This is a genomic window from candidate division KSB1 bacterium, assembly GCA_034521575.1.
Taxonomy (GTDB): Bacteria; Zhuqueibacterota; Zhuqueibacteria; order Residuimicrobiales; family Krinioviventaceae; genus JAXHMJ01.
The window spans coordinates 57,672-115,342 of the sequence record JAXHMJ010000004.1 but is presented as its reverse complement, the minus strand read 5'-3'; the positions used below and the strand labels follow the sequence as shown (position 1 = coordinate 115,342).

The 57,671-nt window shown below is 47.5% G+C and carries 50 protein-coding genes and 5 pseudogenes (1 of these 55 only partly in view); 36 read left to right on the top strand and 19 right to left on the bottom strand.

The window, feature by feature from the left end; translation table 11 throughout:
- From U5R06_12670 to U5R06_12615, 12 genes are all read left to right on the top strand, one after another.
- Positions 1 to 189, top strand: the 3' portion of a protein-coding gene (locus U5R06_12670; protein ID MDZ7723621.1) for an MFS transporter. 432 nt of this gene lie to the left of the window's left edge; 189 of the gene's 621 nt are visible here — the last part of the coding sequence; the start codon falls outside the window, past its left edge; it ends in the stop codon at positions 187 to 189.
- Positions 98 to 847 carry an MFS transporter gene (locus U5R06_12665; GenBank protein MDZ7723620.1) on the top strand — a complete coding sequence of 250 codons (750 nt, stop codon included), beginning with the start codon at positions 98 to 100 and terminating at the stop codon, positions 845 to 847. The genes U5R06_12670 and U5R06_12665 overlap by 92 nt, the downstream gene beginning before the upstream one ends.
- 11 nt (positions 848 to 858) lie before the next feature.
- Positions 859 to 1,881: a zinc-binding alcohol dehydrogenase gene (locus tag U5R06_12660; protein MDZ7723619.1), complete on the top strand. Its 1,023-nt coding sequence runs from the start codon at positions 859 to 861 to the stop codon at positions 1,879 to 1,881.
- A 52-nt stretch (positions 1,882 to 1,933) separates the two neighbouring features.
- Positions 1,934 to 2,869 carry a Gfo/Idh/MocA family oxidoreductase gene (locus U5R06_12655; GenBank protein ID MDZ7723618.1) on the top strand — a complete coding sequence of 312 codons (936 nt, stop codon included), beginning with the start codon at positions 1,934 to 1,936 and terminating at the stop codon, positions 2,867 to 2,869.
- A gap of 198 nt (positions 2,870 to 3,067) precedes the next feature.
- Positions 3,068 to 4,042, top strand: a complete 975-nt coding sequence (locus U5R06_12650; protein ID MDZ7723617.1) for a glycoside hydrolase family 5 protein — start codon at positions 3,068 to 3,070, stop codon at positions 4,040 to 4,042.
- Positions 4,043 to 4,555: an FISUMP domain-containing protein gene (locus tag U5R06_12645; GenBank protein MDZ7723616.1), complete on the top strand. Its 513-nt coding sequence runs from the start codon at positions 4,043 to 4,045 to the stop codon at positions 4,553 to 4,555.
- Entirely contained in the window at positions 4,512 to 4,760 is a 249-nt protein-coding gene (locus U5R06_12640) for a hypothetical protein (protein MDZ7723615.1), read from the top strand. The genes U5R06_12645 and U5R06_12640 overlap by 44 nt, the downstream gene beginning before the upstream one ends.
- Positions 4,761 to 4,818: 58 nt before the next feature.
- On the top strand, positions 4,819 to 6,438 hold the full coding sequence (locus U5R06_12635) for a sulfatase-like hydrolase/transferase (GenBank protein ID MDZ7723614.1): 1,620 nt from the start codon (positions 4,819 to 4,821) through the stop codon (positions 6,436 to 6,438).
- Positions 6,439 to 6,456: 18 nt separating this feature from the next.
- Complete coding sequence (locus U5R06_12630; protein ID MDZ7723613.1) at positions 6,457 to 6,648, top strand: hypothetical protein; 192 nt, start codon at positions 6,457 to 6,459, stop codon at positions 6,646 to 6,648.
- Between the two features lie 250 nt (positions 6,649 to 6,898).
- Entirely contained in the window at positions 6,899 to 8,371 is a 1,473-nt protein-coding gene (locus U5R06_12625; protein MDZ7723612.1) for a trehalase family glycosidase, read from the top strand.
- Positions 8,372 to 8,490: 119 nt separating this feature from the next.
- The gene (locus U5R06_12620) at positions 8,491 to 11,199 is read left to right on the top strand and encodes a LamG-like jellyroll fold domain-containing protein (GenBank protein ID MDZ7723611.1); all 2,709 of its coding nucleotides are present in this window, start codon (positions 8,491 to 8,493) and stop codon (positions 11,197 to 11,199) included.
- 9 nt (positions 11,200 to 11,208) lie between these two features.
- The gene (locus U5R06_12615; GenBank protein MDZ7723610.1) at positions 11,209 to 12,633 is read left to right on the top strand and encodes a sulfatase; all 1,425 of its coding nucleotides are present in this window, start codon (positions 11,209 to 11,211) and stop codon (positions 12,631 to 12,633) included.
- Between the two features lie 520 nt (positions 12,634 to 13,153).
- Here U5R06_12615 and U5R06_12610 read toward each other — a convergent pair.
- From U5R06_12610 to U5R06_12585, 6 genes are all read right to left on the bottom strand, one after another.
- Positions 13,154 to 13,786 (bottom strand): XdhC family protein, encoded by a 633-nt coding sequence (locus U5R06_12610; GenBank protein MDZ7723609.1) that lies wholly within the window; start codon positions 13,784 to 13,786, stop codon positions 13,154 to 13,156.
- Between the two features lie 96 nt (positions 13,787 to 13,882).
- Complete coding sequence (locus U5R06_12605; GenBank protein ID MDZ7723608.1) at positions 13,883 to 14,122, bottom strand: XdhC family protein; 240 nt, start codon at positions 14,120 to 14,122, stop codon at positions 13,883 to 13,885.
- Positions 14,115 to 16,901 carry a molybdopterin cofactor-binding domain-containing protein gene (locus U5R06_12600; protein MDZ7723607.1) on the bottom strand — a complete coding sequence of 929 codons (2,787 nt, stop codon included), beginning with the start codon at positions 16,899 to 16,901 and terminating at the stop codon, positions 14,115 to 14,117. Before U5R06_12600 ends, U5R06_12605 begins: the two co-directional genes overlap by 8 nt.
- Positions 16,898 to 18,292: an FAD binding domain-containing protein gene (locus U5R06_12595; GenBank protein MDZ7723606.1), complete on the bottom strand. Its 1,395-nt coding sequence runs from the start codon at positions 18,290 to 18,292 to the stop codon at positions 16,898 to 16,900. The genes U5R06_12600 and U5R06_12595 overlap by 4 nt, the downstream gene beginning before the upstream one ends.
- A 12-nt stretch (positions 18,293 to 18,304) precedes the next feature.
- Positions 18,305 to 18,949 (bottom strand): hypothetical protein, encoded by a 645-nt coding sequence (locus tag U5R06_12590; protein MDZ7723605.1) that lies wholly within the window; start codon positions 18,947 to 18,949, stop codon positions 18,305 to 18,307.
- Between the two features lie 62 nt (positions 18,950 to 19,011).
- Positions 19,012 to 19,359, bottom strand: coding sequence for a hypothetical protein (locus U5R06_12585; protein MDZ7723604.1), 348 nt, complete (start codon positions 19,357 to 19,359; stop codon positions 19,012 to 19,014).
- A gap of 247 nt (positions 19,360 to 19,606) precedes the next feature.
- Between U5R06_12585 and U5R06_12580 the strand changes: the two are divergent.
- The 9 genes and pseudogenes from U5R06_12580 to U5R06_12540 all read left to right on the top strand — a co-directional run bounded on the left by U5R06_12580 (position 19,607) and on the right by U5R06_12540 (position 26,982).
- Positions 19,607 to 20,314, top strand: a pseudogene (locus U5R06_12580) (tyrosine-type recombinase/integrase).
- 340 nt (positions 20,315 to 20,654) lie between these two features.
- Positions 20,655 to 20,972, top strand: coding sequence for a hypothetical protein (locus U5R06_12575; protein MDZ7723603.1), 318 nt, complete (start codon positions 20,655 to 20,657; stop codon positions 20,970 to 20,972).
- Between the two features lie 930 nt (positions 20,973 to 21,902).
- Positions 21,903 to 22,637 carry a DUF3667 domain-containing protein gene (locus U5R06_12570; protein ID MDZ7723602.1) on the top strand — a complete coding sequence of 245 codons (735 nt, stop codon included), beginning with the start codon at positions 21,903 to 21,905 and terminating at the stop codon, positions 22,635 to 22,637.
- 186 nt (positions 22,638 to 22,823) lie between these two features.
- Positions 22,824 to 22,988, top strand: a complete 165-nt coding sequence (locus tag U5R06_12565) for a hypothetical protein (GenBank protein ID MDZ7723601.1) — start codon at positions 22,824 to 22,826, stop codon at positions 22,986 to 22,988.
- Positions 22,989 to 23,370: 382 nt separating this feature from the next.
- The gene (locus U5R06_12560; protein MDZ7723600.1) at positions 23,371 to 23,622 is read left to right on the top strand and encodes a hypothetical protein; all 252 of its coding nucleotides are present in this window, start codon (positions 23,371 to 23,373) and stop codon (positions 23,620 to 23,622) included.
- Positions 23,623 to 23,750: 128 nt separating this feature from the next.
- Positions 23,751 to 24,134: a hypothetical protein gene (locus U5R06_12555; protein MDZ7723599.1), complete on the top strand. Its 384-nt coding sequence runs from the start codon at positions 23,751 to 23,753 to the stop codon at positions 24,132 to 24,134.
- Positions 24,135 to 24,232: 98 nt separating this feature from the next.
- On the top strand, positions 24,233 to 24,670 hold the full coding sequence (locus U5R06_12550; protein ID MDZ7723598.1) for an N-6 DNA methylase: 438 nt from the start codon (positions 24,233 to 24,235) through the stop codon (positions 24,668 to 24,670).
- On the top strand, positions 24,639 to 26,303 hold the full coding sequence (locus tag U5R06_12545) for an N-6 DNA methylase (GenBank protein MDZ7723597.1): 1,665 nt from the start codon (positions 24,639 to 24,641) through the stop codon (positions 26,301 to 26,303). The genes U5R06_12550 and U5R06_12545 overlap by 32 nt, the downstream gene beginning before the upstream one ends.
- Positions 26,266 to 26,982: a hypothetical protein gene (locus tag U5R06_12540; GenBank protein ID MDZ7723596.1), complete on the top strand. Its 717-nt coding sequence runs from the start codon at positions 26,266 to 26,268 to the stop codon at positions 26,980 to 26,982. The genes U5R06_12545 and U5R06_12540 overlap by 38 nt, the downstream gene beginning before the upstream one ends.
- A gap of 818 nt (positions 26,983 to 27,800) precedes the next feature.
- On the opposite strand, the pseudogene U5R06_12535 reads toward U5R06_12540, so the two are convergent.
- Positions 27,801 to 28,835 (bottom strand): annotated as a pseudogene (locus tag U5R06_12535) (IS110 family transposase).
- 246 nt (positions 28,836 to 29,081) lie between these two features.
- Here U5R06_12535 and U5R06_12530 point away from each other — a divergent pair.
- From U5R06_12530 to U5R06_12500, 7 genes are all read left to right on the top strand, one after another.
- Positions 29,082 to 29,459: a hypothetical protein gene (locus tag U5R06_12530; protein ID MDZ7723595.1), complete on the top strand. Its 378-nt coding sequence runs from the start codon at positions 29,082 to 29,084 to the stop codon at positions 29,457 to 29,459.
- A gap of 437 nt (positions 29,460 to 29,896) precedes the next feature.
- Positions 29,897 to 30,436, top strand: coding sequence for an N-acetyltransferase (locus U5R06_12525; protein ID MDZ7723594.1), 540 nt, complete (start codon positions 29,897 to 29,899; stop codon positions 30,434 to 30,436).
- 103 nt (positions 30,437 to 30,539) lie between these two features.
- The gene (locus U5R06_12520) at positions 30,540 to 30,848 is read left to right on the top strand and encodes a nucleotidyltransferase domain-containing protein (GenBank protein ID MDZ7723593.1); all 309 of its coding nucleotides are present in this window, start codon (positions 30,540 to 30,542) and stop codon (positions 30,846 to 30,848) included.
- On the top strand, positions 30,845 to 31,243 hold the full coding sequence (locus U5R06_12515; protein MDZ7723592.1) for a HEPN domain-containing protein: 399 nt from the start codon (positions 30,845 to 30,847) through the stop codon (positions 31,241 to 31,243). The genes U5R06_12520 and U5R06_12515 overlap by 4 nt, the downstream gene beginning before the upstream one ends.
- A 203-nt stretch (positions 31,244 to 31,446) precedes the next feature.
- Complete coding sequence (locus tag U5R06_12510) at positions 31,447 to 31,824, top strand: hypothetical protein (GenBank protein MDZ7723591.1); 378 nt, start codon at positions 31,447 to 31,449, stop codon at positions 31,822 to 31,824.
- Positions 31,825 to 31,851: 27 nt separating this feature from the next.
- Positions 31,852 to 32,070 carry a hypothetical protein gene (locus U5R06_12505; GenBank protein MDZ7723590.1) on the top strand — a complete coding sequence of 73 codons (219 nt, stop codon included), beginning with the start codon at positions 31,852 to 31,854 and terminating at the stop codon, positions 32,068 to 32,070.
- 206 nt (positions 32,071 to 32,276) lie between these two features.
- The gene (locus U5R06_12500) at positions 32,277 to 32,795 is read left to right on the top strand and encodes a class IV adenylate cyclase (GenBank protein ID MDZ7723589.1); all 519 of its coding nucleotides are present in this window, start codon (positions 32,277 to 32,279) and stop codon (positions 32,793 to 32,795) included.
- A 37-nt stretch (positions 32,796 to 32,832) separates the two neighbouring features.
- On the opposite strand, the pseudogene cimA reads toward U5R06_12500, so the two are convergent.
- The 6 genes and pseudogenes from cimA to ilvB all read right to left on the bottom strand — a co-directional run bounded on the left by cimA (position 32,833) and on the right by ilvB (position 40,347).
- Positions 32,833 to 34,415: pseudogene (gene cimA / locus U5R06_12495) on the bottom strand (citramalate synthase).
- Positions 34,416 to 34,436: 21 nt separating this feature from the next.
- The gene (leuB, locus tag U5R06_12490) at positions 34,437 to 35,504 is read right to left on the bottom strand and encodes a 3-isopropylmalate dehydrogenase (protein ID MDZ7723588.1); all 1,068 of its coding nucleotides are present in this window, start codon (positions 35,502 to 35,504) and stop codon (positions 34,437 to 34,439) included.
- A gap of 45 nt (positions 35,505 to 35,549) precedes the next feature.
- Positions 35,550 to 37,095, bottom strand: a pseudogene (locus tag U5R06_12485) (2-isopropylmalate synthase).
- 13 nt (positions 37,096 to 37,108) lie between these two features.
- On the bottom strand, positions 37,109 to 38,098 hold the full coding sequence (gene ilvC / locus U5R06_12480) for a ketol-acid reductoisomerase (protein MDZ7723587.1): 990 nt from the start codon (positions 38,096 to 38,098) through the stop codon (positions 37,109 to 37,111).
- Between the two features lie 35 nt (positions 38,099 to 38,133).
- Positions 38,134 to 38,622 carry an acetolactate synthase small subunit gene (gene ilvN / locus U5R06_12475; GenBank protein MDZ7723586.1) on the bottom strand — a complete coding sequence of 163 codons (489 nt, stop codon included), beginning with the start codon at positions 38,620 to 38,622 and terminating at the stop codon, positions 38,134 to 38,136.
- A pseudogene (gene ilvB, locus U5R06_12470) lies at positions 38,622 to 40,347 on the bottom strand (biosynthetic-type acetolactate synthase large subunit). Before ilvB ends, ilvN begins: the two are co-directional and overlap by 1 nt.
- A gap of 559 nt (positions 40,348 to 40,906) precedes the next feature.
- Here ilvB and U5R06_12465 point away from each other — a divergent pair.
- Positions 40,907 to 41,884, top strand: a complete 978-nt coding sequence (locus U5R06_12465) for an aldo/keto reductase (GenBank protein ID MDZ7723585.1) — start codon at positions 40,907 to 40,909, stop codon at positions 41,882 to 41,884.
- A 144-nt stretch (positions 41,885 to 42,028) separates the two neighbouring features.
- Positions 42,029 to 43,411 (top strand): hypothetical protein, encoded by a 1,383-nt coding sequence (locus tag U5R06_12460; GenBank protein MDZ7723584.1) that lies wholly within the window; start codon positions 42,029 to 42,031, stop codon positions 43,409 to 43,411.
- 166 nt (positions 43,412 to 43,577) lie between these two features.
- Here U5R06_12460 and U5R06_12455 read toward each other — a convergent pair whose 3' ends face one another.
- The 4 genes from U5R06_12455 to U5R06_12440 form a co-directional block, all read right to left on the bottom strand.
- Positions 43,578 to 44,600, bottom strand: a complete 1,023-nt coding sequence (locus U5R06_12455) for a DUF5916 domain-containing protein (protein MDZ7723583.1) — start codon at positions 44,598 to 44,600, stop codon at positions 43,578 to 43,580.
- Complete coding sequence (locus U5R06_12450; protein ID MDZ7723582.1) at positions 44,554 to 46,188, bottom strand: DUF5916 domain-containing protein; 1,635 nt, start codon at positions 46,186 to 46,188, stop codon at positions 44,554 to 44,556. Before U5R06_12450 ends, U5R06_12455 begins: the two co-directional genes overlap by 47 nt.
- Positions 46,189 to 46,444: 256 nt before the next feature.
- Positions 46,445 to 46,678, bottom strand: coding sequence for a hypothetical protein (locus U5R06_12445; GenBank protein MDZ7723581.1), 234 nt, complete (start codon positions 46,676 to 46,678; stop codon positions 46,445 to 46,447).
- 29 nt (positions 46,679 to 46,707) lie between these two features.
- Positions 46,708 to 47,319: a hypothetical protein gene (locus U5R06_12440; GenBank protein ID MDZ7723580.1), complete on the bottom strand. Its 612-nt coding sequence runs from the start codon at positions 47,317 to 47,319 to the stop codon at positions 46,708 to 46,710.
- 86 nt (positions 47,320 to 47,405) lie between these two features.
- Here U5R06_12440 and U5R06_12435 point away from each other — a divergent pair, with 86 nt between their 5' ends.
- The 4 genes from U5R06_12435 to U5R06_12420 all read left to right on the top strand — a co-directional run bounded on the left by U5R06_12435 (position 47,406) and on the right by U5R06_12420 (position 49,199).
- The gene (locus tag U5R06_12435) at positions 47,406 to 47,639 is read left to right on the top strand and encodes a hypothetical protein (protein ID MDZ7723579.1); all 234 of its coding nucleotides are present in this window, start codon (positions 47,406 to 47,408) and stop codon (positions 47,637 to 47,639) included.
- A 257-nt stretch (positions 47,640 to 47,896) separates the two neighbouring features.
- Positions 47,897 to 48,511: a transcriptional repressor LexA gene (lexA, locus tag U5R06_12430; protein ID MDZ7723578.1), complete on the top strand. Its 615-nt coding sequence runs from the start codon at positions 47,897 to 47,899 to the stop codon at positions 48,509 to 48,511.
- Between the two features lie 11 nt (positions 48,512 to 48,522).
- Positions 48,523 to 48,903, top strand: coding sequence for a hypothetical protein (locus U5R06_12425; protein MDZ7723577.1), 381 nt, complete (start codon positions 48,523 to 48,525; stop codon positions 48,901 to 48,903).
- 26 nt (positions 48,904 to 48,929) lie between these two features.
- Positions 48,930 to 49,199 (top strand): hypothetical protein, encoded by a 270-nt coding sequence (locus U5R06_12420; protein MDZ7723576.1) that lies wholly within the window; start codon positions 48,930 to 48,932, stop codon positions 49,197 to 49,199.
- Between the two features lie 85 nt (positions 49,200 to 49,284).
- Here U5R06_12420 and U5R06_12415 read toward each other — a convergent pair whose 3' ends face one another.
- Together U5R06_12415 and U5R06_12410 are read right to left on the bottom strand one after the other, a co-directional pair.
- On the bottom strand, positions 49,285 to 53,277 hold the full coding sequence (locus tag U5R06_12415; GenBank protein MDZ7723575.1) for an FG-GAP-like repeat-containing protein: 3,993 nt from the start codon (positions 53,275 to 53,277) through the stop codon (positions 49,285 to 49,287).
- Positions 53,274 to 55,478 (bottom strand): hypothetical protein, encoded by a 2,205-nt coding sequence (locus U5R06_12410; protein MDZ7723574.1) that lies wholly within the window; start codon positions 55,476 to 55,478, stop codon positions 53,274 to 53,276. The genes U5R06_12415 and U5R06_12410 overlap by 4 nt, the downstream gene beginning before the upstream one ends.
- A gap of 177 nt (positions 55,479 to 55,655) precedes the next feature.
- Here U5R06_12410 and U5R06_12405 point away from each other — a divergent pair, with 177 nt between their 5' ends.
- Both U5R06_12405 and U5R06_12400 read left to right on the top strand, forming a co-directional pair.
- Entirely contained in the window at positions 55,656 to 56,276 is a 621-nt protein-coding gene (locus U5R06_12405) for a hypothetical protein (GenBank protein ID MDZ7723573.1), read from the top strand.
- Positions 56,263 to 57,045 carry a nucleotidyl transferase AbiEii/AbiGii toxin family protein gene (locus U5R06_12400; protein ID MDZ7723572.1) on the top strand — a complete coding sequence of 261 codons (783 nt, stop codon included), beginning with the start codon at positions 56,263 to 56,265 and terminating at the stop codon, positions 57,043 to 57,045. Before U5R06_12405 ends, U5R06_12400 begins: the two co-directional genes overlap by 14 nt.
- Positions 57,046 to 57,671 lie beyond the last annotated feature (626 nt).

Sequence of the window (57,671 nt, the reverse complement as noted above, 5' to 3'; positions counted from 1 at the left end):
ATTCCGCTGGTGAAAAAATTCGGCGCCGGCAACAGTCAGCGTGGTTATATGATCACCATGGGCATTTTCGGCGCTATTTGTATCGCCTGTTTTATTATTGCGTTTTTGTCCGTGCGCGAGCGGGCTGCAGCCGGATCCGGCGAAAAAGAGCAAGCTCAAGGAAGACCTGAACGATCTGGTTCACAATAAACCCTGGATCATTCTGTTTTTGCTGTGTCTGGTCACGCTGATTTATGTGGCGATCCGAAGTTCCGTGATTATGTATTATTTCAAGTACTATGTGGGCAATACCGAAGCCGCTTCCGCGTTTATGGTCGTCGGCACCCTGTTTGTGCTGCTGGGGGTACTGCCGACCAAATGGCTGTCTGAAAAAATCGGCAAAAAAAAGCTTTATATCATCTGCATGGCCATAGTCACGCTGTCTTCTTCCGGATTTATTCTGGCCGGACCGGACAGTATTGTGCTGATTTATACACTGCAGATTATTTTTTCACTGGCCTCCGGCCCCACCATGCCGCTGCTCTGGTCCATGCTGGCGGATGTTGCTGATTATTCAGAATTTAAAAACGATCGGCGCGCTACCGGCCTGGTCTATTCCGCGTCTACATTCAGTCAAAAAGCCGGATTCTCTCTCGGCGGCGTAATTTCGATGGGAATCTTGTCCTTGTTCGGATATACTGCCGGTGTGGCCCAGACCGATCTGTCGCTGCTGGGTATCCGGTTGTCCCTGAGCGTGGTTCCGGCCGTGTTCGCTGTGGCGGCTATGGTGCTGTTGTTTTTTTACAAGCTGGATGATGCCACCGTGTTGGAAATAGAAGCTGAACTGGCAAAACGTAAAGCAAATTAAGAGGTGTGTTCATGCAATGCAGAACTGTCAAAGCAACTAAAATCAATACGGTCGAATTTGTCAAAGAGGCCTTTGAAGAATCAATACAGTCTCCCACTGAGGTGATTTTAAAAAACCGATTCTCACATATCAGCGCCGGAACCGAACTGGCCTGTTTGGCCGGTCTGGAAAGCTGGTTCGAGATTCCGGGCGTTCCCGGATACACCGCCATCGGCGAGATTATTGAAAAAGGCGAGGCCGTGGATCAATTCAATGTGGGTGATGGGGTCTATACCATGGGACCGCATCAGGAATATTACAAAATTGATATCACCGACCGCTGGCATGGTCTGTGTGTGCCGGTGCCGGATGGGCTGGATGAAGATGTGGCGGCATTTACGCATATGGCGGGAATTGCCATGACGTCACTGCGGGCTTCTTCCATTGAACTCGGGGATACGGTGTTGGTCACGGGACTGGGTGTGATCGGTAACCTGGCGGCGCAACTGGCGCAACTGCAAGGTGCGCGGGTGATCGCCGTTGATCTGGTGGATCACCGGCTGGATGTGGCAAAAGCTTGCGGTATCCAACAGGTCTACAATTCGAAAAAAGAAGACATTCCCGCACTGATCAACAAATTGACAGACGCCGCCGGTGTGAATGCATTTATTGACGCCACCGGTGTGTCTCCGGTCATTGAACAGTATGCCGGAACCGTGGCGTTCAACGGCGAACTGATTCTACTGGGCAGCCCCCGGCAACCTTATCAAACGGATTTGACCCAGGTGCTGCAGAAAGTACACCTGCTGCCTCATTCTTTAACTATGAAGGGTGCGCTGGAATTTACGTTCCCGACGCAAAACGATGAATTTGTCAAGCATTCCATTGAACGCAATTCGCGAATTATCATGGAGCTGATGCGCCGTGATGAATTAAAGATCAAACCCTTTTACACCCACAAGCTGCATCCGTCCGAGGCGCAAAACGCCTACGATGGACTGGCCAATGACAAAGACACGTACATGGGTGTGGTGTTTGACTGGTTGAATCTGTAAATCGGGAACCGGCTTTCTGAGCAGAGAGCCGAAATCAACACAAGGAGATGCTATGAGTGCAAAAAAAACAATCGGCATCATCGGTGCGGGTATGATCGGGGATGTACATATTGAAAATATCCGCCGGGACGGCCGGGCTGAGGTGACCTGGATCGCCACGCGTACGCGCGAAACCCTGGACAAGAAAAAAAAGAAATACGGCATTGAAAACGCCACGACTGATTATAAGGATATGCTGAACGATGATTCGCTGGATGCGGTGATTATCGCGTCACCGCCGTTTACCCATCGGGATATGGTTCGGGCTTGTCTGTCCGCCGGTAAACATTTGTTGCTGGAAAAACCCATCGCCGCCAATTGGCAGGATGTGCAGGCCATTATCCAGCAGGTTGTCGGACATCCCAAACAGTTGACGCTGGAATGTTCCTGCCGTCATGCGCGTCTGCAGCCGAAATTCAAATTTATCAAGGATATCATCGATTCGGGTGAGATCGGCGAGGTGTATCATATTCATCACAACGCATTATCACGCGGTACGTTTATTGAATACAATCCTGCCGGAAGCTGGGCGCTGCAGAAAGAAAAAGCCGGCGGCGGCGCCTTTATTGACTGGGGGGTGTACGATCTGTCCTTTCATCTGGGACTGTTGCATGACAAACCGCAGCTTGAGCAGGTTAAATCGTTCACCCGTAACGGTCTCAAGGTTTATCCTGATCCCAATACCCAGGCGGATATTGAAGAACACGGCGCTTCTTTCCTTGAATTTGACACTGGATTGACGTATTATTATGAACGCGGCAGCGGTGTGCACTTTGAAGTGCCGAATCAAACGCGTATTTACGGCACCCGGGGCGGACTGCAGTTCCGGATTTTGCGAGCTGGGATCCGCCGCAAGTGGAAATGTTTTATCTGGACAAAGATCAGAATGAAAAGCAGAAAACACTGGAGGTCGAGATCCCCGAGGAACATGACGACAATTTTGCCCTGACCCAGCATTTCCTCGACTGTCTGGTTGAGGGTGCGGAACCGCAAATGAGCGTGCAGCTGGCTGCCAAACATTTGGATATTTTATTTACAATCCTGAACCATTGAATTTAACCGGCCTCTGGTCTATGTCTGCCGCAAAGGAAGAGTCGTGAAAAATAACAGTCTGGTATTGACAATGATTGTGATGATGGTGACGGTGATGATCACAGCATGCAGTCAGGAACCCACTTTTGTGCGCGAGCACGGACAACTCGTGGTGGACGGGACGAAACTCACAGATGAAAACGGCGATACCCTGGTGCTGCGCGGCATGAGTTTCGGCTGGTCCAACTGGTGGCCGCAGTTCTGGAATGCGGATGTGGTCTCCAAGCTGGTCAATGACTGGAATTGTACGGTGATCCGCGCGGCCATGGGAGTGGAACATGAGGACGGCTATCTGGAACGGCCGCAGGTTTCCGATTCCCTGGTGCGCCAAGTGGTGGACGCCTGTCTCAAAGAGGGCGTATATGTGATTATCGACTGGCATGATCACAATGCGGTTGAACACGTGCAGGAAGCCAAAACGTTTTTCACGGATATGGCGGAGACCTATGGACAATATCCGAACATTATTTATGAAATCTATAATGAACCCGATAATGAATCCTGGGAAGCGGTCAAAGCCTATTCCGATACTCTGATCCGGACCATCCGGGACTATGACCCGTTGAATATTATTCTGGTGGGCAGTCCGCACTGGGATCAGGACGTGCATGTTGCGGCGGATGATCCGCTTACCGGTTATTCGAACATCATGTACACCCTGCATTTTTACGCGAAAACTCACAAACAATGGCTGTGTGACCGCGGTGATTACGCTTTGAAACAGGGCCTGCCGCTGTTTGTGTCCGAATACGGCGGTTCCGAAGCGTCCGGTGACGGCGGCCTGGATCTGGAATCCTGGCGATTGTGGGTGGACTGGATGGAAACCAATCAGATTAGCTGGGTGAAATGGTCAATTGCCGATAAACAGGAAACCTGTTCGGCGCTGCTGCCTGGAGCGAATGCCCGCGGCAACTGGACCGAGGCGGATCTGGATACGTCCGGACTCTTGGCCAAAAAATTGATTCGGAATCTGAATCGTGGTTCCAAACAGGATTGGCGGAACATTCTTAAAAAACCGGTGGACAAATAAATGAAAAGAATTGTATTGCTTGTACTCGTATTTCTGATCGCCGGCTGCGGTCGGCAACCCGATCCAACTTTCGATAACTCTGTGGTCATGCGTAAGGCTGAACCGCTGACTGATCCGCGTGACGGCCGAACGTATCAGACCGTACGCATTGGTACTCAGGTCTGGATGGCGGAAAATTTGAATTATGGTGTTGCGGTTGAGGACTGTGAACAATCGGATAACAGTATTGCGGAAAAGACATTTTATAACAATGATCCGGATGCAGAACAGGCTTACGGCGCGCTGTATACCTGGAACGAAGCCATGCAGTGGACGCAACAGCAGGGCGCGCAGGGGGTGTGCCCGCCGGGCTGGCATGTGCCCACACGTGAGGATTGGGCATATGCTGCGCAGCGTGCTCGGTGCCGATTCATCCGGACAAAAACTCAAAGCATCAAAAACCGATTCCATTTCCTGGGACGGAAACAATGTGACCGGATTCACAGCCATCTCGTCCGGGGTGGCCTATCGTGAATATTTCGGTCGCAAGGGACACTGGGCCGTATACTGGACGTCAACTCCAGCAGACAGCGGGTTCGCCTGGTTTGCGCAACTGGACGGGTACTGGTATCCACAGCCGCCCAAGTATATGAATCTGTTTTTGGGTGATTATTACATCAAGGAAAATGCATTTTGTATCCGCTGTCTCAAAGACAAACTGCAGCAAAAGAATGAATAACTGTCAGTTTGTGGACCGGATCGGATGATCAGCATTATTTTAACATAGAGGATCTGCGATGAATTCTGTTTCCAGACGTCAATTTATCAAACAAAGCGGCCTGGCTTTGACTGCCGCAGCTGTGCTCGGCTGCAGCAGCCGTCAGGCACAACCGGGGCAGCCGAATATTCTCTGTATCACCTGCGAAGATATCAGTCCCTATTTGCACTGTTACGGCGATGGTATCGCTCTGACCCCGCATCTGGATCAACTGGCGGCCGAGGGTGTCAAATTCAATAATGTATTTGGCAATGCCGGGGTGTGCGCGCCCTGCCGCGCGACCTTGATCACGGGATTGTATCACAACAGTTTCGGCGCCAATCATATGCGGGTGACCCAGCAGTATCAGGGACTGCCGAAATACGAAGCGGTGCCACCGCCGGAGGTCAAGTGTTATCCCGAATTTATGCGCGCTGCCGGTTATTTCTGCACCAATAATGTAAAAACGGATTATCAGTTTAAAGCGCCGGTTACAGCCTGGGATGAAAACAGCAACCGGGCACACTGGCGTCACGCGCCGCAGGGTAAGCCATTCTTTTCAATATTCAATTTAATGACCACGCATGAATCCCAGGTCTGGGACCGGGCCAATGACCCGGTGGTTATTCGAGCCGATCAGGTGGTTGTGCCGCCCTATTATCCCGCCACATATCATGTGCGCCGGGATATGGCGCGCGTGTACAGCAATATTCGGGTCATGGACCGGGAAGTGGGTGAGCTGATTAAGGAGGTCAAGGAAGCGGGATTGTGGGACAATACGATGGTCATTTTCTACTCGGACCACGGCGGTCCGCTGCCGCGCGGCAAACGCGAGATTTACGATTCGGGTCTCAAAGTACCCATGATCATCCGTTTTCCGGACAAACGCTACGCCGGGTCCGAGGTGGATGACATGATCAGTTTTGTTGATATTCCACCCACCATTTTATCGCTGACCGGTATCAAACCGCCGGATTATATGCACGGTCAGGCCTTTTGGGGTACATACAAAGCTGAACCGCGGCGGTATATTTACGCGGCGCGCGATCGCATGGATGAACAGGTTGATATGCGCCGGGCGGTGCGCGACCGGCGTTTTAAATACATCAAAAATTTTCATCCCGAAATTCCCTGCTATCTGGATATCTCGTTTCGAAAAAAATTGGCCGGCATGCGCGAACTGTTGCGGCTGCGTGATGCGGGTTCACTGAATGAAGAGCAGATGATCTGGTTCCGCAGGACCAAAGCGCCGGAAGAATTGTATGACATCCAGCAGGATCCGCACGAGCTGAACAATCTGGCGGATGATCCGGCCTATGCGGATGACCTCAGGCGTCTGCGACAGGAATGTAAAGACTGGATGCAGCGCATTGACGACAAGGGATTTATGACGGAAAAAGAGCTGGTCTATTCCATGTGGCCGGGCGGCGTGCAGCCGGAAACCCAAGCGCCTGTAATTACCGTTGCTGACGGTCAAGTGCGCATCACCTGCCCGACTCGAGGCGCCTCGATCGGCTACCAGATCAACGGCACAGGCTATACCAAGGAACACTGGTTTTTGTATACCGGTTCGTTTCGGATCAACCCGGGCGATACCATCCGCTGTGTGGCGCACCGTATCGGTTATCAACCCAGCCCGGTTATTGATAAAACGGTTTAACATTCAGGAGAAATAACTATGAAGAAAATGATAATGATCGCGGTTTTACCCTTGTTGATTATTACGTGTAAACCGGGTGATCACTCTTCTCAACTAAAAGCCCGTTTTGAACATCTGTCCGATTCTGTCACTGACGGCTGGAATACCTGGGACAACCGCAGTATTATGACACACATTCTGCTGCCCGAGGGTCTGGCCTGGGAGCAGTAGTCTGCATGACACCCTGACCGGGGACTCGCTTATTTATGCCTTTACCGGCAACGAGGTTCCGGGTTCGGAAGATGTACGCACCATCGCTCATACTCCGGATGGCTCGTACACCGATTTTACCCTGACCTGGAAATCATTTGGTCTGCGCATTCAAAGCGCGTCCACCGAGGCGGATGATATATTTTTTCTGATCACTCCGCGGGATGATTATACCAATCCCGGACAACTGCGTATCAAAGGAAAAGATAGGATGGTCGGCGAGGGAAGTCTTTCCGCCAAAGATAACACATTGCGGGCTGAATTGCCGGATACGTCACGGGTGCTGCGGCTGTTGAATCCGCAAGATGCAGTCACGCATGCCAATGCCGTGTATCAGCCGCTGAACGGCCCGATCGCCTGGAGTTCGAAGATTGATATTGATTTTGATGCTGTAGAAGCGATGATGCTGAAACAGGAACGTTTGTACAAAAATCAAAAAGCCGAATACGGCGACATGGCCGAGATCTGGGATGTGATCCAGAACGCCATGAACTGGCTGGTGGTGTATGATCCGGAAAAAGACCGGGCTGTCACCCCCGTGGCCCGACCCTGGGCTTACGGCTGGGGCGGCCGTGAACCGGGCGGATATATCTTGTTCTGCTGGGATAATTTTTTTGCATCCTATATGCATGCTATTGAAAGCAAAGAACTGGCTTATAACGAAGCCGTGCAGATGTGTCGGGAAATCAAAAAACTCGGATTTGTGCCCAACTTTGCCGCGCCGGGCGGATTGAAAAGCCGCGACCGCTCGCAGCCGCCGGTGGGGTCGCTGATGGTGATGGGTGTTTACAATCGCTACGGCGAGGACTGGTTTCTGGAAACGGTGTTTGATGATCTTTTGACCTGGAACCGCTGGTGGTCGGAGAACCGTGATCACGACGGTTATTTATGCTGGGGGTCGAATCCGTTTGATCCCGTGGCTGGAGACAAGCGGGAAGGTGTGCAAAATGAATTCAAAGCTGCGTCCAACGAGTCGGGGCTGGACAATACACCCATGTACGATGAGGTGCCCTTTGACACAACCGAACATCTGCTGGAAATGGCGGATGTCGGACTGATGGGTTTGTACATAGCTGACTGCAAGGTGCTGGCGCATATGGCGGATATCCTGGAGCGTCCGAAAGCAAAGCAGGAATTAACAGAGCGGGCCGGACGTTATGAAAATAAACTGAAAACCCTCTGGGATGATGAATTCGGCATGTTTCTCAACAAGCGCACGGATACCGGCGAGCTGAGTCGGAGGATTTCTCCGACGAATCTTTATCCACTCATCGCCGGCGCCGCGACCCGGGAACAGGCTGAGCGCATGGTTCAAGAACATTTCTACAATCCGGATGAGTTTTGGGGTGAGTGGATCCTGCCGTCCATTGCCCGCAATGACACCGGCTATACCGGCAGAGATTACTGGCGCGGCAGTATCTGGGCGCCGATGAACTTTCTGGTGTATCTCGGATTCCAGAACTATGACCTGCCGCAGGCGCGGGCCGATCTGGCGGAAAAATCCAAAGCCCTGCTGCTGAAACAATGGCGTGAGGAACGCAACGTGCGCGAAAACTATCACGCTGAAACCGGCGGTGATCCCGGTGCGCGCAGCAATCCCTTTTACCACTGGGGCGCGCTGCTGGGCATGATCAACTTGATTGAACACGGTCAGGTCGGGTCCCCTATGCAGGTTTTTGATTAGCGAATTGCAAAGTATGTTTTCTATTCATACGCTTTGTTAGGTGATATATCGTTTTCTATTTACTGCTTACTGCATTCTACTTACTGTTTACGACCTACTGTAACAAAAAGGGAGTAACCATGTACAAATTAATCGTTTATTTGTTGATCCTGCTCATCTCTTCTCTTACCGCTGCAGACCTGAACATCATTGATTTTGGAGCCAAATCCGGTCAATATACGGACAATACGCGTGCCGTACAGTCCGCTATTGACGTCTGTCATGAACAGGGCGGCGGAACGGTGATCTTTCCATCCGGCCTGTTCCGCACCGGTTCTATTGAGTTGAAAAGTCATGTCAGTGTTTTTTTGAGCAATGGAACGGTCTGGAAAGGCATTCCTGATCCTGATTTGTATCCGGAACTCGACCATGGCGCAATCACGCGGATGAGCCAGACTACGCAAAAGGCTATGATTTATTCAATCGATGCAGAACATATTCATATCCACGGAAACGGAATGATCTATCCAGGAGGCGATGACAATGTCTTCCAGGATCAAATTACTGACAGCAAAATGCGTCCTTACGGCTTGTTTTTTATACGCTGCAGGGATGTGAGTATATCCGGCATCCACATGCAGAATTCGGCGTTTTGGATGCAGCGTTATCTGGAATGTGACCGGGTGCGGTTATCCGGCTTGACGATATACAATCACAGTAATCTGAACAATGACGGCCTGGATATCGACGGTTGCCATGATGTGCGTATATCGGATTGCCACATTGATGCCAGTGACGATGCTCTGTGCCTGAAAGCCGAAGGCCACCGCGGTGTGCGCGATGTGGTGATCAGTAACTGTATTCTGAGTTCGCACGCCACAGCGTTCAAGCTCGGCACCGGTTCTGTGGGCGGATTCCAGCGCATTACTCTGGATAACTGCATTATCCGTCCCTCAAAAGCGGCCAAAATGCATCATGTTTTGGAGAGTTGGCGCGGTCTGGCCGGAATCGAATTGTTAAGTGTGGACGGCGGCGATTTGCAGGATGTGCATATCAGCAATGTGCTGATTGACAGTGTCGAAACGCCGATCCACATCAAGCTGGGCAACCGGCATGACCGAGTGCCCCTAAGCGCTCCGGCGCCGGACCCGGGTTTAATCTCTGATATTTCCCTGCAGCACATCCGCATTCGCGATGCAGGGCTTATCAGCAGCGCCATCACCGGCTATCCTGAGCATCCGGTTAGACGAATCCAGTTTCATGATATTACCATTCAATCCGAGGGTGGGGGAGCCGGGGATGATACGCTGCTAAACGTGCCCGAGGTTTCATCCAGCTATCCCATGAATCGCATATACGGTGTAAACCTCCCGGCGTTCGGCTTTTATTTTCGGCATGTAAAGGATATTCAATTTTCTGATATCCATTTCAGTCTCTTGTCCGATGATGAGCGGCCGGCTGTGGTTTTGGATGATGTGCATTCCGCTGATTTTACCGGCATCCACTCATCCCGACTGGATGCTCCGCCGGTGCTGCGTGTTCATAATTCTACTGATATCACTGTAAGCGCCGATTCGTTGTGGTCCTTGATGGATTTGATCCGGGTCAGCGGTGACAGATCGACGCAGTTTCGCTTTCCGGGACATGATTTTAATTTTGATGAGCTGTTGATACCGCCTGAGAACCTCAAGGCGGAACCGGTACCCGGCAATCCTCCGGGTATTCAGATCACCTGGACCCCTCCGGCTGTCCGGGACGCGGGATTGTTCCGTACCCTGATAAAACGCGACGGCGAACCGCTTGCCCATAGTCGGGATTCTTCCTGGTTCGATGCCTCGGCGGATCAGGCCAGACTCTACGTATACAGCATTGCCACGGTCGGTCCTGGCGGCGGGATTTCCAAAACCAGACAGGCACGGATCACCGGTCTCGGTGACACAACCCCGCCGGCTGTGCAGGATATTCGACTGGTGGACCCGCAGCACGTGATGCTCGAGTTTTCCGAGCCGGTCGATACGCTATCCTTTACCGATCAAGGTACAAGTATCCAGCCGGATATAGAAATTAAATCGATCCAATTTCAGGAAGGCGGTCGTACGGCATTGATCGGCATGGGGACGATTGAACCGCAAACTGATTATACTTTGCATGTCAACCGCCTGTCGGATCGTTCGCCGGACGGAAATACGGTTCAGGATTTAAAGCTGACATTCCGGGATCAGCCGGTCACCGGGTACTGGTCATTCGATACCATTCGTGATGGCGCCATTGTTTCTGAGAAATGTACATGCCGGGTTTACCATGCACGCCAGGTGCAGGGAATAAAACAATCCGCCTTGTATTTTAACGGTGAAAACGCCTATGTGGAATGTCCCTGCCCGGACACTTTTAATCTCAGCGGTGATATGGCCGTCTCCGTATGGGTCAAGTTGGAGGATCCCGATCTGTCGAGTTTTACCCGGGTGTTGAGCAAAAAGCCGAGATGGGATGACAGTACCGGATACGAACTGGAGATCAATCCGCATATTGACAAGATAAATTTCTGCGGCGGCAGCCGCAATGAGCGGGAACAGGGTGAAATTCGTTACAATCTGGATTCGAACTGGCATCATTTGCTGGCGGAAAAACGCGGCTCTGCGATTTCTTTTTATATTGATAATCAATGGTTTGCCACGGACAGTTTTGCTGTGGATGCGGCGCCCAATTCGGTTCCGCTGATTATCGGTTCGAATCCCTCACTGTATGCCTTTTTCAAGGGCGCCCTTGATGAACTGATCCTTTTCAATCGTGCCCTGTCCCCGGCAGAGCGCGACAAGCTGTATCAACGTGAATACTGGTTCAAACCATGAGGTGAATTAATGGATCGACGCATGTTCCTGAAATCTATCATGACTGCTGTGCCCGCCGTAGCTCTGCCGCTTCAAGCGACGCCGCGCAGGCCGAATATTATCATGATCCTGGTGGATGATCTGGGCTGGACGGATCTCGGCTGTTTCGGCAGTGATTTGTATAAAACCCCGAATATTGACCGCATGGCGCGCGACGGTGTGCGCTTTTCCGATGCGTATGCCGCATGCACGGTGTGTTCACCCACGCGCGCCTCATTGATGACCGGCAAGTATCCGGCGCGTCTGCATATCACCGACTGGATCGCCGGGCACTCTTTTCAGAATGCCAAACTGCTGCCGCCGGACTGGACCCTGCAGCTGCCGCTTGAGGAAACCACGATCGCCGAGGCGCTCAAAAATGAGGGATACAGCACCGTTCACATCGGTAAATGGCATCTGGGAAATGAACCGTACTATCCGGAGCATCAGGGCTTTGATATCAACAAGGGAGGATATCACAAGGGGCAGCCGCCGTCCTATTTTTCGCCGTATCAGCATAAAAACAGCCCGGAAACGCATATTCCATCCCTTGAGCCGGGTCCTGCAGGCGAATATTTAACCGACCGGGAGGCGGAAGAGGCTTGCGGGTTTATTGAAAAGCATCGGGATGAACCGTTTTATATTAATCTGGCGCATTATGCCGTGCACATCCCTCTGCAGGCCAAACCGGACAGGGTTGATGCGTATGAGAAAAAGATTGAAACGGGTATGAAACACCGCAATCCGGTTTATGCAGCCATGGTGGAAAGTGTGGATCAGAGTCTGGGACAGATCCGGGATAAACTGGATGAACTGGGACTGCTGGACAATACGGTTATTCTGTTCACCGGCGATAACGGCGGTCTGACCTATCGGCGCTGGCTGCACGGTTCTGTAACGGACAATTCGCCGTTGCGCGCCGGCAAGGGATCGGCTTACGAAGGCGGTGTGCGCGTGCCGACGTTTATCTGGCGGATGAATATGGCCGCTAAAGGCGCGGTCTGTCCGGAACCGGTGATTAGCCCCGATTTCTACCCCACCCTGTTGAGTCTGGCGCGCGGTCAGGAAAGCGTCCATTTACCGGAGGAGATTGATGGGACGAGTCTGGTGCCTCTGCTCCGGCGCCCTGATCAGCAGCTGGAACGTAAAGCTGTCTACTGGCACTATCCGCATTACCATCCCGGCGGCGCAACGCCGCACAGCGCCATCCGGGCGCGCGATTACAAACTGATCAAATTTTACGAGACCGGTCAAACAGAGCTCTATCACATTGCCGAGGATATCGGCGAAACCACGGACCTGTCCGGACAAATGCCGGAGAAAACGCGTGAACTGCATGCAATGCTGAACACCTGGCTCAAAACAGTGGACGCGCAGATGCCGCGTGTGAATCCGGCGTATCATACCAGCGGATAGCCGGGGTGAACACACGGATGCCCGGTTTAAGGCTGACGAAACCCCAATGCAGCGCTCCACGCCCGTTTCGGGAAGCGAACTGTCGATTCTTTGCAAAATTGCCGGTGAGGTCTGTTTTAATGGCTCAGGCTGGTTCAGTGATACAACATATTCACTGTTATCTTTTATCTGATGAGTGAATGAGGTTTGCAGCTGTGCGCTGACCAACTCTAGCCGTAATTCTGAATTTCGGTGAAAGATTGATCCCTTACCAGGGTTATGATTAACAGAAAATCCCGGATACATAACCTGTTTTTTCATGATATCCTCCCTGATGTAAAGTGAGCTGCCGAGAGCACAATCAGAAGGAAAAGTGCATTTCTATAACATCGGTTCAATCGGCGGGAGCATAGCTGACTCTTCTTCAGCGCAGCACAATCGGATGCAGGCGGCAGAGAAATGACTGTTAATCACAAAGGATAGAAAATTGTTTAAAAAAATCAGAATTAGGTTTTATTGATTGGCGATGTCTTTCAGATGTTCAATGATTGTTTCCGTAAAGCCTTCCATTGCGCACCGCAATAATTTCCGCGGCAATGCTGACCGCGATTTCCTCCGGAGTGTTGCTGCCGATATTCAATCCGATCGGCGCATGAACGTTATCAAGCGCGGATTGAGGGATGCCGTTTGAGCGCAAATGTTCGAAAATCGTCCTGATTTTGTGCGGACTGCCCATCATGCCCAGATAGCACATATCCAGATTGACGAGTTGACTCAATACGGTTTCGTCATATTGGTGGCCATAGGTCATGATGCAGACAAAACTGCGGCTGCCCTTTGGAATGTGCGGCCGGATATTGTCATAGTCAACCTTGTGACAGGCATATGCAAAACGGTTGCTTTGCATGGTTCTTAGGCGGGTGCGGTTGTCCAGCACAATCACGCGCATCCCCAGTCCTGCGAGCAGGGGAGACAGCGCCAGCGACACATGTCCGCCGCCGATCAGGGTGGCAATATCCGGGATGCCAATGGGTTCATCATAGCGCCATGTTTTTTCATCAAAAACTGCGGATTGGAGAGTGTTGTCGGCGTTTCGCACAGCCAGTCCGTCCGCCGTTACGCTCATAACAACCGGATGTTCATCGGCGCGTGCCAAGACTTGAAGGGTATCCATATCATTCGGCGTGAGTTTGATCAGGACAAAGGTCTGTGATCCGGAACAGTAGCATACCGGACTCTGTTTTGCTTTTAGAGTCCGTGCGCTGCAGCGTCACGAGTTGGGGCCGGATGCTTGGTTTAAAGATATCAAGTGACGCGCGGTCTCAGCGAGCCGAACCTCGGAGGCGCCGCCGCCCACGGTTCCGTGGTGCCGACCGTCGGCTGTGACCATCATGCGCGCGCCGGCACGGTTGGGCCCGTGTCCGGTGGACTGCACCATGATAATCAGACAGGCCGGTGTACCTTTTTTTAGAATGTCCGTCAATTGTGTCCAGAATTCAGTATCAAGCATGAAACCATACCCTCGAGAGTGCATAATATAAAGCCAGCAAGGCAGAAAATGTTGCGCTGCCGGTAAAGCGCCAGCGCAGCGGCAGCAGACCCTGTATGACCGCGTTACCGATGATGGCGATGGGAATGTTGACCAGCCAGGAGAGCAGGGCAGTACGGAAAATGCTCCATGACAATGCCGACCAGCCGCTGCTGAACAGGGTGATGAAGAACAAATGCCGGGCAATCCATAAGGGATTAAAATACAGCAGGGCCAGTGCGGTGCGCAGGGCGATTTTTCTGTATCCATGCGACAGCGCCGCCGTGCGCCGGTCGATCCAGCGAAACCAGGCCGGGATCTCGAGCGCGTAAACCGTAGCGCCCACAGCCATCATGCCGATGAGCCGCGTCCAGGCAAATTCATTCAGCATGAGCGAGGCTGCGGTATCCCCGGCCGCATAAATAAGCAGTCCGGACAGATGATCGCGCAGGTTTAACCGGATATGCATATCAGGCGCCAGACCGGTTTGCAGAATTTCGATCCCCTGCATTCTGGCAGGCTGATCCAGAATGCGTTCATGCGTCAGAGGGGCGCGTAAAATGTCATGCGGCAGGCGGCGCACATTGCGCATGGCGTCGCGGATGGCGAGCCAGGCGCCGATCCCGTACATGAACGGCGGTTCGCCGATGGCCTTGGTCTGCATAACCGCACCCGGATCGTCGCTGTTTTCCGGGAACACAACCTCCAGGTCCGGCGGGGCGAAATAGATATCAGGCACCTTGTAAGTGGACATGGAATCGGATAATAATTGTCCTTTTTCGTTATATACCAGTTCTTCCAGTGTCATCCAGCCGATGGCCTGTACGATCCCGCCTTCGGCCTGTCCGCGGTCCACCAGCAGATCCAGACTGCGTCCGGCATCGTGAATAACGCGCACGGATTCAATGGACGCCGTGCCGCGCAAGGCATCCAGCCGCGCTTCCACGACCGCGGTTCCTGAAACATGATAGGCGAACGGATGTCCTTTTTCGCTTTTTTTGTCGTAATAAATATCCGGGGTGGCATAGAATGCGTGCGCGGACAGATCGATTCTACGCCGATAGGCGCACTCGACCAGATCGCTCCATCCCAGATGCGTCTGTTCATGATTCATCCACACGGATTCGCGGTTCAGAGTAAGATGATCCGCATTACTGCGCAGCAATGAGGCGGCCAGTGTGATTAGCCTGTCCGACAGCATACGGCAGGCAGAGAGCGCTGCCGCGCCGTTCAGGTCCGTGGCTGTGCTGGCGGCGGTGGGGGACATGTTGGCCACCCGCGCCGTGCTGGTGCTTTCGATTCGGATCTTTGTCTCTGAAATGCCGAGGCTTCGTGCGACAATATGACGCAGTTTGGTGAGCACGCCCTGGCCCATTTCCACGGCGGCTGTACTGACGCTCACACTGCCGTCCTGGTAAATGTGCACCAGGGCTCCGGCCTGATTCAGCATGGTGTTGGTGAACGAGATGCCGAACGTCACCGGCATCAGCGCCAGACCGTATTTGATGTGGCGGGACGCATTGTTCTTTGTGTCGATCTCCCGGAGGCGGGCGTCCACATTGAACTGCGACAGCGCTTTGTTGTAGCTGCGCCGCACCGTATCGGTCTGCATACGCATCCCGTACGGCAGCTCGTCGTTTTTGCGCAAAAGATTCGTCTGCTGCAGAGTCCGGGGCGGCCAGTCTAATTGTTCCGCTGCAGCGGCAATGGCCGCTTCCATGACAAACATGGCCTGGGGCGCGCCGAATCCCCGAAACGCAGTGAACGGCGGCAGATGGGTGCGGCAGCAGAGTCCCGTTACCCGCACATTGGGGATGTAATAACTGCCGGTGGCGTGAAACAGGGTGCGTTCCATCACTGCGGTAGATAAATCTGCGGCCGCGCCGGAATTTTGATAATACGTCGCTTCAAAGGCGATGAAACATCCATCCGCGTCCAGACCCAGTTTGTAATCCGTAGAGTACGGATGCCGTTTGCCGGTCAGACGCATATCCTCCCCGCGGCGCAGCGTCAGCTTGACCGGTTTTTGCAGGTTTAGCGCCGCAAGCGCTGTCATCACCGCCCAGGGTGTGGCCTGATCCTCCTTGCCGCCGAATGCGCCGCCGAGGCGCTGCACTTCCACTTGAATGTCATGCATCTGCAGTCCGAGTACCTGCGCCGTGACCCGCTGTACCGCGGAAGGCGACTGGGTTCCGGCAAAGATGCGCAGGCGTCCCCGCGATTCCGGGATGCACAGAGAAGCCTGGGTTTCCAGATACAGATGCTCCTGTCCGCCCGATTCAACTTGGCCGGACACGCTGGCCGCGCAGCGGGCCCAGGCCGAGTCCACGTCACCGAGGGACAGAGTGCGCGCCGGTGCGATCAGATCGCCGCGCGCCGCCGATTGCCGCGGATCAAAGACCGCGGGCCGTTCTTTGATGTTGGTTTGGATCAATGCGGCTGCTTTGCGGGCAGTCATTGGGTCTTTCGCGACCACCAGCGCCAGCGGCTGGCCGATATAGTGCACGGTATCCGTAGCCAGCAGCGGTTCGTCCCTGATGATCGTGCCGATCTGGTTGTCACCGGGAATATCCGCGGCTGTGTAGACGGCGCTCACCCCGGGCACGGCCAGGGCAGGAGTACAATCCAGGTTCCGGATAATACCGTGTGCGCAGGGCGATGCATACACCGCGGCGTGCAGGGCGCCGGAGGGTTCCGGCAGATCATCGATAAACGGGGACTCGCCGCGCACATGCGCGCGGCTATCCGGTGAACCGTTCATAGCAGATCCTCCGTGTTCAGGTCCGGGAAACAAGTGATGAAATGTGCCCCGATCAGGCGTCCCAAAAGCCGTCGCTTATAGTCTGCGCTGCCGCGTACATCAGAGATCGGATCGATTTCATCCGCTGCACCTGCCAGTACGGCCTGCAGCGTGCCGCGTGATAGCGGCTGTCCTTTGAGTAGAGCGGAACTTTTTTTCAGAAACAGCGGCACCGGCGCCACACCGCCTGCCGAGAGTCGAGCCTGCGCGATGATGCCGTCATTGATCGTGATCAGCAAGGCGCTGTTGACACCGGCAATATCCAGATGCCGGCGGCGTGAGACTTTTTCGAAATTAAATCGGGATTCCGGGGCGGGAAGCGGCAGGCGAATGCAGGTGATGAGTTCGCCGGGCTTTAGGTCTATGGATTTGTAGGCTCTGAAAAACTGATTCAGCTTTAAGCTGCGGCTGCTGTTATCACCCTGGATCACCAACTCGGCATTCAGCGCCAGCAGCATAATCGACAAATCGCCAATGGGAGACGCATTAATTAGGTTGCCGGCAAGCGTGGCGCGGCCGCGGATCTGCGTGGAGGATATAAGGGTCAAGGCGTTCTGCCATCCTTCGATTCGGTTCAGAACTTTGCTGGTTTTCAGCGCCTCTGTTGTCACGGCGGCGCCGATTTCGATATGATCGTCCTGCAAGCGGATGCCCTGCAGATCGGGACGCCGGGTCAGGAATTCGAGATCTTTATCTGTTAACACATCCGGTTGTTGTACAAATAAATCCGTACCACCGGCCACCCGCACGGCACCGGGATTCACAGATGCCTGAGGATCAATGGCGTCCAGGCGTTTTTCGATGGTGAAAAAATAATCCGGGAGATATCCGGCCCGTACCAGCTGTTGGACGCGCTCGCCGCTGTCGGCATCGATGTATAGCTGCTCGGTCAGTTGTTTACAGACGCGTTGGAGGGATGTATAGCCGGTGCAGCGGCAGATATTGCCGGCCATGCAGGCGACCGCGTCTTTATAGGACAAATCTGGACTGTTGAGCAGAAAACCGGTGAGCGCGATCACAATGCCGGGCGTACAGAATCCGCACTGAGTGGCGCCCTGATCCACAATGGCTTGTTGAACAGGCGATAATTCGCTGGTGTTCAGTCCCTCGATCGTGACCACATGTCTGGCGTGCACATCCCCGACCGGCAGCAGACAGGACACCGCAGTCTTGTAGCGCACGCCGTCCCGTGTGCGTTCCCCCACCAGTACGGTACAGGCGCCGCAGTCGCCTTCGCGGCAGCCTTCTTTGACGCCTGTGAGTCCGAGATTGCGGCGCAACACATCCAGGAGCGCGGTGCCGGGCGGGATATCCGGTTCAACCAGAGTTTGATTGACGATGAATAAAGTCATATTTTTGTTCCCTTAACCGGCAACCCAAATCACCAGCGCGCAGCACAGCCAGCATCCGGCAGTCAGACCCCATATCGTCAGACGCTTCAGGTTGTTCCGCTGCTGTGCATTCAAGAGTGCGTGTCCCGCTGCATATCCCAACGGCGCGCTTACAGCGGACAGTACAGCCCAGGGCAGACTCTCGCGCATAAAGAACATGAACGGTGTCATCTGTGTCAGGTACGGACAGGGATCCATATGCAGCCCGGCGGCATAAAACAGGGTGCCGGATAAGAGGATGGCCGTCGCCGCGGTGAATCCGAGATAGGCAAATGAGGGATGTTTATGAGCTTGAAGCATGTAAAGCGCACCGGCAAAACACAATCCCGTGACAATCACTGCGAGGGAGCCGTTGGTGAGGCTGATCTGCGCACCCGCTGCCAATGTCAGGACAATGCGTCCGGATACAGCAGTCAGCATTGCCAGGATCAGGGTGGGGATGCGCCTGGTATATGCAAACGCCGCAAACAAAATAAAAGTAGCAATTCCTGTGAGTATTGTACTGCGCAACGGCAGCGCTGTTGCCCGCAGTGCGGCGCCCAGCACGACCTCGGAAAACGCCCACAATGAACCGCCCAGGATTCCGGCCCAGAGTGTGTTTCGGGAGTGACGAGTCAATATTCACCTCTGTAGATCAATGGATTCAAGTTTGTTTATTGTAAAGAAAATTTGCCTCTTTGTCAATGGGTATTTTCCTGACTGTGAAAACTTTCGGCGCCAGGGATGATACCGTGATACCCGCTCCGGCTGTCCATAGCCCGGCTGCTGTCGCTGTCAAAGTGATACACAGCTACGGCATCTGACCAACGGGGATGAGATTCTGATACCGGCATATGATTTAATAGATTCAAAACAGTACGGTTTGCAGTACGTACTGTGATTCTGCATGCTGTGAAGCCGCTCGGCTCTGTAATCGGGTTGTTTAACAAGTTTTGCGCTGATATGTAGTGGACGTTTTGATTGTCATGGCATAGTCGGCGTCCAGGTTGCGCGCCATACGACAGACCGGCGTTTTTATTTTTCTTCATTTTCCCTTGCCTGTTTCGAAAAAAATTTGTAAATAACATTGATCAAAAGGGTGGTTTTATCAGGTATTCAAGGTTGTATTTTCTGTTTATGATAACAATTGCGATGCGAAGCAATCTGTTTAGCACTCGGGAGGATAAAAAAATCTAAAAGAAATTATTTTTATTGCTTTTATAGATAATTTTGAATAGTTTCTTTTGAATGATAATAAGAAACTGTATACACACTGGTTATGTGTGGTAGAACAAAATGAACAGTACTTTAGAAGAATATAAAAGCCGGTTGATTCAGAAAAGATACAGTCAAAATAGCATCAATATTTATTGCAAATATTTTTTGGATTTTTACAAGCACTTTAGCGGCGTCTGCTTGGAAAAATTAAGCAAAGAACAAATAAATGCCTATATTCTACATCTGATTCAATCTGAAGACATCTCAACGAGCCAACAAAACCAAAGAATTAATGCTATTAAATTCTACTATGAAAAAATTCTTGGCAGAGAAAAGCAATACTATGAATTACACAGACCCAAGAAAGAACATAGATTACCAAAAGTTTTAAGCAAAAATGAGATAAAAAGAATTTTTGACTCGTGCACAAACATGAAGCATAAATGTATTCTCATGTTGATATATTCAGCAGGATTGAGGAGAAGTGAATTAATAGAATTGAAAACTTCTGACATTGATTCTGAAAGAATGATTATAACTATTCGAGGCGCAAAAGGAAAGAAGGATAGAATAACATTACTTTCAAAAAATGCCTTAGCGATGTTATGAGATTACTATAAAGAGTATAGGCCTCGGGATTACCTATTTGAAGGGCAAACAGGTGGAAAATACTCGACAACAAGCGTGGCAAATATACTGAAAAATTCGGCACGCAAGGCTGGTATGTCAAAAAACGTAACGCCCCACATGCTCAGACATAGTTTTGCGACACACTTGAACAAATAAATATTAAATTGGATCTATGATATCAAAATCCACTTTATTTTTGATTTTTGCTCTAGTCGCGATGTTGTTTCTTATATACTCGTTACTAAACATGAAAAGACTTGAAATCCATATTTTTCATCCAAGGATTATAGTTGAATTATTATTGCTTATTATTTTTTTAATCTTTGGAATAATCTTTCGTGTTTAATATGTGCACTCAGTCTTCGGCATGAACGCCAAATTGAAAATAAATACAATTGTTCTTATACACCTCAATAAGCGGTATAAAAGCAATAATTATACACTAACGTTAGCATGCATTTTAGGAGACTTACAACTAAACTAAGCAAACTACGATATGAATGATTTTTTAATCGCCATAATAATCGGATTGATAGCAGGAATGATTGACATTATTCCGATGATAATAATGAAACTTGAGAAATCAGCAAGTATTTCTGCTTTTGTTCATTATTTTGCACTTGGATTAATTATTCCATTTGTGGACTGGGGAATAGAACCTTGGATAAAAGGAATTGTCATTGCTTTATTGACTGCTATTCCGATAATGATAATTGTATTCCCCAAAGACAAAAAAGCAATAATTCCAATGATTATTTTTTCATTGATACTTGGTGCAGGTATTGGCATCGCCGGAGCAAAATTTATTGGATAAATGAGTGAATTGATTAAAGAAATAAAAAACGGTCGGATTCTTAAAAACAACGGTAGTTGGATGTATTGCAATAAATGCAATAAGACTGTTGGATATTTATGTTATTCGACTTATCAGGATTTTCAATATGATTTTGTTTGCAAATGTGGAAATAAAGGTTCTTTTAGATTGCAATATAAAACTGACAAAGAACCAACAAAATCAATAGAGGATTTAAAGCTGATTAAAAATAGACTTTGTTGTACAAACGATAATTCACCTTTATTTACAATCGTTGATAAGAACATTGAAACGGTTCAATATGCAATTACATGTAAAAACTGTTTAACACAATATGACAACTTCTCTTAAATATCAAGGACTTATTGCTCCATGTGGAATGAATTGTGGACTTTGTATTGGCCATTTGCGAGAAAAAAGACCATGTGGAGGATGCTTTAAAATTGATGATGAGAATAAGCCGAATGTTTGTCGAAGTTGTAAAATTGTAAACTGTAGTTTATTAGCAGAAACTGAATCCGGATTTTGCTACGATTGCGAGAAATATCCATGTACCAGATTAATAAACCTTGATAAAAGATACAGGACTAATTACGATATGAGCATGATTGAAAACCTTGCAAATATTAAAGTTAAAGGACTTGATAGCTTCTTAAAAAATGAGGAGAAAAAATGGAAATGTAAAGTTTGTGGTTCTGGATTAAGTGTACACAGAGATATTTGTCTAAATTGTAAAACTAAGATTAATAAAAACGCATGCTAACACGCGGTCATAAAACATTGGGGGCGAAGTGGTTATTCGAGCCTCGGTTCTCGCATCAAAGTTTGTTGTACCTTGATAGTGAAGTAGCTCCGAAACCCCCAACGATTTCATACCGCAAACCGTTGGCGGTAATATTGAAAACTCACGAGATAAAGAATTAACATATTATGATTTGCAAAAACTGTGGACAAAAATTTGATGGAAATTATTGTAATAATTGTGGGCAAAATTCAAATGTTGAGAAAATTGATTTTAAATATCTACTAATTGAAATTCCAAATAGTATTTTTCAACTAAATAGCGGATTTTTATTTACTGTGAAAGAGTTATTTACAAGACCAGGTCACAGTATAAGACAATTTTTAAAAGGAAAAAGGAAACAGCATTTTAAACCATTGGCATTTGTATTTCTTGCATCTACATTATATGTGATATCGACCTATTTGCTGGGGAAAAACACTTTTTTGAGTGAAATAATATCAGGAATTACAGATGGTTTGAATAATGATAATTCGACTGAATTATCAACCACAAATTTTTTGAAATGGTTGGCAAATAATCACGAATATGCCACATTGATATTTTTACCTTTTTTTTCCCTTGCATCTTATTTAGCCTTCATAAAATCTAAATACAACTATTTTGAACACTTAGTATTGAATTTTTATGTTACTGGTCAACAAATGATAATTCATCTAATTTTTAGTTTTGTACTTTTAAAGGATAATTATTTACAGGGAATTCCAGTTATTATTGGAGTATTATTTACTTTTTGGACTTTTTATCAATTTTTCGATACTAAAAAATTCTATACTAAGATATTTCTGACATTTATTGCATATATTTATTTCATAATACAAATAATAATATTTATAGTTGGAATAGTGTTGATTGGCAAATAAATACTACCGCCAACAGCAAAATATAATTAATTGCGGTTTCGGTGCGGATAATCAAGGTTTGTAGCCCGCATTAATCTCGGTGCTTTTCGACAGGAAAGCACCACGCATTCCGCAACTAATCATATTTGCGAACCGTTATGGGAAATTCGGCTTTTATTTAATTTATTTATAACTTGAGGAGAAATTATGAACAAAACTTTCAAAATTTCGTTAATAGTTCTGGGTGCTCTTTTGTTGTTAAATGGTATAGGAAATATTATTGATGACTCAAGAGTTTTAACTTATGACATTACCTCAATTTTGTCTGGAATCGGTTTTATCATTCTTGCTACATCTAATAAAAGAGCATAAAAGCCGAACATCACATAACAGCGTGTATGAGGTTCAAGAAAAAGTGCGTTATTTAATTTTCAAAGGTTGCACTTTTTCTTTCACCCAAATTTCGCCTCCTCTATGATATAATAATAAGGAAGTCGGCGAAACTTCTCATACACGCAAACGTTGTGTTTCATGCTAAAAGACCGTGCAAGTAATGCCTGCGCACATTTGGCACATTTGCAAGCCCAAACACACAAGCCAATACTACAGCTTGCAAAAGAGCCAATTTTTTGCCATTCCACGGTTTCCGATTAAACAACATAGAATTGTTGATATTTTAGAAATAGAAATTTCGATGCTCAGTAATAAAAATGTATTTTTGTAATTTGGATTATATTAAAATTAAAATAAATTGATGCAATTATTTGAAAAACAAATTATTAACTTGAATTTCTCATTTTTAGATAGTAGTGAGAATAATGGTGTTTTGTTGACAAATGATTATGAAAACGTCAGTTTTAATGTCGCATCGCCTGATATTCTTTTTGCCCTGGAAACAGCAAAGAAGAAATTTGATGCAGACGCTGTTTATTTCAGACATTTTGAAGGTGGAAGAGGTAATGTGCCTCAATTGTACAACATCGATTCTTCACTCATAAAAATTTAACATCTGAAGAAAAAAACTCGATACACATAAAAAGTCGCCTGGAACTGGTTATCAGGTGCCTGCCGAACACTCGACCCATTGGAAAATCGTCAATTAGCGTTTTTCTATTTCACGCAAAAAACCGAAAGATGAACAGAGATAATTATGCGCAAGAGTTATTAACATATACCGGGACAAGATTAAAAGAATTTCGTGCAAAAGATTTGGATACTGGGCTTTTTTGGGATGAGCAAGATGAAAAAAAAGATTTTCGTTTTGAAGAATCCGCTACTCGTGATTTGATTAGAGGACTTGAAGAAGTCCATGAGGATTTTCAAAAAGAATCAGGATTAGACAAACACGTTTCCCTTAAACTAATAAGTGACAACAGCTTGCACCTGCTCAAGTACCTTGAGGAAAGAGATGAAAAAAGTGCCAGTGGATATTTTGCAGGAACTTTAATAAACATTTTCATTGCTCAAACTTTTTTAACACTATTACATACTAGGCTGCAAAGCGACTTGATTGGTTAGACCAATTAGCTGAAGATTTTAACGGACAGATATTTGGATGGGATAAAAAGCATGAGACAAAAGAACGTCAAGCAATCAAAGATGCAAATGTTAAAGTATTGGCTGAATATTTAGATGGTAATAGTCAAGACAAACAGATTGTAATATGGCGTCTATATTCATTTTCCCACTTACCGGTAGAAGTTATAAGTTCGGTTTATGAGGAATTACTCACAGATGATAAGGATATTGTATATACTCCAGAAATGATTGTTAGTACTTTGGTTGATGAGTGTATGCCGTTAAAACAACCAAAGGAAAACTTTAAAATAATTGATGTCAGTTGCGGCTCGGGAATTTTTCTTGTAAAAACCTACAAGCGTATTGTTCAATGGTGGAGATACACTGAATGGAAGATAACCGGAAAATTAACCAAACCTTCTTTATCTGTTTTAAAGAATCTTTTGTTAAAAAGCATTCATGGTGTTGACATTAAAGACGCAAATGCCATTCGCCTTCTAGAGTATTCAGAGCCTTGCATTAGCAGTTTTAGATGAAGTTGATTTAGACCCACCTACATGGGGGAAACTGAAATTTCCTGATTTAAGCAAAAATATAATTGAAACGGATTTTTTCAAGTTTATTACAGATAATCAAAAATCTGATTTTGATTTAGTAATTGGTAACCCTCCTTTTAATTTACCTAAAGTTAACGGCAAAGAACCTAGCAGGAAAAAACATTTCAAACAACTAAAAGAAGATGTTGGATATGAAAGTGAAATAAAAATACCAGATGAAAATCCTGCTTTACATTTTCTTGTACAATCAATGAAACTGCTTAAGCAAGATGCACTTTTATGCTTAATCCAACCTTCAGGACCAATTCTCTATCAAAAAGACCAGGATTTTAAACAAGAATTATTTTCGCAGAATAATTTAATACAAGTAATTGATTTCACAAAACTTGCTGATAAGCTTTGGGGAAGAAAAAATGTTGCTACAGCAGCTGTGTTTATTCAAAAAACAGAGCCTGATAATGAAGATGTCTTGCATTTAATTGCAAATAGAACTTTCTCAAATGCAAATAGGCTGTTTATAGAATTTGATTATTATGATTTTCATTATGCAAATAAGGATGCAGTAATTAACAATCCATATATATGGAAAGCGAATTTATTTGGAGGTGGTAGATTAGTTCAGCTTTTGGAACGGTTATCAAAGGTTCGACGTTTAGGAGATTTCCTAAATAATAAAAAAGGTGAAGGTTGGATAAAAGGTGAAGGTTTTATTGAAAAAGGAGATAAAAACAAAGCAGAATATATAACTGGCAAAGCCTTTCTTCCGACAGAATGTTTGACAGAAAACGGAATTCAAATAGATACATATCCAAAATGTGAAATTCCCTTTTTCCATCGACCTAGAAAAGAAGAATTGTATACTCCTCCTCATTTATTGATTAGAAAAGTTTTGGGAAGAAGTAGCCTTCTCACAGAATATTCGGATGAATATTTAACATTTTTAAGTGATATATATTCAATTCATGCACCAAAAAAAGATAGGCAGGAATTAATTAAACTAGCTGATTACATAAAAGAACACGATTATTTATTAAGGTTCTTCATATTAGTAACAAGTAGCCGTGTTAAGATAATTAAATCTACTTCTTTATACGATGAGGATATTTTGAACATTCCTTATCCTGAAAATGTAAAAGAAGTTCTATTATCTGAGGCTGATAAAATCATTCTTAATGATTCTATGGACTACTTTTTAAATTCAAACTCTAACAATAGTATTGAAAAGAACGCATCTTTAAGTGAAATAGAAAGATACAATAATTTGTTTTGTAAGACTTTAAATAGCATTTATCATACAAATAAAAATTTCCAATTATATAAAGTAATTGACGCAGAAAGGTATTGCGCCTTACATTTTGAATATACTAATGAAAATTTAACCCCAAAACAAGAAGTAATTACGGACTTGGAACAATATATTGAAAATGTAATCCCAACCCGAGATGATAATCAGCAAAAAACACATATACAACGGATAATAAAAGCTTATGGACAAGACTCTATCATATTAGCTAAGCCAAAACAACTACGATATTGGTTACCATCTATTGCATTAAGGGATGCAGACGAAACTTTTGCAGACTATATTAAATCCCGTTATTATAATGCTTAGAGATTCTTATCCATCATATCAAACTCCAAAACCAAACGATTTGAGTGTGGACTCAAATTTTGAAGTGGATTTAATACTGACTTTTATAGATAAAAACATTTCAGAATTTCCTGAATATTACCACCAATACAAAGACTCTGATAGCGAAAATAGAATTAGTGATTTTTTAGTAGGTCATTTTGAATTATGTAAAAATGATTTTGAAAGCTTTTTCCCTTTTAGATTTAGTAAAAATCCTACACAACCAGAATCAGATAAAGAAACTGATATTGGTGTTTTTGTAATGTCAAGAACACGAAAGCCTATTCCAATAATCGAATTTGAAGCAAAACGACTATCAGAATCATCTAACAATAAAGAATATGTTTGTGGAATTAGAGGAGGTATTGAACGATTTAAGAGGGGGCATCATTCATCTCACTTAAAAGTATGTGGAATGTTTGGATATATTCAGGACAAGACTTCTGCTGAATGGATAAAAAAGATAAATAATTGGATTTCAGAATTGTCACAAGAAAACTCTGATTCAACTATTGATTGGACTGAAAAAAAAGAGTTGCTGTCTGAAATAGAGTCATTTCCTTTAGTTGAGAAATTAAGTTCCATACACCACAGAACATCACAAAAGGAAAGTATTGTATTATGGCATTACTTGATAGATTTGATTAGTAAAAATTGATATCTCGATACAATGCCAGCCCTTCGCATCCATACACATTGCCAAGTCGCTCAAAAACCCGACACACAAACCAAAATTTGTCAAAGAGTATGGCTGCCCCAATACACGGATAGACAACAGAAAATAAAGCACGAAAACACAACAAACAATATAAAACAGTTGGGGTTCAGCGGTTTGTGGGCGTTTGTTTCTCGCTTCAGCATTTTTGTCGGTGGACAAGTACGCAGCCCGAAAACCCAACCGTTTCATATTGCTAACCGTTGAGAATAAGGTTAAATTAAGAGAACACATAACATATATTTGTCCCAAAATGTCAAGTAAAAACAGTAATCCCTGTCAAATAAATTAGTTTTTTATTTTAAGTTTTTTCTTTGATCAACTCATTTTTACTGTCTGACTTGATTTCTCGTGCGGTTTCGCAGAACGTTGTCTGCCACCAAACATATATTGGAGTTGTATCCCCGCATCGTTGGCGGGGCGATCTCGGAAATATTCTCGGATCCTGGGCTGTCCCATGCAAGAAATATGACTCAACGTTCGATTCAGTTAGTCAACGGGCTCAGACAGGAGCAGACGAAAAATGTATGATCTTTATATATGGCCCGTGCCGGCCGTCCAATCAAACAAGCGAGGTTCTTAGCTGTCTAGATCATAGCCCGTACTAATACTTGTGCTTTCAAGCACACTCTCAAATTGGCAATGATCGTTATCATCGACTCGCTTTGTTGGCGACCTCAGTTAGACGTTGATCCGACTGCGACAGCCGTTTTTGCTTTTTCATTTACCAAAGTTTTTTCTTTTGCTTTTGTTTTTTCATTTACAAACATTTTTACATTAAAGGCTTGTTTATTTTTCAACATATAATAGACGGCGCGTCCCAGTTTGTGCGACAGGATTGCCAAGGCGCGGGGCTTGCCGTAACGGTTTTTAAGTTGATTGTGCAGTTCTTTGACCTCCTCACTTTCGCGCAGCATTAAAAGCACGGCTTCGGAAAAAGCCCACTTTAAAAAGGCGTTGCCCATTTTTTTGCCACCGCCACGTTTGATTTTTCCGGCTGATTCTTTTGTCGGTTTTACAAGTCGGCTGTACGAGGTGAAATGCTGCACTCGTTCAAAACGGTTGATGTCGTGGATTTCGTACAGCATCACCAGCGCCAGGATTTTGCCCACGCCCGGAATCGTTTGCAGCAGATAAAGATCCTGCGGTCGATGCGCTTTGGCGTGTTTGAGAATATACAATTCGACCTGTTGCAGCAGCACATCATAATGATCGATCAGCGACACGTCGCAGTGGATCATCTGCTGCACGCTCGGATCGTCAAAATGTGAAACGACTGTTTTGCGGTTGGCTTTGTAGGAAATTGATTTCTCAAATCCTGGCAGGTTATACTGACTTTTAGTATTTTGAATATGAGCCAAAAGCTCTGCTTTCTTTTGGGTCAAATGGATGCGCCGGCGTAAAAGATCTCGGGTCGAGCGAAGGCCTCGCGGATAGACGTAGGCCATGGGCAGCATTTTCGCCTGGAGCAGTTTGGCGATTTTTTGCGAATCGATTTTGTCGCTTTTGGTTTTCGAGCCGTGGATGGCTTTCATGTAAAGCGCGTGACCGAGCACGAATGGGATGTCGCGTTCTTCGCAAAAATCAGCGATCCAGTACCAGGTGAAAATGCACTCGACGCAGATGACGATATCCGGAAGGTACGGCTCTATGATGTCCAAAAGTATCACGTCATTGACCGGTGCGTTTTCGTGGCAAAGGATTGTGCCGTCAGCATCGATGATGCAGATGTACATGGTTTTGGTGTGCAGGTCGATACCGCAGTAATAGCGGTGCTGTTCTGTGTAAAATCGCATCTTGTCCTCCTTTGGTTTATGGGGTTGCAATGTTTTAAGCAAAACTTGACTAAAGGACAAGAATAATATCAAGCAACTGCAGCCGATTTTAACCGCTGATTCTTTCAGGCGAATTTCGTGGCAGTTTCAAGTTCGGTTGGTTTGCACAAATTAGCCTGATGCGGTTAAAACGGCTGATTTAATTGTTAGCGCATACAAAATCACTTCTAGGGCTAATATTGATATCAATTTAAAATGGATGATCGCATGAATACATTACAATCAGTTGTTGGACCTGCCACATATAACGTATGGACAAGCATGCTCCAACACCTGATATCGCAGGGAAGAACACATCGCCTCGCTCTAATTATTGCCGGCATGCTTCAATATGCGACAATAATGGCATGCCAGCAGAATAAAAAGAAAAAAGATTCTGAAACTGTTGCGGGCAATCTTCAAATGGCGGAAGAACTGAATGACTTTGAAGTGATTAAAAGATTACTGTCGGAACCTTTGGAGCAATTATTCGATGATTCAAATGCAAAACATGAACGAACAGACTATCGAGGAAACCATTACAGTATTATTGACAGCGCAATCCATGAATATATAAATTGGTATGATATGCCTTGGGAATCATAACTGGTAAAAATTATAAAAAAAGAGTTTACTGAAAATAAAGGTGCAGAACACTTTATAAGGGGAAAGTATTTAATTTGGTTTTTTATTACATTTTGTGAATATGTATATGAAAACGTAGAAATAATATGTAAACAAATAGAAAAGAAGCCGAAAAAGTATGTTACTGTTTCAATAAGAAATTTTGTTACACTTATTTCAACTAGAAGTCGTATGCCAAAAAGTTTATATGAATTTATAAATAATAATATTATTGAGTATAAAAAAAAGACTTGCTATTCAACAACCACTTGGAATTGACCTGGCAGTGAATATGGCAAAGTATTCGTTGTTTTGGGAAAGTAAAGTTAGAATGGTTAGAGCGAGTGGGTTAATGCGTAACAGCGCCAGGCAACTCAAGTGAAAGTTAGCCATAATAATAAAAAGTAAAGGGAACTTTGATGGAAGCACAAAATGTTATAATTAGAGACGAAAAGGACACTGATTATAGATTAATCTCGGATGTGACGAAATCAGCATTCGAAACGATGGAGATCAGCAATCACACTGAGCAGTTTATCATTGAGGCACTACGATCTGCGAAGGCCTTAACAGTCTCATTGGTTGCAGAGTTAGACGGCCTTGTTGTGGGACATATTGCGTTTTCTCCCTTAACAATGTCAGACGGCACCAAAGACTGGTACGGACTCGGCCCGGTTTCAGTACACCCAGACTTTCAACGCAAGGGCATTGGAAAGGCACTTATACAAGAAGGATTGTCACACTTGAGAAAACTCAAAGCCAAAGGTTGCTGCCTGGTCGGACATCCGGAATACTATCGACAATTTGGCTTTAACAATGTTGAAGGGCTAGTTCATGAAGGCGTTCCGCAAGAAGTGTTCTTCGCTCTTTCATTTGACGGGAACATGCCGCAGGGCAATGTCATGTTTCATGAAGGATTCAAAGCAAATGGCCAGCAATGTGCTGCAGCGAACGGCTAACCGCCGCAGAACTTTATCGTTAGCATTGAAATAATTTGCATAAAGTTATTAAAGTTGTATATTACAAATAGTATTTATAGATGGATTCAGGAGATTTAAATAAATGACAAATAATGACAAGATCAAATTAATTACAAAGCAATTCAAGCAAAAAGTAGAAAAAAAGTACAACATTATTGATATGAAATTGTTCGGTTCGTCGGCTAGATTGGAGCAAACAAAAGAGTCCGATATTGATATCATGGTTAAATTGCCAAAAGTGAATCGGGAGATCGAGGAAGATTTGTTTGATATGGCCTATGACCTTGAGCTGGAGCATGATTGCCAAATTGATGTGATTGTACTGTCTGAAGAATTCAATCACACCATTCCTTTATATAAGCATATTGAGAAGGAAGGCATAGCCATTTGAGCCATGATGAACAAAAAACCTTGATTAATTACCGGTTAGAGCGGGCAAATGAATCGATAAAAGCCGCAGAATTGATGCTGGAAAATTCGATGTATATTCCTGCGATGAACCGTATTTATTATTCGATGTTTTACGCGGTTCAGGCTTTATTGATTCTCAAAAAAAGTTCTTTTTCCAAGCATGGGCAAGTGAAAGGATTTTTCAACAAAGAATTCATCAAAACCGGGGTTTTCCCAAAAGAATTTGGAAGGCTGTTTAATACAGTATTTGAATATCGTCAAAAATTCGATTATGTCGATTTAATCATACCTTCGGAAGAATTAATATCAGATTATGCAGCAAAGGCGAAATATTTTATTGAAACGCTCACTGTGTATATCATAGAGCACATATAACACGCTCTATTGATTTGCAGATAAAATGCTAACGGAGAGCTCAACCTGACACGCGGGGTGCGTGCTCTTTTTAATTGTTTAAGGGGGCCTGGGTGAATTGGACTTTTCAGGCGGGACCGAGCCGGTTCAGTCCGCGTGCAGGTTAGCGCATACAAAATCATTTTTAGAGCTAATATTGATATCAATTTAAAATGGATGATCGCATGAATACATTACAATCAGTTGTTGGACCTGCCACATATAACGTATGGACAAGTATGCTCCAACACCTGATACCGCAGGGAAGAACACATCGCCTCGCTCTAATTATTGCCGGCATGCTTCAATATGCGACAATAATGGCATGCCAGCAGGATAAAAAGAAAAAAGATTCTGAAACTGTTGCGGGCAATCTTCAAATGGCGGAAGAACTGAATGACTTTGAAGTGATTAAAAGATTACTGTCGGAACCTTTGGAGCAATTATTCGATGATTCAAATGCAAAACATGAACGAACAGACTATCGAGGAAACCATTACAGTATTATTGACAGCGCAATCCATGAATATATAAATTGGTATGATATGCCTTGGGAATCATAACTGGTAAAAATTATTTTAAAAAGATCAATGGATACTGATAACTTGACACCGATGGCTTATGAGTGCATTGTGTTTGCATATAGTGTAATTGATATTTTAGCTGTTGAGCTTGGAGCTGCCGCTAGGAATTATACTAACGAGGAAGAATATTTAAAAGGAATTCTAACATTTGTGACTGGTATTGAATCTGATCCAATAGATTATTTGGAAAGCTGGAATCTGGAAGAAATTGATTGGGAACTCTAAAGAAAAAGTAATGAAATTGAAAAAACAAATAAAACAAACCATCGCAACGCCATTTTCGGATAGAGGCCCTTTGATCGAATGCTAGCGAGAGATGGCACTAACAAGCGCATGAACACGCACAAAACCGCTTGTCACGGCCTTTGGAAAAGCCCGCGCCAAACGGCTTTACCGGTTGCGCGACGTTCTAAAGAACTGGAAGAGAATGAATGGCAAGAAATATAGAAATAAAAGCGAGAATTTCAGACTTTGATTACTGCATGAAAAAAGCTGAAAGCTTGGCTGATGCAGAACCCGAAATTATTATACAAGACGATACGTTTTTCAAATGTGAGAATGGAAGACTAAAACTCCGTATTCTTTCAAAGGACAATGGTGTGCTCATATTCTACAATCGACCTGATATAACCGGCCCCAAACCATCCGAGTACCATATTACATCCACTCATGAACCTGATCGTTTACTTTATATTTTAGAAAGATCATACGGTTCATGCGGGAAAGTAAAAAAGACTCGTAGACTTTATCTCATCGGAAGAACTCGCATTCATTTGGATCAGGTCGAAAATCTGGGAGAATTTTTAGAATTTGAAGTTGTTCTCAAAGAGAATGAGAATATGACTGAAGGCAAGACTAAAGCCAATGAATTGATAAAGGCTTTCAATATCTCAGCGAAAGACCTGATCAGCAGTGCTTATGTTGATATGATTAAAGAAAACAGGTTATAACAAGCACGTACACCCGGCCAGCCCCGCCGCTTGTTCCTCATTCCGGGGCTGCCTGCTCTTCGCGCATGAGTTTATAGGTAATGCGGTCGACCAGGGCCTGCCAGCTGGCTTCGATGATGTTTTCCGAGACGCCGACGGTGCCCCAGACCATGTTTTCGTCCTGGGATTCGATGAACACGCGCACCTTGGCGGCGGCGCCCCCTCGGTGCTGTTCAGCACTCGCACCTTATAGTCCGTGAGTTTCATGCGTGTTTCAGGGACGGATAAAACGGTTCCAGACCCTTGCGCAAGGCCTCGTCCAGGGCATCGACCGGTCCGGTGCCTTCGGATGCGGTGTGTTCCAGCATGCCGTCGACCGTGACTTTGACAATGGCCTCAGAGTATAAATCGCCGTTTTCATGCTTGTCGATCATCACCCTGGCGCTTTTGAGTTCAAAAAAGTCCTTGTGTTGTCCCGTGGTCTTGTGCAGCAGCACCTCAAAGGAGCCGAGCGCGTCTTCGAACTGATATCCGAGATGTTCCAGTTCTTTCATGCGCTCGACGATCTGTTTGATATCCGCGTCTTTGGACAGTTTATAGCCCATTTCCTCGGCCTTGTGCAGCACGTTGCTCTGTCCGGCCTGATCCGACACCAGCACGCGCTGATGGTTGCCGACCTGTTCCGGATCGATGTGTTCATAGGTGCGGCGGTTGCGCTTGATGGCGCTGACGTGAATGCCGCCTTTGTGCGCAAAGGCGCTGTTGCCGACAAACGCGGCTTTTTCCTCATGCTGCATGTTGGCGGTTTCACTGATATAGCGGGAGAGTCGGGTCAGGTCTTTGAGCTTGACCCGGCGGCTGAGCTTGATATCTGTTTTCAGCGCCACATTCGGGATCACTGAACACAGATTGGCGTTGCCGCAGCGTTCGCCATACCCGTTCATGGTACCCTGCACGTGATACAGTCCCAGCTGAATGGCGGCCAGACTGTTGGCCACCGCCACATCCGAATCGTTGTGGGCGTGCATGCCCAGCGGCACGTCGAATCCGTGCGCCTGAGTGCGCCTCGATCATATCCTGCACCTGATGCGGCAGAGTGCCGCCGTTGGTATCGCACAGCACCAGGCACTCGGCGCCGCCGCGCTGCGCCGCTTCCAGGGTCTGCAGCGCGTAATCCGGATTGTGCGCAAAGCCGTCAAAGAAATGCTCGGCATCATAGATCACCTGTTTGTCCTGATCCTTGAGATAGGCCACGGAATCATAGATCATCTCCAGATTGGTCTTTAGGGTGGTGCGCAGGCCTTCGGTCACATGCAGATCCCAGGTTTTACCAAACACCGTCACCGCCGGGGTATCGGCTTTTAGCAGCAGCTTGATATTCTGATCGTCCTGTACACTAAATTTGGCGCGCCGGGTGCTGCCGAACGCGGCGATTTTCGTTTTGCCCCAGTTGATGTCGCGGGCGCGGCGGAAAAACTCCATATCCTTGGGATTGGATCCCGGCCAGCCGCCTTCGATATAATCAACGCCGAACGCGGCCAGTTTTTTGGCGATCTTGATTTTGTCCTCTGCGGAAAACGAGATCCCTTCTGCCTGGGATCCGTCGCGCAGGGTGGTGTCATATAGGGTCAACGTGCTCATAAACGTCTCATAGTCATAGTATTATAGATTTTTAACGATTTCCTGTCCCATGTCCGCCGTGCTGACCGGGGTTTCGCCGTTCATGGCGATATCCGCGGTGCGGCAGCCTGCAATCAGGGTTGTTTCAATGGCCTGTTCAATGGTTTCGGCCAGATCGGGACGGTTCAGGGTGTATTGCAGCATCATGGCCGCTGACGCAATGGTGGCAATGGGATTGGCTTTGCCCTGTCCGGCAATATCCGGCGCGGATCCGTGCACGGGCTCGTACAGCGCATAGTCGTCGCCCAGACTGGCGGAGGGCAGCATGCCCAGAGAGCCGGTGAGCATGGACGCTTCGTCGCTGAGAATGTCGCCGAACATATTGCCGGTGACAATCACATCAAACTGAGCCGGATAGCGCACCAGCTGCATGGCGCAATTGTCCACGTACATATGACTGAGCTCGATATCCGGATACTCGGTTGCCGTCTCTTTGACAATCCGGCGCCAGTATTTGGAGACATCCAGCACATTGGCCTTGTCCACGGAGCAGACGCGGTTCCCGCGTTTGCCGGCGGCTTTAAAGGCGACGCGGGCGATGCGTTTAATTTCATGTTTCTGGTATACCATGGTGCTGCGCGCTTCTCCACCGGACTCGTTGATCTCCTGCGGCGTGCCGAAATAAATACCGCCGGTGAGCTCGCGGACAATGAGAATATCCACGTTTTCGATGTACTCGGGTTTTAGCGTTGATGCGGACGCCAGCGCCGGATACACGCGCGCGGGACGCAGATTGGCGTACAGTCCCAGGCCTTTGCGCAGGTCCAGGAGACCGCGTTCCGGCCGCAGGTGTCCGGGCAGTTCGTCGTACTGCGGCGCGCCGATGGCGCCCATCAGAACCGCATCACTGGATTTACATTGTTCAAGTGTGGCTTTCGGAAGCGGTGTGTTGTGCTTGTCCACCGCGCAGCCGCCCACATCGGCATAGTTGAATTCAAAATTCAAATCACTTGACCCGGCTAACGCCTTTAGCACCTTGACCGCTTCCGCGGTGACTTCGGGGCCGATGCCGTCGCCCGGCAGCACGGTTATTGTGGTGTCGGTTTGCATGCCTGTTGGTTTCCTCCTGTTGCGGCGTGACCGCCGTATGCTTGTTTATACCTGTTCATTCGAGTCAAACTTGCCGTTTTGTTCCATGTGCAGCATCCGGTTGAGCGCATTGACAAAAGCGCGGATACTGGCTTCAATCACATCGGTCGAGGCGCCGCGCCCCAGGATTTTGTAATCACCCTGGCGCAGACGCACCACCACTTCGCCCATGGCGTCCTTGCCGCCGGTCACGCCGCGCAGCGAGTATTCTTCCAGTACCAGCGGACGGTCCACGATTTTTTCAATGGCCCGGAACGCGGCGTCAATGGGACCGTCGCCCACCGAGGCGTCTCTGAAATTGTCTTCACCGCGCAGCAACTGGATCGTGGCGGTGGGCAGCACCGAATTGCCGCTGGTGATGTGAAAATAGTCCAGATGAAACGTCTCTTCGTATTCCTGATATTCGTCGCCGACAATGGCAATCAGATCCTGATCAAACACTTCTTTTTTCTTGTCCGCGATTTCAAGAAAACGTTCGTACACACGGTCCATTTCCCCTTTATCCAGGACATAGCCGAGTTCCTGCAGTCTTTGTTTCAGTCCGTGACGGCCGGAGTGGCGGCCGAGCACAATGCGGCTGGCATCCAGACCGATTTCCGCCGGGGTCATGATCTCGTAGGTGCTGGCATGTTTGATCATAGCGTCCTGGTGAATACCGGCTTCGTGCGCAAACGCATTGCTGCCGACAATCGCCTTGTTGGGCTGCACCGACATGCCGGTCAGGCTGCTGACCATGCGGCTGGTGTGGGTGATTTCCCGGGTGTTGATGCCCGTGGTTTTCTGATAGAAATTGTTACGCGCTTTCAGGGCCATCACCACTTCTTCCAGTGAGGCGTTACCGGCGCGTTCACCGATACCGTTGATGGTCACTTCCACCTGCTGGGCGCCGTTGCGGATGGCGGCCAGCGTATTCGCGACAGCCAGTCCCAGATCATTGTGACAATGCACACTGAGAATGGCTTTGTGCATATTGGGCACGGTTTCGATGATCTCTGCGGATGCGCTCTCCAAATTCATCCGGGGTGGCATAACCCACGGTATCGGGAATGTTGATGGTGGAAGCGCCGGCGTTGATGGCAGCTTCCACGACCTGGAACAAATAGTCCTTGCCGGTGCGCGATGAATCTTCCGGGGAAAATTCAACGTCATCGACATACTTGCGCGCCAGTTCAACATTTTTTACCGCCATTTCTAAAATATCATCTTTGGATTTTCCGAATTTTTTCTCCAGATGAATCCTGGACGTGGCGACAAAGGTATGAATGCGCGGTTTTTTTGCTTTTTCCAATGCTTTGGCGGCGTTTTCGATGTCACTTTGAACACAGCGCGCCAGTCCGGCAATGGCTGGACCCTGCACGTTTTCCGATATTTGTTTGACCGCATCGAACTGGGCCCGGCTTGAAATCGGAAATCCCGCTTCGATGACATCCACACCCAGGCGGGCGAGCTGATGTGCAATATTCAATTTATCCTGCACATTCAAACTGGCGCCCGGTGATTGTTCACCGTCGCGTAAGGTGGTATCAAATACAAGAACTCGGTTTTTATCCAAAACACAGACTCCTCTATTTTTGTATCCAGCTCATCATTTTCCGCAATTTGTTGCCCACGGTTTCAATCTGTGACTCGTCAATTTCACGGCGCATGGCTTTCAAGCGCGGTTGGTTCGCCTGGTTTTCCAGAATCCATTCGGTAGCAAATTCGCCGCTCTGGATTTCTTCCAGGATTTTTTTCATAGCTTTGGCGCTTTCTTCGCCGACGATGCGTTTCCCGCGCGTGAGTCCGCCGTATTCCGCGGTTTCGCTGACGGAATAGTACATGCGCGAGATGCCGCCTTGATAGAACAGGTCTACGATCAGTTTGAGTTCATGCAGACATTCAAAAAAAGCGATCTCGGGTTTGTATCCGGCGTCCACCAGAGTCTGAAATCCGTTGCGCACCAGTTCAGTGACACCGCCGCAGAGCACAACCTGTTCGCCGAACAGATCGGTTTCGGTTTCTTCCTGGAATGTGGTTTCCAGCACACCGGCGCGCGCGCCGCCGATTCCTTTGGCCCATGCCAGCGCTTTGTCTTTGGCCTTGCCGCTGGCGTCCTGATGGATGGCGATCAGACAGGGAACGCCTTGACCGGCGACAAACTGATCGCGGACCAGGTGTCCGGGTCCCTTGGGGGCGATCATGATGACATCAACATCCTGCGGCGGTTCAATCTGATTGTAATGGATATTGAACCCGTGCGCAAAGGCCAGCGCTTTCCCGGCTTTGAGATTCGGCTTGATCTCGCTTTCGTAAATCGACGGTTGTGTCTGATCCGGAGTCAGCATCATAATCACCTCGGCGGTTTGGGTGGCGTCAGCGGAACTCATCACCGTCAGTCCGGCTTTTTCAGCTTTGGCTTTGGAACGGCTGCCCTCGTGCAGACCAATCACCACATCCACGCCGCTGTCCTTGAGGTTCAGAGCATGGGCATGACCTTGACTTCCATAGCCGATCACGGCGACTTTTTTCCCTTTGAACAGGTCCAGATTGGCGTCTTTTTCATAGTAAACGTTCATAGCGTACTCCCTCGATTATATATTCTGGTTAATGTTTAATTTCGTTTGGCGGCTTCACGCAGCATGGTCACCGGACCGCTGCGCGCCACTTCTTTGAGCCCGTACGGGCGCACGGTCTCGACAAACGCGTCAATTTTCTGCTCAGATCCGATCACTTCAAGTGTCAGGGTTTTGGGGCCAATGTCCACCACTTTGGCGCCAAATATTTCGGCGACCTGTGAGACATCTGCGCGCTGATTGGGCGGGCAGTTGACACGCACCAGCAGCAGCTCCCGGTCCACATAGTTGTTTTTGGTGATATCGGTCACCCGAATGACATCAATCAGCTTGTTCAGCTGTTTGTTCACCTGTTCAATAATAGCATCGTCACCCTGAACCACCAGGGTCATTCTGGAAATATCATCACTGTCCGTATTGGCGACAGACAGGCTGTCGATATTGAAACCGCGGGCGCTGAACAGTCCCGCGATGCGGGCGAGGACGCCCGCGTTGTTCTCTACTTCAAGATTAATAATATGTCTCATTATGCCATCCCTCTTATCATTTTATCAATGGGGGCGCCTGCCGGCACCATCGGATACACGTTTTCATCTTCATCAATGGTAAATTCAACCACAACCGGGCCCGGTGTTTTGAATGCTTTTTCCAGCGTCGGCCGCACCTGATCCGGTTGATCGGCAAACAATCCGGTGGCGCCGTACGCCTCGGCCAGTTTGACAAAGTCCGGAATATAAGCCGGACACTGGTCGCCGGAGCGGTCACAGTGCGAGGGACAGGTGGCGCGGCGTTTCAGACAGGTTGAGGAAAACCGCCGGTTGTAAAAAATTCCCTGCCACTGGCGCACCATACCCAGAGAATGATTGTTTAAGATGATTATTTTGACCGGGATATTGTAAACCACTGCGGTGGCCAGTTCCTGGATGTTCATCTGGATACTGCCGTCGCCGGCAATGTCCACAACCAGGGAATCCGGGTGAGCCACCTGTGCACCGAGGGCGGCCGGAAATCCATAGCCCATGGTCCCGAGACCGCCGGAGGTCAGGAACGTGCGCGGTTGCACATAATCGTAATACTGGGCCGCCCACATCTGGTTCTGACCCACTTCGGTGGCGATAATGGCGCGGTGTTTGGCCAGATCCGCGATTTGCTCGATCACGTACTGGGGCTGAATGCGGCCGTTTTCGGCGTAGGTCAACGGATGATTCTTTTTCCAGTCCGCAATTTTTTGCCGCCAGGCCTTGTGTTGTTTGGGTTTGACAACGGTGTTCAGCATCCCGAGTACGGATTTAATATCACCGACCACCGGAAGATGAACCTCAACATTTTTGCGGATGGTGGTGGGGTCAATGTCAATATGTACAACTTTGGCCCTGGAGGCAAAGTGTTCAACCTTGCCGGTCACGCGATCGTCAAATCGCGCGCCCGCAGCAATAAGCAGGTCGCATTCCTGAATGGCATAATTGGCGTATTCCGTGCCGTGCATACCCAGCATTTTCAAAGCGCGTTCGTCGGTTTCGGAAAATGTACCCGAGTCCCATCAGAGTGGTGGTCACCGGGATATCGGCAATTTCCGCCAGTTTGCGCAGCTCGTCGCTGGCTTCACTGGCCACCACGCCGCCGCCGGCGTAAATGACCGGGCGTTCGGCTTCAGCAATGGCCTGGGCCACTTTTTTAATCTGCTGTTTGTGGCCCTCCATGGTGGGTTTGTAGCTGGGGATGTCAATGGTATCCGGATAGGGCACCTGGGTCACGGCCTGCTGAATATCTTTCGGCAGGTCCACCACGACCGGACCGGGACGGCCGGTGCGCGCAATATAAAACGCGGACTTTAAGATGCGCGGCAGATCGTCTACATTGTTGACCAGATAGTTGTGTTTGGTGATTGAGCGTGTAATACCGACGGTATCCGCTTCCTGAAATGCGTCGTTGCCGATCAGGCTGGTGTTGACTTGTCCGGTGATGGCGACCACCGGAATCGAGTCCATATAAGCCGTAGCCAGTCCGGTTACCAGATTCGTGGCGCCGGGGCCTGATGTGGCGATACAGACTCCGACCTCTCCGGACGCGCGCGCATAACCGTCTGCTGCGTGGGCTGCGCCCTGTTCATGCCGTGTGAGGAAAAAGGCGGTATCTGAATCGTACAGCTTGTCAAAGATGTCAATGACCGCACCGCCGGGATAGCCAAAAACCGCTTTAACCTTTTCTTTTGTAAATGCGTAGAGTAACATTTCTGCACCAGTCATGGAAATCCTCATTTTTTATTGTTTTTTGTTTCAAACTCTTTTCCCGCCTGTGAAACCTGTCTTAGCAGTCTTTTCCCAGGGTGCAGAGGCTATAGTAAAGAAAATGATTATTTGTGGAAAATTTGTGTGTTTGATTGGCCTCTTACACCCTGTTTGCTATTTCAGGAGCAAGAGGTTAATAATAACGAGAGGTAGTACTATAATGTTTAGTACGACCCATACAACAGGCAGGGAGATGATTTCATTGACAACGAGCGGAACAACCCGGTTGCCTTTGCTGTCAGAACAAGCCATACCATTGGCGAATGCTGCGCGTGTGAGTGTCGGTATGTGTGAGTTTGTGAAAAACACGTTTTGTCCTGAGCATGAATGAATTCAATTCGGTTAGTAATTCGGAAAATTAGGGCTTTTTCAAGACAAAGTCAAGCAAAAATATAATTAATTGTCAATCAATCTGCTTCTGGTTTTGATTTTCACTACATTTTATTCTACAGTGACGGAATGATTGTGCCTCATCAAACTGTTATTGAAGGTGACAATAAAAAAAAGAGTACAGGAGAGATTTATGAAGACGAGACATTTTGGAGCGACACAGGAAAATGTATCAAAAGTGGGATTGGGAACCTGGCAATTCGGCGGGGACTGGGGAGAACTAACGGATCAAACCGCCATGTCTATTATGCAGACCGCCGTGGAACGGGGCGTCACTTTTTTTGATACAGCCAATGTTTACGGAACCGGCAGAAGCGAAGAATTGATCGGCGAGTTTATCAAGGAATCGCGGGCTCATCTGTTTATCGCAACCAAGCTGGGCCGCCTGCGCGGTTACCCTGATGATTACTCTTTGGATTTGTTCAAACAATCCACCGAAGAATCTTTGAAACGTTTGGGTGTGGACCGGCTTGATCTGACGCAGCTGCACTGCATTCCCAGGCATCATTTGCAGGAAGGCAAAGTGTTTGACTGGCTGCGCCGCTTGAAAGAAGAAGGATTGATCCGTTATTTCGGCGCCAGTGTAGAAACCGTGGAAGAAGGATTGATCTGCCTGGAACAGGATGATCTGGCGTCGCTGCAGGTTATTTTTAATATTTTCAGACAAAAACCGATCGATGAATTGTTTAAAAAGGCCAAAGAGAAAAATGTCGCCTTGATTATTCGTCTGCCTCTGGCAAGCGGACTCCTGGCGGGTAAATTTACAAAAGACTCGACTTTTTCCCCGCAGGATCATCGGTCTTTTAACCGCAACGGTGAAATGTTCAATGTGGGGGAAACATTCGCCGGATTGCCTTTTGAAAAAGGTGTGGAACTGTCGGATCAGTTAAAGCCGTTTGTGCCGCAGAACTGGTCCATGGCGCAGTTTGCGCTTCGCTGGATTCTGGACTTTCCGGAGGTCAGTGTAATCATACCCGGCGCTTCGAATACCGAACATGTGGTTTCCAATACGTCGGCCGGTGATCTGCCCTCACTGTCGCCTGAAATTCACGAACAACTGCGTCGTTTTTATCAGGAACATGTCAAAGATCATATTCGCGGCGCCTATTAACCAACGTCATTGATGCAGACCGCTGGTTCTCTGTCATCCGTTGAAAAATGTTAAAATAATATTAAAAAATACTTGTGCATCTTTAATATAATTCCTATCTTGAATTGTGTTCATTTAATGTATTCACTAACAAAAGGAGCGGCTATGTATCTTAAAGGGTGTGTCGTGATTTTGGTGCTGCTCATCGCAGCACAGTTTGTACTTGCAGGGGGCATCATTACGAATACCAACCAAAGTGCGGCGTTTGTGCGCAATTTGTCACGCAACGCTTCAACCGATGTAGATGCGGTCTATTTTAATCCGGCCGGTTTGGTTGATTTGCAAGATGGCTGGTATTTTTCTGTCAGCAGTCAGACAATTTTTCAGGAAAAAACAATCATTAACAAATTTCCTTATCTGAATGATGAAGAATTTGTGGGTGAGGTTACAGTCCCCACATTCCCCAATGCCTATGTTGTGTGGAAACGCAACAAACTGGCTTTGTCCCTGGGTGTTGGCCCCACTGGCGGCGGCGGTACGGCTGATTATGCCGAGGGTCTGCCTTCTTTTGAAACCGACGTGGCCAAACTGCCGTTAATTCTGTCAAATTTACCGGAAGCAATGGGCGGCCCGGTTCCGACATCGCAATATGATGTTTCCGTAAATCTCGAGGGCAGTTCCATTTTCTGGGGATTTCAATTCAACGCCGCATACGACCTGCATCCCATGGTCAGTGTGTCCGCAGGCGCGCGTTATATTTATGCAGTCAATACCTATGACGGTGCTCTTGCTGATGTGAAAATCAATCCGACTATACCGGATGTGAATCCGCAGGGCAAGCTGGTGTCTGCTTATCATCTGTTCAATACGTTGGGAATGTCTCAGTACGCTGCTATGGTGGCGGACAAAGAGGTTGATGTCACTCAGACCGGTACAGCTGTGACTCCGCTGGTTGGTTTGAATGTACGTCCCATGGACGGACTGAATATCGGACTCCGCTATGAGATGAACACGGATCTTGACCTTGAAAACGATACCGAAAAAGACGGCACCGGAATGTATCCGGACGGCGTGTCTTTCAGCAATGACATTCCCGCTGTTCTGGGTGTTGGCGTTCAGTATGTCATTGCTCCGGAATGGAAAGCATCCGTATCCGGAACCTACTTTTTTGATGACGGCGCGGACTGGGAAGGCCGCGAGGAACTGGTTGATAATAACTTTTTTGAAGTATCGGCCGGAACCGAGTATATGCTGAATGAAGACGTGACTCTGAGTCTCGGCGTTTTGCACTCACAGACCGGTGTCGGTGCTGCTTATCAGACTGATATCAGTCACAGTCTCACCAGCAATACCGTCGGTTTGGGAGCGCGTGTGGCGCTCACCGAAGCCCTGTTTATGGATCTGGGCGCTCTGTACACCATGTATGATGACGGTGAAAAAGAGATTGCTTATTATCTGAACGAACAGACACCATTGGGCTCTTATAAGGAGATCTATCAGCGCAGCAATATAGATTTTGCCATTGGTTTGACGTATGTTTTGAAATAAAGTAATATGCCGCCTCTGTTCTGCAGAGGCGGCTTTCCTTCCTGAATATCCATCCGATTCAAGCGTCTTTCAAATTTGTTAATAACATCGTGGAAAAAATCAAATATACCCCCTGCCGAACATCATTTATTCCTCTTTGAAAAACGGGATAAATGATGCTAAAGACTCAAACTGAAAACCACACATTAAGTTTGATGATAAAGATATTATCCGGTCTTGTATGCAGCAAGTTGTCAACATTATGAGAAAACGATGATCGGGTTATGGTTTCATAGGCCGATCTTCCGTGAGTATACACGAAAAAGAGTGTAGAGCCGGGTTTAAACTCCCAGCGCGCTACAACATTGGAGCGAAATTCCGCAAAATTGAAATCCGGATCATCGAAACCGAGATCGGCGCTGCCGTCAAGATCTGCATCCACTTTAAATTGTTCATCCTCTGAAGAATAGGCCAGTTCTTGATCGAGTATTGAATAGCGGTCCCGGTACCGGTCCGCCTGTGGATTGTCAATGGATTTGAAGCGGCTGTATTGTCCTGTTGAGAAATAGGGATTGCCGTAAAACTGGATTGTAAAATCCGGGGTAATAGACAGGTCCATTCGCAGGGTAATACCGATGGTTTCCCGGTCCAGTCGGGCCAGCACATACAACGGCGCTTCAGCTTCCACATACTGGAATGGAGTTCTGGATTTGCTGTAATCGAGTTCTGCTCTCAAACGGCTTTGGGGGGTGGGTTTAAACGTGAGGAAAGGGAAAAAGTCCAGCGTCTGAGAGGCCGGAGCATCGTCGTGCCGGTGGCTGTGAATTCCAAAACCACCACTGACCTTGTTGGCGTCGTCTGTGCCGATTCTGAGAAATCGGCACCAGTGCCCCTCCTGAATCATGGCCGGACCACCGCGCAGCAGTCGTGGGTTGATGGCGTCAGCCATACGTGTGACACGCATGAAAACACTCCACTTGTTGCGCAATCGTCCGCTCAGCATGAGATTGGTACCGTTGTGAATTTGTTCTTTGCCGAACGTCCATTGCCGCTCATGAGAAGCGGAAACCGATACAGACCGGAACCACCACCAGGGGACATTGTTTTTATATTCAATTTCACCGCCGGCGCTGATAAAATCCGCTGTATGCATAAACCCGAGATCATTGAGACTCCAGTCCCGGTGTGCGCCATTGACTTTCCAGTTCAAAACGCCAATTTCCGTTTCCGCCCTTGCCGATTTCCAGTTCACCGCCTGTGCCGCTCAAATCAGTTCGACTCGAATCCAGAGAGAGATAATCCGCGTCCGGTCTCTGATAATAGCGTGCGGATGAGGTCTGTCGTTCCAGTATTGCCAACGGATTACCGTCAATATGACTGAACACGGCTTTGCCGTCAATATAATAGGTTTTATCATGCCAGTAGTGTAAAACATCCAGTCCGCCGGTCCAGGCCTGATCCGGCAGCTCCAGCAGATGGTTTTGCTGAATATCGCGATGTGTGGCGGTTAATATGCCGCCAATCATGGTATTGCTGTCGTTGATATTTTTTTGAACCCGGGTGACCAGATAATTGGTCAAGGGAGAGACCGTAATCTCTCGTTCATCCGTCCTGCTTCCGATCCGGGCTTTTTCTTTGCCGGTTACACTTTCCATGATACCAATGGATAATCCGTTTCGGGATTTGCCGGTCATTTTGACGGCCCCCAGAATAGACGTGTTTTGCGGCGTATCCAGATATTCATTATCCTCTGTATCCGGAGAATAGGCCGGTTTGGCGCCGATGCGTCTTGAATAAAAGAGCTCACTTCCGCCCAGCTCAAAGTCCATGATATTTTTACCTTCCAGGAAAAAGGGGCGTTTTTCACTGAAAAAGGTTTCAAAGGCGCTCAGATTCAGATTGGCGGGATCGGCTTCCACCTGGCCGAAATCCGGATTTAAGGTAAAATCCATGGTAAAATCACTGCTCAAACCGATTTTCCCGTTCAACCCCAGAGCGGCGTTTAAATCCCGGCCGTTTGTAAACGGATTGTCCTTGTCCGCATCAAATGTGTGCAGTTTGCCGCGTACATAGGGCAGCAGTTCGATGCGGCGGTGTTTGGGAAGATTCTGAATGCCGTGCAGTTCTCCGATGTCATACAGGCGTCCGGGGGTGTCGCGCGGAATGAGCGCCCATTGGTCTTCCTCCTGGTTGCGATTGATCCAGCGCCAGGCATGCAGGCCCCATATTTGCTGTTCATCGCCGTCATATCGGAGTTGACTCAAGGGGATTCGCATTTCAGCGCTCCAGCCGCGGTCATCGTGCGACACTTTGCCTTCCCAGACCGGATTCCAATTGCGATCAATGCCCCGGTTCATCAGAATCAGATCGATTTTGGTGCCGGCGGCTGTCAGATTAAATTCAAATCCGGAGCGGTGGTCAAAATAGCTGTCAAAACAGACTCCGACGATATCGCCGCTGAAGCCGTCTCTGCGGCTGGCGGAGCGGTCCACTTTGTCCGGATCGTCAAACGCGCGTATGGCCACATAAATATTGTGGTCGTCATACAATATATTCAGAGCGGTTTCTGCGGTGGGGGGGGCGCCTTCCATTGGGATTTGCTGGGTATAATTCCCGGACCAGACGCTGTTTTGCCAGCACGCATCATTCAGTCTGCCGTCAATGGTTGGAGCTTGCTTTAGTTTTTGTGTTTGAAAAATACGTTTGCCGTCGTCTGTGTAAACGCGGGTTGTGTCAATGGGTATCGCGTGACTTGCCATAGTCAGTGTGAGAATCGCCAATAGTAAACGAGAAACCATTCATTTGTCCTTTCTTTAGAATACCATGTAAAATACGAAAATGAAAGGAAAAATGGTTGTAAACTATTGTAAACCATAGTTAACAAATGAAATGGGCGGGGACAACCAACAAAGCGGGCGGCGGCCGGGTTTTGTTTTAGAGTGGGGGAAAACAGGAAGAATTGGGTGGTTCTATAACGAGCCGAGACCGCAAAGAAAATAAGAGTTAATCCATATTATGATTTCAAGTTCTGCCATTTTATCAAGCCAATTGGGCTCAGGGGGTTGAAATGCGAAAAACAGGCGCCGGTGTTTTTTCGCTGGTCACAAACAGGTTTTGCCCGTTATCGGAAAAACACAGGCTTTCCGCCTGCTGCATCAGGGGAAGTTGTCTGATTGCCGGAGCCCGTTGGACCGCCTGCTCCCAGGATTCGCTGCTGTTTTTTCTATAAACCAGTAGATAAGAATAGGTTAAAATGCAGCAAGTCTCAGAGCGCGAATCAATATCCATGGCCGTCGGCTGCCACTGATAGCGGTCGATCAGAGCCTGGGAATCTTGGGACGCGGAATACTTGTGAGATCGGCAATTTTTTCTGCGGTATACAGGCTGTCGCTGCTCAAATCGAGCGGCAGTCTGTATATAGCAGGTGGAATAGTGCGTTTAGAGCAGATTAGAATAGAGCGGGTTTGCGGATTTACGGCGAAGCCTTCCGCATCGCGCGGGCCGTCCGGATACTGATAATAGATTTTTTGCTGCAAGGTGATTTCATCACTGGATGAACGCAGATCGGGTTCTTTGATGATGTAAAGTACACAATGGTCCCGCACGGCTCTGTTGTCTCCAATGTCCGCGATGATCAAAAAAGACTGACCCTTCCGGCGAAACGCGGACAGGTCTTCCCAATCCCTGTTTTCAGCATGTTCTATCGTAAAGGATCTCTGAACTCCGGTCTTTGAAAAAGCATACAGGTTGGGAGCGTTGCCGCTGTCATTGATGCCCCACAGGACGGTATCCGATTGTGCTGACCGTTCAATGCCGCTTATTTCACTCAGCTGCGCTGTTTGCAGCATGCCGAACAGTGTATATTCTTCAAGTTCCTGTGCCGTGAGTGCAGCGACACTCAACAATATGAATATGAGGATCAGGCGCATGTGTGGACCTATTGCTAATTTTTGTTTTAATGTAATGTTCTGACAGCTATTATGCAAATTAAAAAGCCGCCCGATCAAATCAGCAGATGGATGCGGCAGCGCTTGTTGCAAGTTTTATTTTCCCGCCGGCAGATCCGGATATTGCCGCCCGGCTTTTACGTTTGAAGCGTCTGCTGTCCGGTGATATGCCGATGCTTGTCGGCGGCGAGTCGGCCGATTCCTGTGAAAAAGCACTGCACAGTCTGAATGCGATCGTCATCAAAGATATGCATACATTTCAGACCGAGCTGCAGAATATAAGAATGATGCGATCTGAATAATATGACGTTCCTTTATATGATTCTCCTGTGTTTGGGTAATGGGGATATGCATCATAAATATATGCCTTGTCGTATCATGGGAACTGATCCGTCCAGTTCAGGGGCGATTATGCAGTGTTGTTTTGAATGATAAAAATTTTATTTTCCTGATTTGGACTCGGATTTTAAAAAAATCCTTGACAAATAGGTGATAATATGTTATCTTTAGGGTAAACAAACGTTCACTTTAAAGATGGTTTGTTCACCTTATGGATGATTTGACGACAAAACAGGCGCAAGTGCTCGAGGCCGTGCGCAGCTATCAGACGGATTACGGCTATTCGCCGACGGTGCGTGAACTGGCGGATGTGTTCGGCCAGTCCTCAACCGCCGGGATTCATAAAATACTCAAGGTTTTGCGGGAAAAGGGCTATTTGACCAAAACCGACGGCAAGTCCCGTTCTTTGAATCTTGTGGATACAAATCCGGATTTTGAGGCGCGCAGCGGTGCAAAAAGTTACCCCATTCTCGGTCAGGTGCAGGCCGGCATGCCGCAGCTGGCGTATGAAGATAAAGAAGGTGAAATGATGCTGGATGAAGAATGGGCCGGCGATGAGGATACGTTTTTACTGCGTGTCAAAGGTCAGAGCATGATCGACGCGGATATCCGCGACGGGGATATTATTGTGGTCAAACAGACCCAGTCCTGTCACAACGGCGATATTGTTATTGCGCTGCTCGATGATGAAGCGACCGTGAAACGCTTTTACAAAGAACATGACAGAATTCGACTGCAGCCGGAAAATCCGACCATGCAGCCGATATATATTGACCGCGATCATCCAAATTTTTCCGTGATCGGGTTGGTGCGCGGACTGTTGAGGAAATATTAGGAGGTGATTTTATGAAACGAGCCGAAACTGCAAAGTCTTTGTCTCTGCCGGACTGGCTTGATACCCTGCTGGATCCCGTAACAGAAATGCAGAACCTGGTTTCTGAATTGAGCAAAAAATTCAATGAAAAGAATTATTCCTACGAACACTTTATGTCCTATGTGCATATGAATCACGCCAATACAGCCTCTATGCTCAACGAGCTATGGAGCCGTATTGATACGGATATTCAAAACAAATATTTGCAAGATAGCATTGTAAGAAGCAATTTGATTAATTGGCATCATGACCTGAAAACCTATCGAGCTCTGATGCTGTCTTTGTTGAATGAATATGAAGCAGAGCACAAACAAGATTATAATCAGGAACAACCATTGGTAGAAGCCGCGTAATCTGAATGTATTAAAAGGAGATCAACATGGGAATGGCAGCTGAACGAAAGTCTAAACAAAAACGACATCTACCGAACTGGAATAAATACTGGTCAAATTTCACAGATCTGGATCTGTTGCGCTACAAATCGTCCAATCTGGATGAAACGCTTGAACTGCTGGAAAAAGAGTTTGCCACCAAACTGATGTCCGGAGAACAGATGCAGCTTATCACCGAGCTCGAGGACCGGATTTCTGAACTGGAACGCATTGAGCGCGAGGAAAAGCGTTCGGTTCAGGGTAGTTTGTTCGAGTAAACGCTCCGACTGGATGGTGCGGCCGGGCTTTCATTCCGGTACAGGCGTTGCACGTCTTGGTGAATCCCCATGCGGCAAGCGGCAGCTATTTCAGAAACAGTATCGGGCGGTGCTTGCGGGATTCCGGTGTCCGCAGCACCAGATAATACAGACCGGATGACAAGTGGACACCTTGATCATTTAGGGCATCAAAGGTCAGGGAATGAAAACCGGACTGCATATTCCGGTCGATCAGAGTTGCAATTAACCGGCCTTTGATGTTATAGAGCGCCAGTGTGACACGGGTTGACACGGGCAATTCAAATGAAATAACTGTTCGGGAATTGAACGGATTGGGGTAAGCCGAGTGCAGGCGTACCTGATTGGCAGACTCTGGATTATCATCATGAACTGATAAACTATTACGATGCACCAAAGCAAACAGTATCGTGTCCAGTTGAGTTTTGGCCCGGAACACAGCTGAACGGCAGGGATGTACCAATCCGACCCGACAAGTGGCTGTGCCGGTCGAATCCGTTGTACACAGCGAGTCTGAGTGAAACTCGGCGGTTCCTTCGAGGCGCGAGAATGTTACCGTCACGCCAGGCAACGGACTGCGGTCTCGTCGTGTGATTCGCGCTGCCAGCGTGGCAATCTGATTCAGGCTGTCGGCATACACTGTGTCGGGTGACCGGTTTTTGAATACATGATACGGATCATTGACGATCACGGTCAGGCGTGTGATTAAACTATCCGAGGTATGAGCTGTGAACTGGTAAACCCCGCCCCGGTCTATACAATGGATTCGGCATGAACCCACCCCCGCTGAATTTGTGAGTTGCAAACTGTCGTCAATGAACATACCGCCGGATGGTGCCGAAAATTGGATTTTTTCTCCAGAAAGCGGATTGCCATAGCGGTCTATGATCTGGACGCGGAACGGATGTAAAAGTCGGCTCGTAGCCCGGCAATATAATGTATCAGGCGTTAGGTTCAGTAATCGATCCGGAGTGTCCGGCAGGGCAGAGGCATGAAATCCGATGCTATTGTTCAATGTTGCGGTTACAGAATCACTATGGACACCGGAACGAGTCCCCAGTGTATAATTTGTCTGTGCCAGACCATTGCTGTCACTGGCAACCGTAACCAGACTATCTTCGTCAAAATGACCGTTTCCTTTTACCCTGTAAAATACCACCGGCTGACCCGGTATCGGTTCTTGATTGGCATTGATTACCTGCACTGAGAGCGGTTTTGGCAAACGATGTTGGACTGTATCCTGTTGATTGTCTCCGTTTATCTTGACCAGAAAAAATGAATCCAGAGGCGAAGAAATGAATGTCACAAACTCTGTGTCCGGAACCGCAATCCCGGGTTTATCGATACGGGCTGTGATCATTTTACGCTCTGTCGTTGTACTGGACAATTGCGCGTGAACCAACCCTTGTTCATCCGTCAGAGAATCACTGATGTGCAGTTGATTTTGCGAACCGCTGACTTTAATGGTGATCGGATAACTCGAAAGCGCCACACCTGAATCATTTTTCAGCGCCACTAATAGTTCTGTATGGTCATTGCCGTCGGCGATGATGCTGTCTGTTGCTGTAATTGTGGATTGCCCGAAGGAGGGCGGTGTTATGTGTGAGAGTTTTAGGCGCAGTGGTGAATTCACCAGCGGTTCCTCATCGAAACTGCTTGCGATCCGGATAACAGTTTGCTCCTGATAATTTCCGCCCAGAAACCAGTCCGCAGTGGTATGTCCCGTTGAATCTGTAAAATCAATCACAGAGCTCTGATGCTTGATATGGCCCGTACCGGATATGATCTGATATTGAACCGCATGACCGACTATCGGATTGTTGTATTGATCGGTGACCCGGCAGAGGACCGGATAGGTTTCTGCCGCCTGGCGCGGACGGTCGGGATCAAATTCGGATACAATCTGATATGGATTTTGCGGTTGTGCGTTTGCTGTAAAAGAGACCGTTTCTGTATCAATAGAGGCTGTCACGGTCTGGAATCCGCTTTGTTCTCCCAGGGTCCAGTTGGCAGAAGCGATTCCCAGGCTGTCTGTTTTTACCTGCAGCACGGTCCGGTCTGTGAATGAACCGCTGCCCGGAACCGCATTGAACCGCACCGGCTGTCCCGTCACCCGGCGTCCGTCCGGATGTTCTGTCCTGACGCTCAAAGGGACGGGCAGCGGTTCGGCAACCCGGCCTGTTTGGTCTTCCCCGTCCAGTTTGACCAGCTGCACCGGAGGACGTGTTGCTGTGACAGAAAAAAAGACCTCTTGATCCTGCGTCTGATCACAGGTCGCTTTGATATGATATTCATCATCTCGGGATCCGGCCATGAAATGCGCTGCCGCATATCCGTTTTTACCGGTTATAACGGGCTGTGACTCGAGCATACGTCCGCCGTTTTGCGGGGTAAAGGTGACGCGTGCATCTGCAACCACCTCGTTCTGACGAGTGACGCGTACCACCAGAGCTTCGGGGAATTGACGCTCAATCCAGCCGTGCTGGTCATTGCCGGATTCGTAATTCAGATCCGCGGGACCGTGAAACACAAACCGTTGATCGGCTTTAATAGCTTCAAACGTATGCACACTGCCGTCGGTGAGAATTATTTTGATATCGCAGCAAATATGTTGTCCCAGTCCGAAATGCAGGGCGGTCTGGTTTTGACACAGATAAGCGTATTGGGAAATCGATTCCTGATACGCAATCAGATGCGTATCGTCACCCAGATGCCCGGGTTCGTAAATCCAGACTTTGGTTCCGAATCCGCCGTAATCACCCTGTGGGCCATAGCACAATATATCCAGATAATGATTGCTGCTCTCAAGATCGTTTCTCAATAAATAATTCTGTCCATCTTTGCAGGCGATGAAAAAATCAATATCGCCGTCGTGATCAATATCCGCGTATCCGGCGCCGCGCGGATCCTGAACCGGCATCTCCACACCGCTGGAAGCGAGGAGGGTAAGATTGCCGTTTCCATCATTTAAATAAAGAGCAGGCCGTGCTCCCGGATCTTTGTCCGGATTTTTGACCAGCAGCATATCAAAATCCCCGTCATTATCAACATCCCCAAACACCACACTGTAGCCGCTAACCCGTATATTGTACGCTTGCGTGCGGTCTGTGAACGTTCCGTCACCGTTGTTGATAAATACATTCAGAAACGGCAGCGGTGCGCGCGGCGTTCGGTAATTGACGATAAACAGATCCAGATCTGCGTCCCTGTCGATATCCACAAATACAGCGCCGTGTGAACGGCCCTCCACATCGATTTGATAATCCGCTGCGCGTTCGCTGAAATAACCGCCGCCGCCGTTGACCAGCAGCCAGTTGCCGGTTTCGCGTCGGCAGACATAGAGGTCAATGTCACCGTCGTTGTCAAAGTCCGCTGCGGTCACCCCCTGTTTCGCAGATTCATCATTCTGCGGGCCTTCGGCGCCACGGTTTTCGCGGCGAAACCGGCCGTTGCCGCGGTTGAGATAAAGCTCGCAGGGCTGTCCCCAGTTTGCGGCAAAGATGTCCAGCCAGCCGTCATTGTCCGCGTCAAATGCCACGGCCCCGCGGGTGTCATTGCGCTGCGTTGACAGTCCAACCGCATCCGTTTTGTCTGTAAAATATCCCTCTCCGTTATTGCGGTAAAATACATTGTGACCGTATCCGCCGTGCCCGTCGTGGTACATGGTCATATTGGAAAAGAACAGGTCCAGGTCACCGTCATTATCATAATCAGCAGCGACCATGGCGTGCGTCAGTCCCGGATCGCTCAGCCCGCGAGCAGACGCATCCTCTTTAAAAAATGCATTTCCCTGGTTCATATACAGATGCTCATCAAGCTCAATATCACGCATGGCGTTGCTGACCAGAAAATCAGGGCGCTGATCATGATTGATATCCGCAAATGTGACCCCGTGTCCATAGTCATGTTCACCGTGGGGTAAAATTCCGGCTTTGAATGTGATATCGCTGAAATGAATGTTTGTAGGCGTGAAAAAAGTTTCTTCTGCGCTATCACCTGTCTGACAATAGCCCCGGATGCTGAACATCGCGATCAGGGAAAAAACAATTATGCGCTTCATGGCGCTCTCAAACCTTTTAATTTGATGATATTGAACGGATTATACCGGCCGTTTGAAAAGTTGATGAAAAAACAGGCTAAAATATAGCAAAGCCATTCCAACATTGCAATAAAATCTTGTCCGAACCACCCCAGACGCATTGGCGGATTATTCAAAGAATTCATCCGGAATATCCTCTGCACAGCTAGCAGCAGCACACAGGAGGACGCCCACGATAACGAAGCCTTCCAGATCCCGCCGTCCCAGGGACCCGGCCATGGCAATACCAGTCCGTCCGAGTAGGTAAACTGTTCAGTGGCCTGGCCGGTTTTGCCGAATCCGAAATCATTGTCCCGGGTATTGTAGATCCCGAGGCCCCATATACAGGTATCCTTCAATCGCTGACGAATATATTCGCTGCCGGTCTGCTGATACAGATAATACAGCTCTCCGGCAATGAGGTTACCCATGGGGTGAATGCTCGGATTATAGGTGCTGGTGATTGAACCGCCGCAGGACGACCAGTTCATGCTGCGCAAAGGCTCTGCGGAATAGACGGTATTGTAGGCAAACTTCCATGAAAATTCCCAGCTCAGCCCGTGCATGGCAATATCCAGGAATCTGGATTGGCCGGTCAGTTTATGAAATTCCACGCAGGCGATGATAAAGGCAAGATTGCCCTCCTGATCCACGGCGCGGTGTGTGTCCATTGGCGTGTTGTACAGCTCGCCCTTTAAATGGTAGCCATGATAATGCCGGAGCGCCGTTTCCGCGGCATCCAGATAATTTTTTTCTCCCGAGTATCTGTAAAGCAGCACCAGCGCCGGAACAAACCAGCAGGGCTGAAATCCGTCGTAATCGATGCCGTCACCCGTCTCCGGATCAAAAAATACAGGTAATGCACCGTCACTGCGCTGACCGCGCGCTGCAGTATCCAGAACCGTGCGGGCGGACCGCAGCCATCCGGGATGTGTTTGACTCTCCAGTTCGTATGACTTTAACAGATAATAGGCAGCCTGACCGTTCAGATACGCCGAATGCAGCGGCTGATCACCGAAATTGAAACAATCCTCGCGCACGCCCCACCAACCAGTCACCTGCCAGCCGCCGGCGCGGTATTCTTCATACAGCAGACCGGCTTTATCGTTCAGGGCAGTCCGGCACATGTTGTCAATGAACTGCAGCGCAATATCGTTCGCATTCTGATCCCCGATAATCTTTGCCGCTTTCAGTAGAGGATAGGCCGTCTGCATACCGCCGGTCCAGGCAATATCGGCGCCGGTGTTTTCACCGTCCACCAGAACAAATCCTTTTTTGTCAGCATCCCAGGAATAATCACAAATGGCCCGACTGATTTTACGTAGCGTCTCTTTTCGGGTTGAACGCTGTGCGGGCGGTTCATGCAGCACCGCATAGTATGTCCGCAGCAGTTTGCCGTAATCGGGAATGTGTTCCGCCGCTGTGGCTGCATAAAAAGTCTGTGTCTGCAGTGTTTTCCCCGACTGTCCCTCAATCCAGCCGAACAGGTATTCATCATGTTTTGGAACCCATGGCTCGCGGACCCAGGAATAGCGCGCCGGTGCATTTTCGTAACCGAGCTGAAAGCCGATCATATCCGTGTCCGGATCATATGTGTCCAGCATCAAACCGTTGTACAGACAGGCGGGCGCCCATTCGGTTTCAGGCTGGCCCTGAACCGGTCTGCCGGTTTCGTCTGTCATCATGTCTTTGATCCCGACCAGCATCCCGATTCCGTTCCGGATACAAACCACTCCGGGATGCGTGCTGCGGTCCGCGCGAACATAAAAGAGAGAACTGTCCGGCCAGCCTGCAGGCCCGCCGTAATTGAATTTCGGCTGCTGACCGTCGGATGTGGCGAGATTGTTGGTGCCGTAGAGAAACCCGGGTATCATAAAATAGGGAGGCTGATCCGGTTTTGCAAAATGGAAGGGACATTGCACAATAAATGGTTGATCCGTATGCACGGTCAGGCAAACCCTGCCAATAATAGTGTCATCCTGCAGACTCAAATGTTCAGTATAGGATGCAAATTGCCCCAGCGATGCCCTGAATGTAGCGTTTTCATAATTTGATTTGAATCTGTGATTTGGCTGATCCGGTGTTTTGATGATGATATGATCGCGGTAAAAGAGATCATTGTTTTGATAAACAAACGTTTGTTCTGTCTTTTTATGTATTCTGATTGTGTTGTGAGCATTCATATTAGGGATATTCCAGGAAACTAAAATGTTTTATAAAGATAAGAATAAAATAATATAGAGTAAATAAATGTTCTGAAAATTTGAACTGAATATAAAGGTTTTTTTCAATAAAAAAAGTTGATATTGTTTCTAAAAATTGTTAATTTTAACAATAAAAAGAAATAAAAGGTGCATAGAATGAATTATACGCAATTCCAAAAGAAAATGTCTGATTATCCTGTTTTTACGAAACAGGAAATTGAAAAACATTTTCCCGAATTTGATACGAGACGTCTGGTGGAATGGCAGGAAAAAGGTTATATTTTGAAAATACGCAATCGATATTATTGTTTCAGTGAGGCGTTTATATCTGAAGAATTTCTCTATTACACTGCGAATACAATATATCAGCCCTCTTATGTTTCACTTGAATCTGCTTTGGCTTATTATGGTATTATCCCGGAAGGCGTTTTTCAGACCGTTTCATGCACCACACTTAAAACCGAGACCTTTGGCACGCCGGTTGGGCATTTTCAATACAGACATATAAAAAAGAAACTCTTTTTCGGATACACACTGGAGACCTGGAAAAATGTCCGTTATGCTATGGCAGAATTGGAAAAAGCTGTAATTGATTATTTATACTTACACTCAGAGATTCTGGATTCGTCTACGTTTCAATCTTTGCGCTGGAAAATGGATGTTATTCGAACTAATATGTCTTTGGAAAAATTAAAAGTGTATGGCAATTATCTTGATCATGACGCGCTTGACAAACGATTGGGCATTTTCAAAGGGGTATTGCATGCTGAAACTTGAAGAAATCAGAACTTTTTATCCTGAAAATTTGCACAAGTTTCCCGGATTCATGATTAGGGAATATCTGCAGTATAAAATTCTTGATTTTATTTACAAGAGCGATTTTGCAAATTCCCTGTCATTTATGGGGGGAACATGTCTTCGGATTATACATGGGAATCACCGGTTCTCTGAAGACCTTGATTTTGATAATCTTGGAATCAAAGGTGAGGATTTTGAAAAGTTAACTCGACATATAACGACACAACTTGAACGTGAAGGATACGAGGTTGAAATAAAGACAGTCATGCGGGGTGCCTGGCATTGCTATATCCGGTTTCCGCGATTGCTATTTGACGGGGGATTATCCGGATACAAAAATGAAAAAATACTGATTCAATTGGACACAGAACCGCAAGATTATGTTTATTCACCAAAACGGATTATACTGAACAAATTTGAAGTGTTTAGCGCTGTTTTATGCACTCCATTATCATTATTACTGGCACAAAAGTATCTGGCCATTTTAAACCGGCCAAGAAAAAAAGGCAGGGACTTTTATGATGTTTTGTTTCTGAATAGTAAAAATATCTCACCGGATTATCAATATTTAAAAAATAAAGCGGAAATCGAGGAGCCCAGAATGCTCAAAGATGCACTTGAAAATGTATGTAAAGATTTAGATATGAATTTAATAGCCAAAGATGTTGAACCGTTTCTTTTTGATCCCGGGGACCAGGACAGGATCTTGTTTTTCTATGAATACCTCCAATCAATTTTTTCGGAATAATCCATGTTTTGAATATATCATCTTTTAGCGTTGCTTTATAGCGACTAGACTTATTGCGAACAAGGACATTTTTAAATAGAAAACTCTAATGTGTCAGGGAGTGAAATTTATGTCATATTGAGTTACATGGGAGACCTGTTTTTCTGGTCACACAAAGGTTCAACTCCTGTGCGAAAAATAAACTGATCAGCGGATTCCCACTGCAGCCGATTCATGGAACGCGGATGACGCGGATGGGAGGCGAGAGAGGGAGGAGGAGCCGCAGCCCCAAATCTGTGTCCCGTTCCACGTATAAAAACAGTACGTTTTACAGAACGTACTGTTTCAGAATCACAAAGTCATTGTATAACAGTAAATAAAGGCCATTTCCCGCACCGTTCCTTGCAGCTTGTTGATCAATCCTGGCCGGGGCAATGTTAGAGTACGAATCCCTGTTTCCAATACTCGCAATATCAGGTTATAGAAAAATGTTGACAATTTCAAAGATACTATTAATTAGTACTATGGAGCCGTTGAATCAGAAACATAAAAAAATCCTTTGACAGATATTTAATGATCCCATTCGGTCGGATATTGATTGGCGGGATATTGAAAAATTAATCGTTGCTCTTGGTGGTGAATTATCG

Excerpts from the sequence above, each read along its gene's own strand:
- U5R06_12660 (MDZ7723619.1), top strand. The coding sequence starts at position 859 with ATGCAATGCAGAACTGTCAAAGCAACTAAAATCAATACGGTCGAATTT.
- U5R06_12655 (MDZ7723618.1), top strand. The coding sequence starts at position 1,934 with ATGAGTGCAAAAAAAACAATCGGCATCATCGGTGCGGGTATGATCGGG.
- U5R06_12650 (MDZ7723617.1), top strand. The coding sequence starts at position 3,068 with ATGATCACAGCATGCAGTCAGGAACCCACTTTTGTGCGCGAGCACGGA.
- U5R06_12645 (MDZ7723616.1), top strand. The coding sequence starts at position 4,043 with ATGAAAAGAATTGTATTGCTTGTACTCGTATTTCTGATCGCCGGCTGC.
- U5R06_12635 (MDZ7723614.1), top strand. The coding sequence starts at position 4,819 with ATGAATTCTGTTTCCAGACGTCAATTTATCAAACAAAGCGGCCTGGCT.
- U5R06_12630 (MDZ7723613.1), top strand. The coding sequence starts at position 6,457 with ATGAAGAAAATGATAATGATCGCGGTTTTACCCTTGTTGATTATTACG.
- U5R06_12625 (MDZ7723612.1), top strand. The coding sequence starts at position 6,899 with ATGGTCGGCGAGGGAAGTCTTTCCGCCAAAGATAACACATTGCGGGCT.
- U5R06_12620 (MDZ7723611.1), top strand. The coding sequence starts at position 8,491 with ATGTACAAATTAATCGTTTATTTGTTGATCCTGCTCATCTCTTCTCTT.
- U5R06_12615 (MDZ7723610.1), top strand. The coding sequence starts at position 11,209 with ATGGATCGACGCATGTTCCTGAAATCTATCATGACTGCTGTGCCCGCC.
- U5R06_12610 (MDZ7723609.1), bottom strand. The coding sequence starts at position 13,786 with ATGGATACCCTTCAAGTCTTGGCACGCGCCGATGAACATCCGGTTGTT.
- U5R06_12605 (MDZ7723608.1), bottom strand. The coding sequence starts at position 14,122 with ATGCTTGATACTGAATTCTGGACACAATTGACGGACATTCTAAAAAAA.
- U5R06_12600 (MDZ7723607.1), bottom strand. The coding sequence starts at position 16,901 with ATGAACGGTTCACCGGATAGCCGCGCGCATGTGCGCGGCGAGTCCCCG.
- U5R06_12595 (MDZ7723606.1), bottom strand. The coding sequence starts at position 18,292 with ATGACTTTATTCATCGTCAATCAAACTCTGGTTGAACCGGATATCCCG.
- U5R06_12585 (MDZ7723604.1), bottom strand. The coding sequence starts at position 19,359 with ATGAAGAAAAATAAAAACGCCGGTCTGTCGTATGGCGCGCAACCTGGA.
- U5R06_12575 (MDZ7723603.1), top strand. The coding sequence starts at position 20,655 with ATGAATGATTTTTTAATCGCCATAATAATCGGATTGATAGCAGGAATG.
- U5R06_12570 (MDZ7723602.1), top strand. The coding sequence starts at position 21,903 with ATGATTTGCAAAAACTGTGGACAAAAATTTGATGGAAATTATTGTAAT.
- U5R06_12565 (MDZ7723601.1), top strand. The coding sequence starts at position 22,824 with ATGAACAAAACTTTCAAAATTTCGTTAATAGTTCTGGGTGCTCTTTTG.
- U5R06_12560 (MDZ7723600.1), top strand. The coding sequence starts at position 23,371 with ATGCAATTATTTGAAAAACAAATTATTAACTTGAATTTCTCATTTTTA.
- U5R06_12555 (MDZ7723599.1), top strand. The coding sequence starts at position 23,751 with ATGAACAGAGATAATTATGCGCAAGAGTTATTAACATATACCGGGACA.
- U5R06_12530 (MDZ7723595.1), top strand. The coding sequence starts at position 29,082 with ATGAATACATTACAATCAGTTGTTGGACCTGCCACATATAACGTATGG.
- U5R06_12525 (MDZ7723594.1), top strand. The coding sequence starts at position 29,897 with ATGGAAGCACAAAATGTTATAATTAGAGACGAAAAGGACACTGATTAT.
- U5R06_12520 (MDZ7723593.1), top strand. The coding sequence starts at position 30,540 with ATGACAAATAATGACAAGATCAAATTAATTACAAAGCAATTCAAGCAA.
- U5R06_12510 (MDZ7723591.1), top strand. The coding sequence starts at position 31,447 with ATGAATACATTACAATCAGTTGTTGGACCTGCCACATATAACGTATGG.
- U5R06_12505 (MDZ7723590.1), top strand. The coding sequence starts at position 31,852 with ATGGATACTGATAACTTGACACCGATGGCTTATGAGTGCATTGTGTTT.
- U5R06_12500 (MDZ7723589.1), top strand. The coding sequence starts at position 32,277 with ATGGCAAGAAATATAGAAATAAAAGCGAGAATTTCAGACTTTGATTAC.
- leuB (MDZ7723588.1), bottom strand. The coding sequence starts at position 35,504 with ATGCAAACCGACACCACAATAACCGTGCTGCCGGGCGACGGCATCGGC.
- ilvC (MDZ7723587.1), bottom strand. The coding sequence starts at position 38,098 with ATGAACGTTTACTATGAAAAAGACGCCAATCTGGACCTGTTCAAAGGG.
- ilvN (MDZ7723586.1), bottom strand. The coding sequence starts at position 38,622 with ATGAGACATATTATTAATCTTGAAGTAGAGAACAACGCGGGCGTCCTC.
- U5R06_12465 (MDZ7723585.1), top strand. The coding sequence starts at position 40,907 with ATGAAGACGAGACATTTTGGAGCGACACAGGAAAATGTATCAAAAGTG.
- U5R06_12460 (MDZ7723584.1), top strand. The coding sequence starts at position 42,029 with ATGTATCTTAAAGGGTGTGTCGTGATTTTGGTGCTGCTCATCGCAGCA.
- U5R06_12450 (MDZ7723582.1), bottom strand. The coding sequence starts at position 46,188 with ATGGTTTCTCGTTTACTATTGGCGATTCTCACACTGACTATGGCAAGT.
- U5R06_12445 (MDZ7723581.1), bottom strand. The coding sequence starts at position 46,678 with ATGGATATTGATTCGCGCTCTGAGACTTGCTGCATTTTAACCTATTCT.
- U5R06_12440 (MDZ7723580.1), bottom strand. The coding sequence starts at position 47,319 with ATGCGCCTGATCCTCATATTCATATTGTTGAGTGTCGCTGCACTCACG.
- U5R06_12435 (MDZ7723579.1), top strand. The coding sequence starts at position 47,406 with ATGGATGCGGCAGCGCTTGTTGCAAGTTTTATTTTCCCGCCGGCAGAT.
- U5R06_12425 (MDZ7723577.1), top strand. The coding sequence starts at position 48,523 with ATGAAACGAGCCGAAACTGCAAAGTCTTTGTCTCTGCCGGACTGGCTT.
- U5R06_12420 (MDZ7723576.1), top strand. The coding sequence starts at position 48,930 with ATGGGAATGGCAGCTGAACGAAAGTCTAAACAAAAACGACATCTACCG.
- U5R06_12415 (MDZ7723575.1), bottom strand. The coding sequence starts at position 53,277 with ATGAAGCGCATAATTGTTTTTTCCCTGATCGCGATGTTCAGCATCCGG.
- U5R06_12410 (MDZ7723574.1), bottom strand. The coding sequence starts at position 55,478 with ATGAATGCTCACAACACAATCAGAATACATAAAAAGACAGAACAAACG.
- U5R06_12405 (MDZ7723573.1), top strand. The coding sequence starts at position 55,656 with ATGAATTATACGCAATTCCAAAAGAAAATGTCTGATTATCCTGTTTTT.
- U5R06_12400 (MDZ7723572.1), top strand. The coding sequence starts at position 56,263 with ATGCTGAAACTTGAAGAAATCAGAACTTTTTATCCTGAAAATTTGCAC.